52 protein-coding genes (1 of these 52 running past the window's edge) are annotated in these 57671 nt (G+C 54.9%); 6 read left to right on the top strand and 46 right to left on the bottom strand.

Annotated features, from left to right (window positions below):
* Positions 1-580 carry the beginning of a hypothetical protein gene (locus tag DW089_RS07445; protein ID WP_118287017.1) on the bottom strand. It extends 1139 nt beyond the left edge of the window, so the window shows 580 of its 1719 coding nt (coding positions 1-580); the start codon lies at positions 578-580; its stop codon lies beyond the left edge, outside the window.
* 16 nt (positions 581-596) lie between these two features.
* On the bottom strand, positions 597-5426 hold the full coding sequence (locus DW089_RS07440) for an AAA domain-containing protein (RefSeq protein ID WP_158572338.1): 4830 nt from the start codon (positions 5424-5426) through the stop codon (positions 597-599).
* A 243-nt stretch (positions 5427-5669) separates the two neighbouring features.
* On the opposite strand from DW089_RS07440, the gene DW089_RS07435 reads away from it, so the two are divergent.
* Entirely contained in the window at positions 5670-7214 is a 1545-nt protein-coding gene (locus DW089_RS07435; RefSeq protein WP_118287015.1) for a Na+/H+ antiporter NhaC family protein, read from the top strand.
* A gap of 86 nt (positions 7215-7300) precedes the next feature.
* Here the strand turns inward: DW089_RS07435 and DW089_RS07430 are convergent, their stop codons facing one another.
* From DW089_RS07430 to DW089_RS07415, 4 genes are all read right to left on the bottom strand, one after another.
* Positions 7301-8758, bottom strand: a complete 1458-nt coding sequence (locus tag DW089_RS07430; protein ID WP_118287014.1) for an anion permease — start codon at positions 8756-8758, stop codon at positions 7301-7303.
* Between the two features lie 12 nt (positions 8759-8770).
* On the bottom strand, positions 8771-9334 hold the full coding sequence (locus DW089_RS07425; protein ID WP_118287013.1) for a chorismate mutase: 564 nt from the start codon (positions 9332-9334) through the stop codon (positions 8771-8773).
* Positions 9335-9446: 112 nt separating this feature from the next.
* The gene (locus DW089_RS07420; protein WP_118287012.1) at positions 9447-10517 is read right to left on the bottom strand and encodes a tartrate dehydrogenase; all 1071 of its coding nucleotides are present in this window, start codon (positions 10515-10517) and stop codon (positions 9447-9449) included.
* Between the two features lie 31 nt (positions 10518-10548).
* Positions 10549-11541, bottom strand: a complete 993-nt coding sequence (locus DW089_RS07415) for a 4Fe-4S cluster-binding domain-containing protein (protein ID WP_118287011.1) — start codon at positions 11539-11541, stop codon at positions 10549-10551.
* A 229-nt stretch (positions 11542-11770) separates the two neighbouring features.
* On the opposite strand from DW089_RS07415, the gene fliB reads away from it, so the two are divergent.
* Complete coding sequence (gene fliB / locus DW089_RS07410; protein WP_118287010.1) at positions 11771-12652, top strand: flagellin lysine-N-methylase; 882 nt, start codon at positions 11771-11773, stop codon at positions 12650-12652.
* 67 nt (positions 12653-12719) lie between these two features.
* Here the strand turns inward: fliB and DW089_RS07405 are convergent, their stop codons facing one another.
* The 8 genes from DW089_RS07405 to DW089_RS07370 form a co-directional block, all read right to left on the bottom strand.
* Positions 12720-13154, bottom strand: a complete 435-nt coding sequence (locus tag DW089_RS07405) for a universal stress protein (RefSeq protein ID WP_118287009.1) — start codon at positions 13152-13154, stop codon at positions 12720-12722.
* 73 nt (positions 13155-13227) lie between these two features.
* Positions 13228-13659: a universal stress protein gene (locus tag DW089_RS07400; protein WP_118287008.1), complete on the bottom strand. Its 432-nt coding sequence runs from the start codon at positions 13657-13659 to the stop codon at positions 13228-13230.
* Between the two features lie 119 nt (positions 13660-13778).
* Complete coding sequence (locus DW089_RS07395; protein WP_118287007.1) at positions 13779-14213, bottom strand: universal stress protein; 435 nt, start codon at positions 14211-14213, stop codon at positions 13779-13781.
* 30 nt (positions 14214-14243) lie between these two features.
* Positions 14244-14681, bottom strand: a complete 438-nt coding sequence (locus DW089_RS07390; RefSeq protein WP_105326042.1) for a universal stress protein — start codon at positions 14679-14681, stop codon at positions 14244-14246.
* 177 nt (positions 14682-14858) lie between these two features.
* The gene (locus tag DW089_RS07385) at positions 14859-15296 is read right to left on the bottom strand and encodes a universal stress protein (protein WP_105326043.1); all 438 of its coding nucleotides are present in this window, start codon (positions 15294-15296) and stop codon (positions 14859-14861) included.
* 22 nt (positions 15297-15318) lie between these two features.
* Complete coding sequence (locus DW089_RS07380) at positions 15319-15756, bottom strand: universal stress protein (protein WP_118287006.1); 438 nt, start codon at positions 15754-15756, stop codon at positions 15319-15321.
* 97 nt (positions 15757-15853) lie between these two features.
* The gene (locus DW089_RS07375) at positions 15854-16681 is read right to left on the bottom strand and encodes a hypothetical protein (protein ID WP_199614671.1); all 828 of its coding nucleotides are present in this window, start codon (positions 16679-16681) and stop codon (positions 15854-15856) included.
* Position 16682: 1 nt separating this feature from the next.
* Positions 16683-17657 carry an NAD-dependent protein deacetylase gene (locus DW089_RS07370; RefSeq protein ID WP_118287005.1) on the bottom strand — a complete coding sequence of 325 codons (975 nt, stop codon included), beginning with the start codon at positions 17655-17657 and terminating at the stop codon, positions 16683-16685.
* Positions 17658-17773: 116 nt separating this feature from the next.
* On the opposite strand from DW089_RS07370, the gene DW089_RS07365 reads away from it, so the two are divergent.
* Positions 17774-18238, top strand: coding sequence for an Rrf2 family transcriptional regulator (locus DW089_RS07365; RefSeq protein WP_118287004.1), 465 nt, complete (start codon positions 17774-17776; stop codon positions 18236-18238).
* A 115-nt stretch (positions 18239-18353) separates the two neighbouring features.
* Here DW089_RS07365 and DW089_RS07360 read toward each other — a convergent pair whose 3' ends face one another.
* The 10 genes from DW089_RS07360 to DW089_RS07315 form a co-directional block, all read right to left on the bottom strand.
* Positions 18354-18743 (bottom strand): hypothetical protein, encoded by a 390-nt coding sequence (locus DW089_RS07360; RefSeq protein WP_105326047.1) that lies wholly within the window; start codon positions 18741-18743, stop codon positions 18354-18356.
* 141 nt (positions 18744-18884) lie between these two features.
* On the bottom strand, positions 18885-20909 hold the full coding sequence (gene ligA, locus DW089_RS07355; RefSeq protein WP_118287003.1) for an NAD-dependent DNA ligase LigA: 2025 nt from the start codon (positions 20907-20909) through the stop codon (positions 18885-18887).
* A 33-nt stretch (positions 20910-20942) separates the two neighbouring features.
* Positions 20943-23198: a DNA helicase PcrA gene (pcrA, locus tag DW089_RS07350; RefSeq protein WP_118287002.1), complete on the bottom strand. Its 2256-nt coding sequence runs from the start codon at positions 23196-23198 to the stop codon at positions 20943-20945.
* 146 nt (positions 23199-23344) lie between these two features.
* The gene (locus DW089_RS07345) at positions 23345-24190 is read right to left on the bottom strand and encodes a sugar phosphate isomerase/epimerase (protein ID WP_118287001.1); all 846 of its coding nucleotides are present in this window, start codon (positions 24188-24190) and stop codon (positions 23345-23347) included.
* Between the two features lie 190 nt (positions 24191-24380).
* Positions 24381-25175 (bottom strand): ABC transporter ATP-binding protein, encoded by a 795-nt coding sequence (locus DW089_RS07340; RefSeq protein WP_105326051.1) that lies wholly within the window; start codon positions 25173-25175, stop codon positions 24381-24383.
* Positions 25175-26059, bottom strand: coding sequence for an ABC transporter permease (locus DW089_RS07335; RefSeq protein WP_199614669.1), 885 nt, complete (start codon positions 26057-26059; stop codon positions 25175-25177). The genes DW089_RS07340 and DW089_RS07335 overlap by 1 nt, the downstream gene beginning before the upstream one ends.
* Positions 26060-26062: 3 nt before the next feature.
* Complete coding sequence (locus DW089_RS07330; RefSeq protein WP_118287000.1) at positions 26063-27061, bottom strand: ABC transporter substrate-binding protein; 999 nt, start codon at positions 27059-27061, stop codon at positions 26063-26065.
* Positions 27062-27096: 35 nt separating this feature from the next.
* Positions 27097-28086: an ABC transporter substrate-binding protein gene (locus tag DW089_RS07325; protein ID WP_199614673.1), complete on the bottom strand. Its 990-nt coding sequence runs from the start codon at positions 28084-28086 to the stop codon at positions 27097-27099.
* 103 nt (positions 28087-28189) lie between these two features.
* Complete coding sequence (locus DW089_RS07320) at positions 28190-29269, bottom strand: FkbM family methyltransferase (RefSeq protein WP_118286998.1); 1080 nt, start codon at positions 29267-29269, stop codon at positions 28190-28192.
* Positions 29262-30500: a M48 family metallopeptidase gene (locus tag DW089_RS07315; protein WP_231085931.1), complete on the bottom strand. Its 1239-nt coding sequence runs from the start codon at positions 30498-30500 to the stop codon at positions 29262-29264. Before DW089_RS07315 ends, DW089_RS07320 begins: the two co-directional genes overlap by 8 nt.
* A gap of 127 nt (positions 30501-30627) precedes the next feature.
* Between DW089_RS07315 and thiW the strand changes: the two genes are divergently transcribed.
* The 3 genes from thiW (at position 30628) to DW089_RS07300 (ending at position 34630) form a co-directional block, all read left to right on the top strand.
* Entirely contained in the window at positions 30628-31125 is a 498-nt protein-coding gene (gene thiW, locus DW089_RS07310; protein WP_105326056.1) for an energy coupling factor transporter S component ThiW, read from the top strand.
* An 89-nt stretch (positions 31126-31214) separates the two neighbouring features.
* Complete coding sequence (locus DW089_RS07305) at positions 31215-32354, top strand: exonuclease SbcCD subunit D (RefSeq protein WP_105326057.1); 1140 nt, start codon at positions 31215-31217, stop codon at positions 32352-32354.
* Positions 32354-34630 carry an AAA family ATPase gene (locus DW089_RS07300; RefSeq protein ID WP_118286997.1) on the top strand — a complete coding sequence of 759 codons (2277 nt, stop codon included), beginning with the start codon at positions 32354-32356 and terminating at the stop codon, positions 34628-34630. The genes DW089_RS07305 and DW089_RS07300 overlap by 1 nt, the downstream gene beginning before the upstream one ends.
* 117 nt (positions 34631-34747) lie before the next feature.
* On the opposite strand, the gene tsaD is transcribed toward DW089_RS07300, so the two are convergent.
* From tsaD to DW089_RS07190, 22 genes are all read right to left on the bottom strand, one after another.
* Entirely contained in the window at positions 34748-35770 is a 1023-nt protein-coding gene (gene tsaD, locus DW089_RS07295; RefSeq protein WP_105326059.1) for a tRNA (adenosine(37)-N6)-threonylcarbamoyltransferase complex transferase subunit TsaD, read from the bottom strand.
* An 8-nt stretch (positions 35771-35778) separates the two neighbouring features.
* Entirely contained in the window at positions 35779-36237 is a 459-nt protein-coding gene (gene rimI / locus DW089_RS07290) for a ribosomal protein S18-alanine N-acetyltransferase (RefSeq protein ID WP_105326060.1), read from the bottom strand.
* Positions 36210-36905 carry a tRNA (adenosine(37)-N6)-threonylcarbamoyltransferase complex dimerization subunit type 1 TsaB gene (tsaB, locus tag DW089_RS07285; RefSeq protein WP_105326061.1) on the bottom strand — a complete coding sequence of 232 codons (696 nt, stop codon included), beginning with the start codon at positions 36903-36905 and terminating at the stop codon, positions 36210-36212. The genes rimI and tsaB overlap by 28 nt, the downstream gene beginning before the upstream one ends.
* Positions 36899-37363 carry a tRNA (adenosine(37)-N6)-threonylcarbamoyltransferase complex ATPase subunit type 1 TsaE gene (gene tsaE / locus DW089_RS07280; RefSeq protein WP_105326062.1) on the bottom strand — a complete coding sequence of 155 codons (465 nt, stop codon included), beginning with the start codon at positions 37361-37363 and terminating at the stop codon, positions 36899-36901. The genes tsaB and tsaE overlap by 7 nt, the downstream gene beginning before the upstream one ends.
* Before the next feature lie 91 nt (positions 37364-37454).
* A complete protein-coding gene (pckA, locus tag DW089_RS07275; RefSeq protein WP_118286996.1) occupies positions 37455-39017 on the bottom strand; it encodes a phosphoenolpyruvate carboxykinase (ATP) in 1563 nt (520 codons plus the stop codon).
* Positions 39018-39374: 357 nt separating this feature from the next.
* Positions 39375-40508, bottom strand: coding sequence for an acyl-CoA dehydrogenase family protein (locus tag DW089_RS07270; protein ID WP_105326064.1), 1134 nt, complete (start codon positions 40506-40508; stop codon positions 39375-39377).
* 58 nt (positions 40509-40566) lie between these two features.
* Positions 40567-40944 carry a PaaI family thioesterase gene (locus DW089_RS07265; RefSeq protein ID WP_233547573.1) on the bottom strand — a complete coding sequence of 126 codons (378 nt, stop codon included), beginning with the start codon at positions 40942-40944 and terminating at the stop codon, positions 40567-40569.
* A 112-nt stretch (positions 40945-41056) separates the two neighbouring features.
* Positions 41057-41641, bottom strand: coding sequence for a 3D domain-containing protein (locus tag DW089_RS11775; protein WP_105326066.1), 585 nt, complete (start codon positions 41639-41641; stop codon positions 41057-41059).
* A gap of 31 nt (positions 41642-41672) precedes the next feature.
* Positions 41673-43577: a glutamine synthetase gene (locus tag DW089_RS07255; protein ID WP_118287024.1), complete on the bottom strand. Its 1905-nt coding sequence runs from the start codon at positions 43575-43577 to the stop codon at positions 41673-41675.
* A 344-nt stretch (positions 43578-43921) separates the two neighbouring features.
* Entirely contained in the window at positions 43922-44257 is a 336-nt protein-coding gene (locus tag DW089_RS07250; RefSeq protein ID WP_105326067.1) for a DUF3870 domain-containing protein, read from the bottom strand.
* A 3-nt stretch (positions 44258-44260) separates the two neighbouring features.
* The gene (locus DW089_RS07245; RefSeq protein ID WP_199614665.1) at positions 44261-44929 is read right to left on the bottom strand and encodes a serine hydrolase; all 669 of its coding nucleotides are present in this window, start codon (positions 44927-44929) and stop codon (positions 44261-44263) included.
* Between the two features lie 141 nt (positions 44930-45070).
* Entirely contained in the window at positions 45071-46252 is a 1182-nt protein-coding gene (locus DW089_RS07240; protein WP_105326069.1) for a DUF819 family protein, read from the bottom strand.
* A gap of 27 nt (positions 46253-46279) precedes the next feature.
* Positions 46280-47374, bottom strand: a complete 1095-nt coding sequence (locus DW089_RS07235) for a dipeptide epimerase (RefSeq protein ID WP_118286994.1) — start codon at positions 47372-47374, stop codon at positions 46280-46282.
* Between the two features lie 39 nt (positions 47375-47413).
* On the bottom strand, positions 47414-48793 hold the full coding sequence (gene pepV / locus DW089_RS07230; RefSeq protein ID WP_118286993.1) for a dipeptidase PepV: 1380 nt from the start codon (positions 48791-48793) through the stop codon (positions 47414-47416).
* Positions 48794-49142: 349 nt separating this feature from the next.
* Positions 49143-49526: a C-GCAxxG-C-C family protein gene (locus DW089_RS07225; protein ID WP_105326072.1), complete on the bottom strand. Its 384-nt coding sequence runs from the start codon at positions 49524-49526 to the stop codon at positions 49143-49145.
* 123 nt (positions 49527-49649) lie between these two features.
* Positions 49650-51188 (bottom strand): AbgT family transporter, encoded by a 1539-nt coding sequence (locus DW089_RS07220; RefSeq protein ID WP_118286992.1) that lies wholly within the window; start codon positions 51186-51188, stop codon positions 49650-49652.
* 81 nt (positions 51189-51269) lie between these two features.
* Positions 51270-51740 (bottom strand): hypothetical protein, encoded by a 471-nt coding sequence (locus DW089_RS07215; protein ID WP_105326074.1) that lies wholly within the window; start codon positions 51738-51740, stop codon positions 51270-51272.
* Positions 51741-51749: 9 nt separating this feature from the next.
* The gene (gene floA, locus DW089_RS07210) at positions 51750-52748 is read right to left on the bottom strand and encodes a flotillin-like protein FloA (RefSeq protein ID WP_105326075.1); all 999 of its coding nucleotides are present in this window, start codon (positions 52746-52748) and stop codon (positions 51750-51752) included.
* Between the two features lies 1 nt (position 52749).
* On the bottom strand, positions 52750-53214 hold the full coding sequence (locus DW089_RS07205) for an NfeD family protein (protein WP_118286991.1): 465 nt from the start codon (positions 53212-53214) through the stop codon (positions 52750-52752).
* Between the two features lie 258 nt (positions 53215-53472).
* Positions 53473-54645: an ABC transporter substrate-binding protein gene (locus DW089_RS07200; RefSeq protein WP_105326077.1), complete on the bottom strand. Its 1173-nt coding sequence runs from the start codon at positions 54643-54645 to the stop codon at positions 53473-53475.
* Positions 54646-55085: 440 nt separating this feature from the next.
* Positions 55086-56453: an MATE family efflux transporter gene (locus tag DW089_RS07195; protein WP_118286990.1), complete on the bottom strand. Its 1368-nt coding sequence runs from the start codon at positions 56451-56453 to the stop codon at positions 55086-55088.
* A 143-nt stretch (positions 56454-56596) separates the two neighbouring features.
* On the bottom strand, positions 56597-57100 hold the full coding sequence (locus DW089_RS07190) for a flavin reductase (protein ID WP_118286989.1): 504 nt from the start codon (positions 57098-57100) through the stop codon (positions 56597-56599).
* Positions 57101-57671: the final 571 nt, after the last annotated feature.

Raw genomic sequence — 57671 nt, 5'->3', positions numbered from 1 at the left:
GCGCAGCAGGCTTTATCGACACTTTCCTGGATTTCGCGGATTTCGCTTTGGGCTTTGGTGCAGTAGATTTCTCTCCTTTTTGCTTTGGTACACTGGGCATTTCCACAGCAGCCTTTACCTCAGGCTTTTGCTCCAAAGACGGAAAGTCGTAATAGTTTTTTCCACTTACCAAAAATTCTTCCCAACTGTCTCGGTCCACAAACAGAAAAGTTTTTGTGCTTTCCACAATGATTCCGTTTCTTTTAAGGACTTCTTGTTTCATTCCTTCCCAGGTTATAGGCATCGGCTGGTACTTTGCCTGGAGGCCCACCCTATACCACTGTTTTCCAGTTTCCTGGTCTACTGCAAAATCTGCATAAAAGCGCTTGTTTGATACCTGGTACTTTCCTGGTCCCGTTACGGGTTTTAGCAGGGTGGGAACAGCTTCTGCTTTTTGGGTTTCTGGTTCAGAAATGACGTCGTTCGCCCAATCATCCTGCTTGTGCACAGGGGTATTCTCTAAAGCTGACTGCAGCGTTTTCGCCTTATTTGGCTCCCGGACAATAGTTTTCTGCATCGTGGTCGCAGCTTGGTTATCCATTTCTTCAGGCGGGAACTCAAATAAAGGTGGCTCCTGGTTCTCTTCCTCCAGGGAGATCTGCAGCCACTGCTGCCCCAGAAGCCGCTTCTGCTTTATAGGGGGAAGTTGTTTCCGGCTTCTCCGGTGGCTCCTGGGCTTCCGTAAAATCCGGCGTATCCGCCTCCAGTTCCTCGCCTTCTAACACTAGGGCTGCCCGCCGTTTCACTTCTTCTAACAAAGCGGTGGTTTCTGCGGCTTGGGTGGGCTCATCGCTATAGGGTTGAATGCCGTACTGGTTCAGCTGTGCCACTACTCGTTCAATGGCCGCAGCCTTGTCCCGGTAATATTCACTGCCCCGCAGACGGATGAAGGTCCACCCCAGACGTTCTAGAATGGTCTGCCGTTCCATATCAGCAATAATCTTATCCGGTCCGGAATGGAACTGCTCCCCATCACATTCCAGGGCAATTTTTCGATTGCCATCCACTACTACCATGTCAATGCGGTAGTAACCTGCCTGCCACTGCTGCACCAACTTATAGCCCCTAGCGGTAAGCCGGGTGGCAACTTCTTCTTCAAAAGGCGATTCTGCCTTTTCCTGAATCTGCTGGGCTTTTTCTCGCAAAGCTTGGGGATTACTGGCAAAATCCAACAGGGTTTTCCGAATATCCCCATCCTTCAAATCTATAGCCGGATTCAGGGAGTTCACCACCCATAGCTGGTCTCTGGCACGACTTGCCGCAACGTTGTACCGTCTATGGTAATCATCGCTGGGATCGGTTCCAGTCAGTTTCAAAGGTCCTTTATGTTCTGTATTGCTGTCCACCATACTCAGTAGAATAACATCTCGTTCATCCCCTTGGAATTGGGCGGAATCCCCGCAGACAATCTGCCGTTTTTCCATTTCCTGTACCGTCAGTTTTTCCAGCAGTTTTTGGAAAATCAATTCACCCTGTTCCGTCCCCAATAAGGAAATAACGCCAAAAGTCTTGCCTCGATATTCCGGCATGGTAGTCATGGCCTTTACCAAGGCCGCAATGGTTTCTGCTTCCACTTCATTGACTTTTTTGGTATCATGCCGCTTCCCAGGAACGCAGTAGTTGACTACGGCAGGCAGCAGCTGGGAGCTTCCAGCATCCCGCAGAGGAAGAATTTTATTGTGGTAGCAAAGATGGTTGCTGTAGGCAATAATATCGGGCACACAACGGAAATGTTCCAGCAGCATGGACGATTGGCACATGACCTTCACCAAGTCGTAAAGAGAGGTTTTGGCATCATACACTTCCCACTGGGGAATCAAATTTTTTAATTCTCCCCGAATGGCGTCTACTTTATCCGATTTTACCCCTACCGCCATGGGGCTCACCTGACGGTCATCCCCCACCACCAATACTTGTTTGCCCAGGAGTAAAATAGGTAATGCCGTAATGTCAGCCTGGCTGGCCTCATCCACAATAACAAGATCAAAGCGATTCACGCCTACGGCCATGTTCTTGTATACCATATCAAGGGGCATAATCCAGGCTGGTACTGCACTTTGGCATTCCTTCATTTTATTGCGGGCTTGCTGTATTAGGTTACCTGCACGTTTTCCCTTACCTTTGCCGATTTTTTTATAGAGCGTATCCCAGGCAATGAGTGATTGGGTCATCCTAGGCTGATCAAACAAGCGTTTACTCAAAGCCGCCCAAGCCTTGGCTGCCACCAATTCTTCTGTGGCCTTGCGCAGTTCCTTGCTGAGCTGGGCATGCTGCTGTTCCAAATTTTCCAGAGAGTCTTGGCTCAGCGCATCAAGGAGCTGCTTGAATTGCTGCCACTGCCAAGCCTCTGTCAGGTGCTCTGGCGGCTGTGCTTTTCCATGTCTGCCTTCTCTCCGAGCTATGGCGTCCGCCCAGTCAGGGCAGACAGGCTTCAGTGCCTCTAGGTATTTCCAACGCAGCTGGAGTGCCTTATTTTTACTCCGCAGTTTCTTGATTTTGTAAAAAATACTCTCATAGGTGTCCAAATCCTTGGCGATATAAGCTTTGACCAATTGCTGAACCGGTTCGTTATTCAAGCTGCGATACCGTAGCAAGTTCCTGCCTTGGGAATCCAGGTCCCCTTCACTTGTTTCCTTGCTGGCACGGAATAGGCTGTGAATTCTTAACAAATGAGGCAGGGTATGCTGTACCAATTCCACCCAGCGATGCAAAATAGTTTCTGTATCCTCAAAAGAATCGGAGGTAAATAGCTCAGCGCTGGCAATGCCTGCTTCAGTTAGTGCCTTTTGCAGCGGGACCAGCTGCTGGCCGTACCAAGCCAGATAGAAAGGAATTTCTTTTCCCATCCGGTAGGCAATTGTTTCTGGTTCTCCCTTACTCTTTTCCGTCAGTTCCTGGAAGGAAGGTGTACCGGGACATACTCCCAGTAAAGCATCCCAAACTACGCCGCAGGTTGTCCGGAGCTTTTTAAGGTGAGCAGCTTGTTCTGCAGCCAAAAGGTCTTCATCCGTCTCCGGCACCTGCCCGTTGACCAGCACGGTATCCTTGACCAGCTTGTAATAGGGATTTTCTTTGCCGGCCAAAGATTTCAGTTTTGCCATAAAGCCGGTCTTAGGCTTGGCCAGCCCATTCTCCCTTACTACCTTTAACGCTTCCTCTGCTTGCGCCAAATCTGTATTTTCAATAAAGCCAATGTTTTTCCCCAACTGACTGGCTGCAATTTCGGACGCATAGTTATAAACTGTCTCAATTTGCTGGCACAAATTCTCCCACTGCTGTTTTTTCCCAGGAATCAGACTGTCCAAAATCATGGTAAAATGCCGGGGTTCCAATCTTTCCATTTGACTTCTGTAGTTTTCAAGCATTGCGCCAGGGACAGTTTGCTGCACTGTCATATGCAGCAAATGGGGCCCCTTGCGCAGTACCAGGGTGCCATCCAGCACTTCACAGGAAGCTCCCAACTGGTGAACTTCCTGCTCCAGTTCCTGCCAAATTTTCTCTTTCTTTCTCAACAGCTCTGGTTGAGGAAGAAGTTCCAGCTCGGGCAGCTGAAGCATATTTTTCTCATCTTCAGGAGATAGGCTTTGGTTCGTAGCATATAGCTCCTGCAGTTCCTCTGGACTCAATGGCAGCGCCGCAAAAGCTGCTCCCTCAGGGGCAATAATTTTCCCTGGGAGAATATCCTGGAGGGTTGCTGCCCTCTCCTGTACCCATTGGGCTATTTGTGCTAAAGAATAACTTTGCCCATCATAGATATAGCTGGCAATTTCCTGGTTCCGCAGTCTATAGACACGTCCCCGCACGTTTTCCAGATGGACTATCAAATCATTTCTGGCTTTTTCCTTTTTCTTGATTTGCGACTTCAGCACAGCAGGAGAAGCTTGGTTTACGTGGCTCATGATTCCCTGTACCGCCCGGGTGCGTTCATCGGCAGCATCGGGAAGTGCTGCCACACAAAGATCCTGCACCGATTCCGGCAGCTTGGCTTTTAAGACCCGCAGGGCTTTAGAGGTATAACTGGTGACCAGCACGGTTTTTCCCTGGGCCAGATAATGCCCCATCAAATTGGCAATGGTATGAGTTTTCCCGGTACCTGGAGGGCCTTGAACTACCACCGCGTCCATTTTTTCCAATTTCTGGGCTATTTGAATTTGTTCCTTGTTGGCTGGTTTAGCCAAAAGAATTTCGGGGTCTTCACCGCTAGCCAAAGCCAGGCGCTTCTCCAGGGGCAGCTGTTCTAAATCTTCTTCCGCAGAAACAGGCAGTGACAACTTATCCCCGGTAAAAAACAGCAGAGGTGTTTCTTCCTGGGGATACTCTGCAATATGTGCTTTGGCGCCTTCAATGAAATTGCCCAAGCCGCTGACCTTGTTCCGCACGAAAAGCGTTGGGGCCATTTTTAAAAAGGCCAGATTTCCCCCAGGAGTGTAGGCAGGAAATGCCTCCTGCTCTTCCAAGAATTGGGATTTGGGACCCAAGGCCTGTACCAACGTCTTCAAAAAAGTGTAAGCTGCAGACCGGTCCAAAGGATGCCAGTTATGCTGGTGCAAGAGCTGCTGTTGTTTGACAAGTTCAACCCGGTCAATAGCCGGTACATCCAGCAGCATTCTACTGTACAATTCGGAAGGATCGTCTCCGCTGGTAATCAAGATGCGATAGTGTTCAGAGTCAAAATGAATTTTAAGCTTTTTTAACAAAATCGGATGATCTGTCAGCAGTTGACCACTCTCAGAATCATAAATTCGCAGTTGGCCATTGCCCAGCATCAGTTCCAAATTGTCCTGCTGCCGCAGATTGATATACAGGGTATAGAGTTTGCCAAAGAAATTATCCAGCCGGATAATTTCCAGCATTCGGCTCCGCCAGGCCAGCCGTTCTGTAAGCCATTTTTTGTAGTCCTTTATTCTTTGGCTATCTTGATCAAAGGCTTCTGGCATAGCCTGATTCTCTGCTGCCTTCAAGCCTTCTCCCTGCATGTGGGACTGAATACTTTCCTGGAGCTTGTCATAATCAGCTTGCGTAAACCATTTGCCTTGACTAAAGTACGCATAATGTTCTGGTTGTTCAAGGCGATAATTGTCCCACCCCGGCTGCAGCCAAGCTTCCAATTGCTTAGACGGTGCAGGACAGTTGGGCCGCTTGGGCCGCTGCAGGGACAGCAGGATCAAATCCCCCTCATCGCTTTCTGGCGCATCTTCCTCATCTGCGTAGTAAGGCCGCAGATATTCCTGATCCCAGGGAATATCTCGGTAAAATAGGGACCAGACCTGCTGGCCAATCTGGGTAATCACTTTTTCTTTGATTTCGCTAAAGCTCTTTAAAAAGGACAATAGGGTAAGTTCCTTCTCAACAGCTGAAGGGATTCCGTTTACCTCACTATTCTCCATGACATTTGTTTCCCCCATATATTTCACCATAATTCCACCCTTATTCAGGCAGGCATTGCTGCCATAATTTCCATATTGCTGCATATATGCTCTATTATATCCAAAAACTTCCTTCCCGTACACAGAAAAAGGGCTTATTATAAGTTTTTTCACAAATTCGTTTCTTTTTCTTGAGTCTGTGTCAAAATATGGTAAAATAAAACGTAATCTTGTAACCCTACACTACACATAAAGGAGCCAATTATGCAACCTATCGACGTTGGGTTTTACTCCCTATTCCCTCCCATCATTGCCATTGCCCTGGCACTGATCACCAAAGAAGTTATTTCCTCCCTGATGCTGGGCATTTTGTCCGGCGGCCTGATCTATGCGGTATTTTCCGGCGGCGGGCTGGTAGCCATGAGTTCCATTGCTTTCGAAATCATGGCCAAAACCGTGGGAACCATGGACAAGTTCTACATTATCCTGTTCCTGGCCCTTTTGGGCTCCCTGGTGTGCGTGGTCACCAAGGCCGGCGGTTCCTATGCCTACGGCAAATGGGCTACCCAGAAGATCAAAAGCAAGCGGGCGGCAGAACTGGCCACCAGTCTTTTGGGGGTACTGATTTTCATCGACGACTATTTCAACTGCCTGACGGTGGGCACCGTAATGAAGCCGGTCACCGACAAGTACAAGGTTTCCCGGGCCAAGCTGGCCTACATCATCGACACCACGGCGGCACCGGTGTGCATCATTGCTCCTGTATCCAGCTGGGCTGCGGCGGTAGGTTCCACCCTGTACGAAACGGGCGCCTTCTCCAACGAGCTTTCTGCCTTCTTTGCCACCATTCCCTATAATATGTATGCCATTTTGTCCATTATCATGGTGGTGACCCTGTCTGCTACAAACCTGGAATTTGGTCCCATGGCCAATGCAGAGTGGGAAGCGGAAGAAAACGATAACCTGGGGGCTATCGATACCATGATTACCCAAGGGGAAGCGGAACCCAACACCAAGGGTACGGTGCTGGACCTGGTGATTCCTATTCTGGCCCTGATTGTCTTCACCATCCTGGCCATGCTGTACACCGGCGGCTACTGGGATAAGCCCATTTCCTTCCAGGAAGCCATTGGCGCCTGCAATTCCTCTGCCTCCCTGGTGCTGGGCGGCTTCTGGGCTCTGGTGGTGGCATTCTTCCAGTTCGTTCCCCGGAAACTGATTTCCTTTAAGGATTTTATGAGCAACATCACCACGGGCATCAACACCATGGTGCCGGCCTACATCATCCTGACCCTGGCCTGGACCATCGGTTCCCTGTGCCAGAACTACCTGGGCACCGGGCAATACATCGGTATGCTGGTGGAAACCAGCCAGCTGCCCACGGAGCTGATTCCGGCCATTGTGTTCCTGGTAGCTGCGGGGCTGTCCTTCTCCATTGGTACGGCCTGGGGCACCTTCGGGATTTTCATTCCTATTGTGGTTTTCATCTGCCAGGCTACCCCGCCTGAAATCATGACGGTGACCCTGGCTGCTACCCTGGCAGGTTCCGTATTCGGGGACCACTGCTCCCCCATTTCCGATACCACGATTTTGTCCAGCTCCGGCGCTGGCTGCAATCATATGCAGCACGTGAGCACCCAGATCCCCTACGCCTGCCTGGTGGCCTTCTGCTGCTTTGTCAGCTACCTGGTGGCTGGGTTCTCCGGCGGCAATGTGTATCTGACCCTGGTTACGGGCATCGGTTTATTGGCCCTGACCCTGGTTGTGCTCCACAGAAGAGCCAAGGGCAGATTGGCGAAAAAAGCGTAAGCACCTATGAAAAAAGAGGTTCCGAAATAGTCGGAACCTCTTTTCTTATGCGATTTTTCGTACGTTAGCCGCTAGTTTGTGGGGGCTTAGTGCAGAAGCAGCGCTCCAATGGGGTAGCCCACAAAGGTCATGGTCAGTACGGCCAGAATGGCGAAAACGCCGCCCCAGATGAACATATCCTTGGCGGTGGTCCATCCGGAGCCGATGGCCACGGTGTTGATGGTGGACTGGCCGGCAGGGGTCATGTTGCAGATGCCGGCGCCAAACCCAATCAGGCACACCACAGCGCCTACGCTGAGGATGCCGGCCGGCAGGGCCTGGCAGACGGACAGGGCTACAGCGCTGACCACGGTGGTGGTCACGATGTTGGAGGAGAAGTTGGTTTCCAGGATGCACCAGGCGAAGAAGAACAGAATCAGGCCGAAGGCGGGCAGCCCGCCGGCAATGGGAGCCAGCATACCGCTGAGCCATTCCTTGACGCCCATACCATTATGGGTAAGGGCGGAGCCCAGCATGGTGGCGGCGCCGGTCATGATGATGGAGGCCCACAGGACGCCTTTGGTCATGACTTCCCGGAAGTTCATAATGGGCTGGCCTTTGTCCCGGGCAATGAACAGAATGATGCAGCCCAAAAGGGGCGGCATGGCCGTGGTCCATTTGCTGACCATTTTGTAGAGGCCCGGGTCAAAGCCCTTCACCAGGCTGGGACCCACCCACAGCAGAACGGTGAGGGCCATGGTGCCCAGGATAATCCATTCTTTCCGGTCTGCCTTGGGAACCATGCCCCGCAGGGCCATGGCCTTACTGGGGCTGATTTCCCCAATATCCGCCGGGCGGAACACAAACTTGAACACCAAAAGCAGGAGCAGCACCAGTACAATGCCGGTGGGAATGCCCATGGCCATGTACTGGAACTGGTTCACGTCCCGGCCGGTGGCGGCGGTGTAGTAGCCGATGGCCATGGTGGGCCATACGTGGCCAATGGCCGTCATGCCGGAAGACAGGCTGATGCAGAAGGCCGTTCCCAGCATGATCATATTGCCGGTGGGAGACCCTTTCTTCACTTCCAGCACCTGGAAAATATCCTCCAGGAAGGGCATAAAGGCAACGAACAAAACGGAAGGAGAAATAAAGAGTCCCATAAAGGTTACGGCAAACAGCAGAAAGGTCACAAAGGACCAGGGCCCTCTCCGGGCTACCCGGTTGGTGATGAAGCTGACGGTGCAGCGCCGGACAAAGTGGGTCTGGGACAGGGGGTACACCAGCATGAAGGTGAACAGCAGGAATGCCACGGTGGTATTCCCCAGGGTTCCCTTCAGGGTTTCCCCAAAGCCGAAGCTGGGCAGAAAGCCCAAGAGCAGCACGGTAATCAGGCTGGGCCAGTCGATGGAGATGGTAATCCACATCATCAGGGAGGTCAGGAAGATGCCCAGTACGGCCAGGCCTTCCTGGGTAAGGGGTGCCGGGGCGGGCAGGCTGCGGACCAGGAAGCCTGCAGCCAGGGAAACCACCAGCCAGAACGTATCTTTTTGGGATTTGGTCATGGCACTCGCCCCCTATTCGTTCTTGAGAATCTGGAAATCCTGACTCTCCTTGGACAGCTGGAACAGCAGGGTCTGCATGGGCGTCTGGCTCAGGTCCCCTAAAATAGTGAGCTCAAAGGTCACGGTCTTGTCGGGGTTGAAGCTGATTAACTCCATGTACTGCATGTTGTAGCCGTAATCCCCCACCATGTTCAGGATGCTGCTCATGGCGTTGGGGCGGTCCGGACGGGTGAGCCGGACCTTGACCCGGGTACCGCCGGGTTTGATTTCGATGCCCTGGGCCAGTTTCTGGAACAGCTCGGGGTTCCATTCGAACAGCAGGCCGTACTGGTACATCCGGCTGGTTTCCATAATCTTCCGGACCACGGCCAGGTATTCCCGAAGCCGGTCTGCGGGCACGCCTTCAGACAGCTTGTCCAGGATGAATTGTTCCCGGTCCGCCCGGTAGATGTTGGTCTCTCCGGCAGCCTGCTTGCTTTTGGCCACTTCCAGGGAACAGTCCAGCCGCTCCATGAGAAGTTTGCGGATTTGGGGGTCAATAGCGTCGATTTTTTGTCTTGCTTCTTGCAGGTTCATACATTTTCCTCGCTTTCCTACTCTACTACTATACTGCAGACGATGGTATAAAAAAACGGAGCCCCGGCCTTCCGGTTGGGTTCTCCGTTTTTTCAATTTCAGGCTGCCCGGGTTATTCGGACAGTTTGCGCAGGGCTTCGTCCCCTACTTGGGTGGTGGTAGCTGTGCCGCCCAGATCTGGGGTCAGCACTTTTTTCTCCACCAGCATTTCTTCGATGATGTTCAGCAGCTTGTCGCTCCAGGCCTTTTCTCCGAAGAATTCCAGCATTTGGGCTGCGGACCAGATGGAAGCCAAGGGGTTGGCTTTGCCCTGGCCGGCAATGTCCGGGGCGGAACCGTGGATGGGTTCGAACATGGACGGGAACTTCCGTTCCGGGTTCAGGTTGGCGCCTGCGGCCAGGCCCATACCGCCGGAAATGGCAGCCCCCAGGTCGGTGAGAATATCCCCGAACAGGTTGGAGCAGACCACAATCTGGTACCGTTTGGGATCCTTCACCATGAACATGCTGGCGGCATCCACCAGGTAGGAATGGGTTTCCACTTCAGGGTATTCCTTGCCCACTTCTTCAAAAATCTGGTCCCAGAACACCATGGAATAGTTCAGGGCGTTGCCCTTGCTGATGCTGGTCAGGGTCTTGTGTTCCTTCCGGGCCAGTTCGTAAGCGTAACGGATAATCCGCTCACAGCCAAACCGGGAGAACACGCTGTCCTGGATCACCACTTCTCTGGGGGTGTCCTTGTACAGCCAGCTGCCGGCGCCGGCATATTCCCCTTCGCTGTTTTCCCGGACAAACACCATGTCGATGTCTTCCCGCTTCACACCGTTTAAGGGGCAGGGAGCGCCTTTCAGCAGCTTCACCGGACGCAGGTTCACGTATTCATCAAAGCTCTTGCGGATCTTGATTAACAGGCCCCGCAGGGAAATATGGTCGGGTACGCCGGGGTAGCCCACAGCGCCCAAATAAATGGCGTCAAATTTGCTCAGGGTTTCAATGCCATCTTCCGGCAGCATTTCCCCGTGCTTCAGATAGTATTCGCAGCCCCAGGGAAAATAGGTAAAGTCAAAACTAAAATTGCCGTCCAGCTGGGCAGCTCCTTTTAACACTTTGATACCTTCGGCAAGGACCTCAGGCCCAATGCCGTCGCCGCCAATAACGGCTACTTTGTACACTCTTTTTTCCACGTTTCTGGCTCCCTTCGAATGGGTGATTGCTTTACATGGCCGAGCAGGGTTCAGAATGGTAAACGCCTTCGGTTTCCTCGTCGGTCTCCGCCACAGTATGGACGGCCGGGCCCCGTTCCAGCCAGCGCAGGTCGTAGGGCTCAAATTTTACGTGGGCATAGCGGTCCACGTCCAGCACCGTATCGTCCCAATCGGAATCGATCCGGCCGGTTTGCTTAATCAGGATATCGTACAGGATGGCATAGGTGATGCCGGTTTCCTTGTCCGTTTCGATAATGGTGCTGTAGGGCAGGGTTTTATGGTACACCAGTTCCAAATCCTTGTACTTGAAATGGAAGCCGCAGCGCATCCGGCAGCCGTCCAGGCCCGTATACTGGGCCACCTGCTTCAGGTCGTGGAGAATCTTGTCCCCTGCCTGGTCGTACAGGTTGTCCGGGGTGGTTTCCGTATAGTCGAAGCGGAACTGGATGGAGGGTGCGTGCACCTTCCGGAACCGTTCCATATAGGGAACCAATTGGTCCACCGGATAATGCTTGTAGAGCACGCAGTTAATCCGGAACTTCACCGGCAGCTTGGCCAGGAGCGCATCATTGGATTCCTGGACATAGTGCTGCATATGGCGGGAAATATTCAGGCAGGTAATCTTCTGGCGGTTGTGCTCCAGAAAGGCCAATACTTCCTCCTCGGTCTGCTCCTTGGATACGGGCAGCGTGCTGTTGATATACACCTTATGGGTGTCTGACACCTGGTCTAACATGATCTGCAAACTTTTTAAGTTGGCCAGCGGTTCGCCGCCGGTAAACACAAAATCACAATAGGGTGTCAGGGCATCCATCTTTTTAATACTCTGGCAAATCGCCTCCAGCGAAAAGCCAGTGGTATCCGCGTATTCTTCCTTATTCACACAGAACGGGCAATTGTTCTTGCAGTCGTAGGGCACAAACACGGTAACCGTGGCGCCGCCGTTTCTGGTTTTGTAAGGATGAATGGCTGCTTCCTCAGCAGTCTTTTCTCTTTTGATCATGACAATCCCCTCTGACTCTATAGTCCGGTCCAACGGGGCCGGAATTAGTACTACTGCACTCCTTACTATTTTACCATACTTGAAATTTACATTCCAATAATTTTATGGTGTTTTTGTGTTCTGTCAAACTTTCGCAAAATTTTCGTCAAAGGGGCTTCTTTCCTAGCTAAAAAGGAGTATAATAGCTCCTAGCTTCTCTATTTTATAAGGATTGTTATAAGGAGAAATTATGATTTCCATTATTCCAGAAGGTTTCAATGATTTTCACTGCAAGGCGGGCAGCTGCCGCCACACCTGCTGTCAAACCTGGGAAATTGATATCGATGAAGATACGGCTGACCTGTACCGCAGCCAGCCCGGCCCCCTGGGGGACGACCTGCGGGCCAGCCTGGAAACCGGTGAGGACGGGGTCACGCATATCCGCTTGAACGAAAAGGGCTTCTGCCCGCTGCTGGATCAGGATGGCCTGTGCCGGGTCATCAAGGAGCTGGGAGACGAATGCCTCAGCGACATTTGTGCCGTCCATCCCCGCTTCTTTACGGAACTGGACGACTATGTGCTGTGCGGCACCGGTCTGTGCTGCGAAAAAAGCTGTGAACTGCTGGCGGAGCAGCCCAATCCTCTGCGCTTTGCGGTGGAGGATTCTGACGAAGTGCTGACCTTCCCGGAGCTGGTGGCAAAAGCCGGCTGGGAAGAAGTGCCTCCGGAGCTGCTGCGCTTTGTGCCCCGGACCAGCCGGGAAGAGTGCGCCAAAATCATCGACAACCTGCTGCCTACGGAACCCATTGACGAGGCCTGGACCCAGGAAATGCTCTGGCTCCGGGAACATCTGGACGAGGTCAGCGCCGCAGCGGCAGCCTACGCCAAGGATTACCCGGACGACCTGTTCCAAAAGCTGTACCAGTTCATTCTGTACCGGCAGTTGGACCGGGCGGCGGACTATGGCTTTGATGCCGGTGCCGAATACGCAGAACAAAGTACGGGCTATATCTTCCTGGAAGCGGCCCTCCACGGGGACCCGCTGGAACAGGCCCGGATCTGGTCCGAACAGATAGAATACGATACGGACAACGTTCCGCTGCTATTCCGGGAGATTCTGGAGGCGGAATAAATTTTAGCTTAAATTGAAAAGGCTTGTGAACCCACCAGGGGCTCACAAGCCTTTTTCTTATGCAATTTTATTTCACGATCAGTACGGGCACTTTGGCATACTGGGAAACTTTGGAGCTTACGCTGCCCATAAAGAATTCCTTGATGCCGCTGAGGCCCCGGCTGCCGATGACAATGGCGGTACAGTTCTTGTCCTCCACTGCGTTCAGGATCTCTTCGTAGGGATACCCGGCTTCCTTGAGAAATTCCTTCTCACCGGTAAAGTCTTCCAACTTCTCTCTGGCCAATTGAAGCACGCTGGTCCCTACTTTGCCCAGCTCCTCATTGCTCTCTTTCATCACCAGCTGGTCCAGCCCAACTCCCATGATGGAATTGTTGAACGGCTGTACCACGTGGATGACCACCAAGCTGCCATGGCATTTGTCAGCAATTGCTCGGGCTGTATCCAAAGCACGCCAGGCGGTTTCAGAACCGTCCACGGGAACCAAAATTTTCTCGAACATTGGACTCACCTCCAAAACTGGGAGCTCCCTTACGGAAACTCACTGCCTGCACCCTGGGTGCGGGCTTGCCGTTTTATTTGATAATGAAAACAGGGATTTTGGCGTATTCGGCCACCTTGGAGCTGACACTGCCCAGGAAGAATTCCTTAATGCCGCTGAGCCCCCGGCTGCCGATGACAATGGTATCGCACTTTTCTGCCTCGGCCTGGTCCAGAATGGTCTGGGCCGGATTGCCTGCCTTCAGCTTGTAGCTCACATTGCCGGCGAAATCCTTCAGCCGTTTTTGGGCTTCTTCCAAAATGGCGTTGCCGATCAGGGCCAGTTCTTTCCGGTCATTTTTGATGACCTCCTGGTCCATGGACAGCAGCATCATGCCGGATTTCCCATAAGGAACCGTCAATACCACCAAATCGCCCTGGTATTTTTCTGCCAGCCCCCGGGCCGCCTCCAAGGCTTTCCAAGCATTCTCGGAGCCGTCAATGGGCACCAAAATATTTTGCAGCATAGTCTTTTCCTCCCCTCAATGCGGTTCCAGGCCCCTCCTGAAACCTTCCAGCTCCGGGCCTGCGCCCTAACTGGAATGGGCCCAGGTGTACCTAGCGTCCACCCAGGCCCTTTTTCGCACTATTTCACGATGGTAACAGGGCACTGGGCGCTCTGGGACACCTTGGTGCTGACGCTGCCCAGGAAGAACCCGGCCAGCACACCCATGCCACGGTTGCCCATGACAATCAGGTCCACATCTTCCCGTTCTGCTTCTGCACAGATCCGTTCTGCCGGGTCAATGTCCACCAATCTTCTAAAGGAAATCTTTTCGTATTTTTCTTTGGCAGCCTCTGTCTGGGCACTTTCCAAAGGAGTAGGTTCCTTGAATTCGTCCACAATCACATGGCCGTCTTTATCTTTACGAGGGGGTTTAATTCTGCTCAGGTCATAGGGAATATCGATATTCAAAACGATAATCTCAGAGTTGAATTTCTTGGCAATATCAATGGCAAAGGTCAGAGCCCGCAGGGCAATCTGGGAACCATCAACGGGAACCATAATTTTGTTAATCATACACTCACCCTCCTTCAGGGTTCTGCTGTTTTATTTTACAATCAGAACCGGTACATCTGCATACTGGGATACCTTGCTGCTGACGCTGCCCAGGAAGAACTCGGCAATGCCGCTCAGGCCCCGGCTGCCGATAACGATAGCCGTGCATTTCTTATCCTTGCAGACCGCCAGAATCCGTTCGGACGGATGGCCCACTTCCAGGGTCAATTCCTTTTTGCCCTTGAAGTCTGCCAGTTTTTGTTCTGCCGTTTGCAGAACGCTGTTCCCCAGTTTGGTCAGCTCAGCGTTGCCTTGGCTGATGGTAGCCTGATCCAGGGGAACAATCAGCATTGCCGAATTGTTGTAGGGCTGAATCACGTTGACAACTACCAATTCACCATTAAAGGCCGTAGCCAAAGTTTTGGCTTCTTCCAGAGCCCGCCAAGAGGTTTCAGAACCATCTACAGGGACCAAAATTTTCTCGAACATAAAACCCACCTCCAAAATTCCTATGGCATTTTCTTTTCCTATTACACTTATTCACCGTAAACAGGAAAATTCCTGCTGAAAAGTTTCATATTTACCCGAAAAAGCAATTTAATTCGTAACAACTATGAAAAAGTTCCCCGGGGGAAATTTCTCCAGGGAACTGCCGGCCAGGCCGGTCTATTTGATGATGAATACGGGGACTTTGGCGTACTGGGCCACTTTTTCACTGACGCTGCCCAACAGGAATTCTTCTACGCCGCTGAGACCCCGGCTGCCCATGACAATGGCATCGCAGCCAGCTTCTTCCGCCCGTTTCATAATGGTCTGGGCAGGGTTCCCCATGGTCTCCACATATTCCACGTTGCCGGAATAGCCGGCAAGCCGCTCTTCCGCTTGGCCCAGAATGGTATCCCGGGCTTTCTTCAGTTCTTCCTTCGTCCGGGTAATGGTCTGTTCATTGACGGCAACCTGCATCATAATCAGGGAGCTGTAGGGACCGGAAATGGTCAGCACCAGCAGTTCACTGCCGTATTTTTCCCCCAGGGTTTTGGCGGCGGCCAAAGCCTTCCAGGCACCTTCAGAGCCATCTACCGGCACACAAATTTTCGTAAACATAGGACTGCCTCCTTCTCCCTCATCATTTCACAACCAGCACAGGAACCTTGGAATATTCCAGTACCTTGCTGCTGACACTGCCCAGGAAAAATTCTTCAATGCCGCTGAGGCCCCGGCAGCCGATGACAATCGCATCACACTGTTGGTCTTCGCAGACGGCCAAAATCCGGCGGGACGGATGGCCCACGTCTTGTACATACTCCACCGGCCCAATAAAGCCGGTCAGCTTTTCTTTGGCATCTGCCAGTATTTTTTCCCCAATTTCCCGCAGGGCCTTGTTGCCGTCCCGGAAGGTTTCCTGATCCAGCGGCACTACCGGAATGGACATGCTGCTGTACATCTGCACCACGTTCACCACCACCAGGGAAGCGCCGAACTTTACGGCCAAATCCTTGGCCTCCGCCAGAGCCCGCCAAGCGGTTTCAGAACCATCCACCGGCACCAAAATTTTGTTCAACATAAATCTCACCCCCAAATAGAGTTGTCCTACTTTGCTTTATAAGTATTATTCTCTATCAGGGGGTGAATTTCCTGCTAAACTTGTATTTATTTTTCTGTCAAGCTTGTAACAGTTCCTGCAAAACGGGCTCCAACAGGCCGTCAAAACCATAGGCCTGGCTGGCAATTTCCTGGGGGATGTACAGCTGACCCTTGTTGATGGTGATATACGTAATGGAGGGGTCCAAGGCCGCCAGCTGCATCAGGGGTGCCTTGATCAGCTGGTTCCGGGGTCCGATGCCCAGTTCCAAAATGACCTTCTTTTTGCCAATCCAGTTTTGGAGAAATTGCTTCAGGGCTTCTTCCCCCTGGGTGTTGGGCAGGAAACTGCTGTCCATAGCCAAGTGTACTTCCATGGGGCCGCCGCAGCGGGGACAATGGGGCACCAGTTCTGTGGGAATCCGTCCGCCTGTTTCGGCTGCAGCCATTTTTCCTGCCAGGTCTTCCCAAGGATACAGGGTATTGTGGCAGGCCCGGGCACACTGAAGGTCCAGCCAGGTTCCTTCTACTTCAAAAATCCGTTTGGGGTCAAAGCCGCTTTTTTCAAAATGGCATTCCCCGTTGGAGGTGACAATGAAATAATCCTTCTGCCCTACCAGGGCCTGGAGGGTTTCCATCACCGGCGTTTTTTTATACTCCCGGCAATAGTGCTGGACCAGCCGGCTCCAGTAGGCCCATTTCACTTCTTCTTCCGGCCACTGGGCACCCATGCCCTGGAGCAGGCAGCTAATGCCGTATTTGTCCTGAAAGTCCCCGCACAGGTCCCGAAAGGCCTGATTTGCTGCAAAAAGGTGCAGACCCTCGGTAATGGAAAGGCCGTTGCTGGCGCCGATGAGAACGGCGTCCGCTTCCCGGAGTTTGCTTGCTGCTGCTTGGAATTCTGTCATCTTATTTCCCTTCTTCCTGTTTGTCTTGGGCGGCCAGGGTAAGGATTTTCCCCAGGTCCCCTTGGATGACTACGCCCCGTTCTTCCAATTCCTTGGGCAGGAAGGCGTATTTGTCGTTGATGCCTACGTACCGGGCCTGGGGCATGGACAGGGTCAGGTTCCAGAAGGGCTCCTGGATGAACATGGGGGTCATGCGGCCTACTCCCAGTTCCAAAAGCAGCACCTTGTCGTTGTAATGGTCCTGGACGTATTGGGAAATCTTTGCGTATTCTTCCTGGTATTTTTTACCCTGGAGATAGTTGCCGTAGCCCCGGACCCAGGGGAAGGCTTCGCCGCCGCAGTGAGGACAGCGGGGAATCATTTCTTTGGGAATCTTGGTGTCGTCCCCCATGGCCTTCACCATTTCAGCCACGGGCTTTAAGGAATCCCAGGTATCGTCACAGCAGGGCTGGGCACACTGGAAGAACCGATGGTCCCCCTGGATTTCGGCTACCTTGCTTTCGGGATACAGTTTGATGAACTGGGTATCCTGGTTGGTGGTCACTACAAAAAATTCTTTATCCCGGATCAGCACGTCCAGGTCCTTGTAGGGCTGACGCACAGGGGCGTGCTGGGTGGTGTACAGGAAGGTGGCCAAATAGCCCCAGAATTCTTCCCGGGTGGGGTACCGAACCATCATGCCGTTAAAGGCACCGGTAAAACCGTACTTTTTGGCGAACTTGCCAAAGTGCTCCTGGAAGGACGGGGAATCGCCATAGTAGAAATCTCCGCCACCGGCAGCGGACAGGCCGGAAGCGCCGCCTACGATAACAATATCAGCCTTCTGGATTTCTTCCACCAGGCGCTGAGCCCCGGCTTCCGGAGTAAGGGGTTTATTTTCGCTCAAGGCGTAGGGGGTACCGCCGGAAGCGTATACACCATAATACCGGTTATAATTCATCTGGGTTCTCATGACCAAATCTTCATAAAAGCTCATTGTGTTCTCCTTCTTTTTGCTGTCTATTTATTTTTATCAGCAAAATTAGTGTAACACCGACTTGAAGGAATGTCAATATGCTGTTATAATATTTTCGTCAGCAAGGAGGAGCAAACATGAAATATTCTACCAAGGTCAGCGATGCTGTCCACATTCTTTGTTTTATATATTTGAATCCGGATATGATTCTCACCAGCGACCGGATTGCCCAAAGCGTAAAAACCAACTCCAGCTATGTGCGGCAGCTGATGTCCACCCTGCGCCAGGCGGGACTCCTGCGCAGCGTAACGGGGCATCCCCGGCCGGAACTGGCCAAGGCGCCGGAGGAGATTACCCTGCTCCACGTCTACCGGGCGGTGGAGGGCCACAAGCCCCTGCTCCACCTGGATACCCATACCAACCCGGACTGCGGCGTGGGGGTTCACGTGCAGAACGCCCTGCAGGATTATTTTGACCGGGTCCAGGAAAAGGCGGAAGGGGAAATGGCGGCCATTACCCTCAAGGATATTCTGAACCGGTACCAGGAAAAGCTGGAGCAGGCCCAGCATCCCCTGCCCCCTGAGGAGGCCAAAGAAGTTTAATCGGCAGGCGGCCAAGGGGCCAGTGCGGGCCACTGGAGTAAGCTAAACAACAAAAATGCAGTCCCTGGGGCAATTTGCCTGAGGACTGCATTTTTTGCTGTTTCCTGCTTATTTCTTATTTGTGTTCTTCCGTTTTGCCCCGGTGGGCAGCTTCCTGCCGCTGGGCTCTCTGCCGCCGTTTCTCTGCGGCCCGCATGGATTTCACGCTGGTCTTTCTGGGAGCCAGTTCCAGGGGTTCCGGTTCATCGCTGTTGTTCAGCTTGGAGTACACCACCAGGCAGATGACGGCAATCACCGGGAGCGCTCCCAAAATGGCCCGGGAAATATCGTTCCGGGTAATCACCAGGAAATCCCACAGCACCACTGCTACAGGCGTAATAATAATCTGGGCCACCTTGGCTCTGGTGCCCTGGGCACCGAAAAAGCGCAGGCAGAAGCCGTAGGCCAGAAAGGCTACGGAAAAGGAAATCAGGGAAAGAATCAGGATAAAGATAAAGAATTCCATTACGCACCTCGTTGTTTAGAATACAATGTCTATTATAGCATAGGTGACCGGGGCTGCCCGGTTTTTCGGCAAAAAGGAATGGCTTGGGAACGGAAAGGCGCTCCCAAGTCATTTTTGTTTTTCTTGGCCAGGGCGGCGCCCTTACTCACTGCGGAGCAGGGACAGGAACTCTGCTTCGTCCAAAATCCGTACGCCCAGGGTCTGGGCCTTGGTATATTTGCTGCCAGGGTCGGCGCCGGCTACCACAAAGTCCGTCTTTTTGCTGACGGAGCTGGTTACCTTGGCGCCTACGTCCTGGGCCATGGTCTGGGCGGTGGCCCGGTCCAGGGTGGGCAGGGTGCCGGTAAAGACCATGGTTTTCCCGTAGAAGGGATGGTTTTCGTTGGCAGCAGGGCCGGAGGTCATGGTCATATTGAGCCCCAGTTCCTTCAGCCGTTCCAACAGGTCCAAATTGGCCGGGTCCCCAAAATAGGTAACCACGCTTTCGGCAATCTTGGGGCCTACGTCGGGAATGGCGGACAGGTCTTCCTGCCGGGCTGCCTTCAGGGCGTCCAGGGTCTTATAGTGGAGGGCCAGGGTCCGAGCTACTTTGGCACCTACGTGGCGGATGCCCAGGGCAAACAGCAGCTTATCCAGGCTCTGCTCCTTGCTGGCAGCAATGGCCTGAACCAGGTTGTCGGCGGATTTCTGCCCCATCCGGTCCAGTTCCACCAGCTGCTCTGCAGTAAGCAGGTACAGGTCACTGGGGTCCTTCACCAGACCTGCTGCCTGGAGCTGATTCAGCACGGAGGGGCCGCAGCCGTCAATATCCATGGCATCCCTGCTGGTAAAGTGGATCAGCCCTTCCCGTCTCAGCGCCGGGCAATGGGGATTGGTGCAGCGCACGGCGGCCTCGTCGTTTTCCCGCTTGGTGGGCCAGCCGCATTCCGGGCAGGTGGCAGGCATGACAAATTCCTTTTCCTCCCCGGTGCGTTTTTCCGTTACCACTTTCAGCACTTCCGGAATAATTTCTGCGGCTTTGTTGATGATTACCCGGTCGCCGATGCGGATATCTTTTTCTTTGATGAAATCTTCGTTATGCAGGGTGGCCCGGCTGATGGTGCTGCCGGACAGCCGTACCGGGTCCAGTACCGCCGTAGGGGTCAGCACGCCGGTGCGGCCCACCTGGATGACGATATCCCGGAGGGTGGTTTCCGCCTGTTCCGGGGGAAACTTGTAGGCCATGGCCCAACGGGGGTCCTTGCCGGTGGCGCCCAGAATATTCTGCTGCCACACGGCGTTGACCTTTACCACCACCCCGTCGGTGTCGTAGCCCAAGCTGGCCCGTCTGGCGCCGTGGGCCTTGATCAGCTCGTTGGCCTGTTGGATGGTATCCACCTTGGTGCGGCCTTCCGTGGTGGTAAAGCCGTACTGCTGGAGCATATCCATGGATTCATTGTGGGTGGGCAGGGCGCCGGTGCCTACGCCGTAGGCAAAAAAGGCCAGGGACCGTTTGGCGGTTACCTTGGGGTCCAGCTGGCGCAGGGAACCGGCGGCGGCGTTCCGGGGATTGGCAAATTCCCGCTCCCCGTTTTCCAGCCGCTCCTCGTTGAGCACCAGGAAGGCATGGCGGGGCATATACACTTCGCCCCGGACGTCCAGGAGTTCCGGAATTTCCTTGCCGGGAATGGGTTTTAGCTGTTTGGGCACGTTCTCAATGGTCCGGACGTTTTCGGTCACGTTTTCGCCGGTGACCCCATCACCCCGGGTAGCAGCCCGGACAAACCGACCGTTTTCGTAGATGATGCTGCAGGCCAGTCCGTCAATCTTGGGCTCCACCACGTATTCCACCACTGCGTCCTTGGGCAGGCCTTCGTGGACCCTCCGGTCAAACTCCTCCATTTCTTCCGGGGAAAAGGCGTTGGCCAGGCTCAGCAGGGGCGTAATGTGCTTTACTTCCGTAAAACCGTTTTTCACCCGTCCCCCTACCTTCTGGGTGGGAGAATCCGGGGTCACCAGTTCCGGGTACTGGGCTTCCAGTTCCCGGAGCTGGCGCATCATACCGTCGTACTCTGCGTCCGTAATGGTGGGCATGTCCTGCACATAATATAGATAAGAATTTTTCTGCAGCTCCTGCCGCAGGGCCAGCACTTTGGCTGCAGCCTGTTCTTTTGTCAACTCGCTCATGGAGTTACCCTCTTTTCTTTGGTTGTAACCAGCCTAGATTTTTTCCAGGATTCGATATTTGGTAGCCAGGGTCTTTACCCCAGCCCCAGGAAACGCCACCTTGACCACCTGGCCGCCTGCATCGGGGACGGCGGAAATCACGGTGCCGGTGCCAAACTTCTTATGCCGGGCCTTGTCCCCGAGAGCAAAGGTGGGTACGGCCCCGCCTTCCGGTACAAAGCCGCCGTGACCTGCCGGAGTCTGGAGCACGCTGCCGGTCCGGTGCCGGGCAATGCCCCTGAGGCCCGAACTGGTGCCGGGGGCAGCAGGACTGCTGCTGTGGTAGGTATGGGGGAAGTAGGCCTGCGGCCGCGCCTTGACGTTCTCCATAAGGTTCCGGGGAATCTCCTGGAGGAACCGGGAGGGCGGGTACATGACAATCCGGCCGTACACCATCCGGCTCCGGCAGCTGGAAAGGAACAGCTGCTTTTTGGCCCGGGTGATGCCCACATAGCACAGCCGCCGTTCTTCTTCCAGCTTGTCCTCGTCTTCCAGGGACCGCTGGCTGGGAAACAGGCCGTCTTCCATGCCGCCAATGAACACCACGGGAAATTCCAGGCCCTTAGCCGCATGAAGGGTCATCAGGGTCACAGAATCCTGGGTCAGCTTGGCATCGTCAATATCCGACACCAGGGCCACATGGTTCAGGAAGTCTTCCAGGGTCTTATTTTCTTCTTCGTCCCCGTCCTTGGTAAATTCATCGGCAATCCGGACAAATTCGCTGAGGTTTTCCAGCCGGCTCTTGGCCTGGTCGGAATTTTCCTTCCGGAGGGCTTCCAGATAGCCGCTTTTTTCCAGCAGCTGGGTAATCAGTTCTTTCAGGGGCACCTGGTCCCGTATGGTGGCCAGGTCGTCCATCATGTCACTGAAGGCCTGGATTTTCCCGCAGGAGCGGCCCAGGGTGGTCTGGACCTCCGGAATCTTCAGCAGGTCCGGCAGGGGCATTCCAGAGGCGGTCAAAAGCCCCTGAAGCTTGGTCACGCTGGCGGCCCCAATGCCCCGTTTGGGTTCGTTGATGACCCGGGCCAGGGCCTGAAGGTCCCGACGGTTGCCCAAAAGGCGCAGGTAGGCCAGGGTATCCTTGACCTCTTTCCGGTCGTAGAACTTTAAGCTCCCTACCATCACGTAGGGAATCCCCACGTGGATCAGGTTTTCTTCGAACATCCGGGACTGTACGTTGGTCCGGTACAAAATGGCCATATTCCCCAGCTTGACCCCTTCTTTTTGGAGCCGCTGGATCTGGCCCACCACAAACTGGGCTTCTTCCCGGTCGTCCCGGGCTTCGTAGTAGGCAATGGGGCTGCCGTTGCCGTTGGCCGTCCACAGGTTCTTGGGCCGCCGGGCGGAGTTGTTTTTGATGACCCCGTTGGCTGCGTCCAAAATCACCTGGGTGGAACGGTAGTTCTGTTCCAATTTATACACCTGGGCCTTGGGATAATCCTTTTCAAAGTCCAGGATGTTGGCGATATCCGCACCCCGCCAGCCGTAGATGCTCTGGTCAATATCCCCCACGGCGCACAAGTTGTTTTCCGGGGCGCTGAGGAGCTTGGCCAGCAGGTACTGGACATGGTTGGTGTCCTGGTATTCGTCGATCAGTACGTAATGGAATTTCTGCTGGTATTTCTGGCGAACTTCCGGGTTGTTCTGGAGCAGGTCCACGGCCAGCAGCAGCAGGTCGTCAAAGTCCACAGCGTTGCTCTGCTTCATGCGCTGCATATACAGCCGGTAGATTTCTGCCAGCTTTTTCTGGTGGTAATCCTGGGCAGTGCGTTCCACCTGGTCCGGTCCCATATGGGCGTTTTTGGCGTTGGAAATGGCCGAAAGCACCGCCGGCAGGGGGTAGAACTTTTCGTCCAGGTTCATGGCCTTCAGGACTTCCTTCAGCACGTTCTTGCAGTCCGTGGTGTCGTAGATGGAAAAGTCCGAGGTATAGCTGCCTCCGGGCAGGTGCTGGATGTCCCGGCGCAGCAGCTGGTTGCAGAAGCCGTGGAAGGTGTACAGCCACACGTCCTTGGCGGCTGGTCCCACCAGGGCATCTACCCGCTGCCGCATTTCCTTGGCGGCCTTGTTGGTAAAGGTAATGGCCAGGATGCTGTAGGGTTTGACGCCTTTTTCCAGCAAATAGGCGATTTTCGTGGTAAGTACTTTGGTTTTGCCGCTGCCTGCACCGGCGAGTATCAAAATGGGGCCGTTGGTTTGCTCTACGGCCTTGGCTTGTTGTTCGTTAAGGGATGCTAAAAGCTCTGTCATAATTTCCTCGATTCTTCTAGATAGTCCATTTTATTCTATCAGATTTGCAGGCAATTTACCATAAAGCCGGCCCTTCCGGGGCGGCCCTGATTTTGGCCAAAAAGTGTATTTTCGTAGGTTTCTGATGCCTTTAGGCAGCTGCGGACCTATTTCTCCAGCAGCTGGGGCCAGGCTTGTTCCAGTACCTTCCGGGTGCAGGCATAGGTGTACTGGGCAGCGGCAGGAACTCCTTCCTGCAAAAGGGCATCGCTGATGACCTCCACCCCCAGCACCGCAGGCTGAACGCCTTTCGCCCGGAACATTTGCACAAAGTCCGCGGTCCGGCCGCAGCCGGTGCCGGGGGCCAGCCGGTCGTGCATGGATTCGTCCCGGAGGACGCTGGAGGCATAGGGCCGGGGTAGCACGTCGTCAATTTGCAGGGAAACAATACGGTCTGCCGGAATCTCCTCCAGCAGCCTGCCGTCCAGAGGCTGCTGGGCCCTGACCCAATGCCACAGATCCAGCAGCAGACCGGCGTTGCTGCAGCCGCTGGCCTGGACAATTTCCCAGGCAGCCGCCAGCGTGGGCACCCCGCTGTAGGGCATGGGCTCCAGGGCAATACGGCGCTTGCCGGCCCGGCGGCAGAGTTCTTTCAGTTTCTGGGCAGTATGGTCCAGGGGATAGGTCTCCAGCAGGCCGCAATTGATGTACTGGACGCCAAACAGGTCGCACATATGGAAACATACCTGTTCCTTGTATTTCTGCTCGTAGGAGCGATTTTCATCGGCCCACTGGGTAATGTACTCCACCTCGGTGACCCGCATATCGTATTGGTCCAGGATGGTCAGCAGGTCCTGGTCCTGGAGCCCCTCGGCCAGGGCGTCGGCGTAGGTTTCGGCCCGCAGGCCAAGCCCTTCGTAGCCAGCGGCTTTGGCGGCGCTGACCCGTTCCTGAAAGCTGCATTTGTCTCCCAGAGTCCAGGAGCTGATGGTAATCGGACAGGTTTTCGACATGGCAAATTCCTCCTTTGCACCGTGCTGCAGGCAGCAGGTTTTGCTTTCTATTCCTAACTGTAACAGTATTTACAATTTTATAGGTCTCTTTTCTTCCCTATGCCATTTATTATACGCTGTTTTTCCGGACTGTTTGCAAAAAAATACTGCACAGCTTCTCCCTTGAGAAACGGTGCAGTATTTATTTTGGTTAACCCAGCATCATCCGGTCATTATCCAGTTCGGTGCCGGCGGCCTTTTCAAACAGGGCCAGCAGGTCTGGAATGGTCAGCTTGGATTTTTCTTCAGCGCCAATATCCACCACAATGTGGCCGGCGTTCATCATGATCAGGCGGTTGCCAAAGCGCAGGGCATCCTTCATGTTGTGGGTAATCATCAGGGAAGTCAGGTGGTCCCGGGCAATCACCTTGTCGGTGAGCTGGAGTACCTTTTCTGCGGTTTTGGGGTCCAGGGCGGCGGTGTGCTCGTCCAGGAGCAGAATCCGGGGCTTGTTCATGGCTGCCATAAGCAGGGTCAGGGCCTGGCGCTGGCCGCCGGAAAGCAGGCCCACCCGGCTGGTCAAACGGTTTTCCAGCCCCAGGTCCAGTTCCTTCAGCAGGGTTCTGAAGCGTTCCCGGTCGGAGTCCTTCAGGGCCCAGGCAAGGCCAGGGGTCTTGCCCCGTCTGGAGGCAATGGCCAGGTTTTCTTCAATCATCATGCCGGCGGCAGTACCCATCATGGGGTCCTGGAACACCCGGCCGATATAGCGGGCCCGTTTGTGTTCCGGGGTCTTGGTAACGTCCACGCCGTCAATGAGGATTTCCCCGGTATCCACCGGGAAGACGCCGGCAATGGAGTTCAGCAGCGTGGATTTGCCGGCCCCGTTGCCCCCGATGATGGTGATGAAGTCACCGGGTTCCATATGGAGGTTCACATCGTACAGGGCCCGTTTTTCGTTGACCGTGCCCGGGAAAAATGTCTTGGATAAGTGTTTGATATCAAGCATTATTGGCCCACCTTTCTTCCCAGCAGTTTACCCTTGAACATGGGCAGGGAGAGTGCCAGGGCTACCAGCACTGCCGTAAACAGCTTCAGGTCGTTGGGGGGCATGCCCAGCTGGAGCACAAGGGCGATAACCAGCCGGTACACAATGGAGCCCAGGATAACGGAAATCAGGGAGTTCTTAAAGCTCCGGGTCCCAAAGAGGACTTCGCCGATAATCACGGAGGCCAGGCCGATAACGATGGTGCCTACCCCCATGCCCACGTCGGCAAAACCGTTGCTTTGGGCTACCAGGGAGCCGGCTACAGCTACCAGGGCGTTGCTCAGGAGCAGGCCCAGGTTCAGCATCAGGTCGGTGTCCACGCCCTGGGCCCGGATCATCTGGGGATTGAAGCCGGTAGCCCGGATGGCGGCACCGATTTCCGTACCAAAGAACCAGTAGATCAGCACGGAGAAGAACAGGCAGATGATAACGCCCATAATGAGAATGGCGTTGGAATACGAGCTGCCCAAAAGGTCCTGGACCACGGAAAAGGCGGTGTCCTGTCCCAAAAGGGAAACGTTGGCCTTGCCCATAACCCTCAGGTTCACGGAGTACAGGGCAATCATGGTGAGAATCCCGGCCAAGAGCGCCGGAATCTTCAGTTTGGTGTGCAGAAAGCCGGTGATCAGGCCGGCCAGGCCGCCGGCTAAGGCAGCGGCAAAGATGGCCAAAATGGGGTTCGTACCCTTCACCATCAGGGTAACGGCAACTGCCGCCCCCAGGGGAAAGGACCCTTCCACGGTCATGTCGGCCACGTCCAGTACCCGGAAGGTAATATAGACACCCAGGGCCAAAAGGGACCACAACAGGCCCTGGGCAATCGTTGGCAATAAGATATCAATCATGGATTATTTAGCTCCTTCGGCTTCCTTTTTGATGGCATCAGGAATGGTCAGTCCTAATTTTTTCACTTGGGCATCATTGATCAGCACCGTAAAGGTCTGCTGGCTCTGGATGGCCATATTTTCCGGTTTGGATTCCCCTTTGAGAATGGCCGCGGCCATTTCCCCGGTCTGGTAACCCAGTTTGTAGTAGTCAATGCCCAGGGTGGCTACGCCGCCGGCCTTGGTCATGCCGCCTTCCCCGCAGAATACGGGAATCTTGGCTTCGTCGGTGATTTTCACCAGGTTGGCCATGGCGGAGGCCAGCACGTTGTCCGTAGGCACGTAGATGGCGTCTACTTTTCCCACCAGGCTTTGGGCGGCCTGCTGGATGTCATTGACGTTGGAAACCGTAGCTTCCACGGTCTTCAGCCCTCTGGCTGCGGCAGCCTTTTTGGCCAGGTCCACCTGAATCTGGGAATTGACTTCGCTGGAGCTGTAGATAAAGCCCAGGGTCTTGGCTTTGGGCATAATCTGTACCAACAGGTCAATCTGGGCTTCCACCGGGTTCATATCGGTGGTGCCGGTTACGTTGGTGCCGGGTTTGCTGGGGTCCTGCACCAGCTTGGCGGCCTTATAGTCGGTAATGGCGGTGCCTACAATGGGAATGGTCTTGGTGGCATTGGCCATGGTCTGGGCAGCCGGGGTGGCAATGGCACAGACCAGATCATCTTTGTTGGCCACAAAGCGCTGGGCAATGGTCTGAAGGTTGGATTGGTCCCCTTGGGCGTTCTGGCGGTCGAACTTTACGTTCTTGCCTTCCACAAAGCCCTTGGCGGCCAGGCCGTCCACAAACCCTTTATTGGCGGCGTCCAGGGCGGGGTGTTCCACCAGCTGGAGGATGCCTACGTTATAGACCTTGTCCTTCTGATTTTGGGAGGCAGTATCGCTGCCGCCGCAGCCGGCCGCACCAATGGCCAGGGCTGCCAAAAGGGCTGCAATCCAGAGTTTTCCGCGTGTGTTCATAATAACCCTCCTTTGTCAAACAACTGCTGTGAAGCTTATTTTACGATTTCTGCATTTTTCAGCAAGTCTTCCGGGAAGGTGATTCCCAGAATTTTGGCTTCGGTTTCGTTGACAGTGACCTTCATGTCCTGCTGCTTTTCAATGGGCATGGTCTGGGGCTTAGCTTCGCCTTTCAGGATTTTGGCGGCCATCAGCCCGGTCTGGTAGCCCAGCTTGTAGTAATCAATGCCGATGGTAGCCAGGGCTCCGTGCTTCACCACTTCCCCTTCCCCGCAGATGACGGGAATCTTGGCCGGGTTGGTGATTTTGGCCAGGACGGGCATGGCAGAGGCAATGACGTTATCCGTGGGCACGTAGATGGCATCCACATTGCCCACCAGGCTTTGGGCGGCCTGCTGGATATCGTTGACGGTGGTAATGGTGGCTTCCCGCACATTAAGGTTCTTGGCGGCGGCCAGGCGTTTCAGTTCTTCTGCCTGGAGCTGGGAGTTGATTTCACTGGAGTTATAGATAACGCCAATAGTTTTGGTCTGGGGCACCAGGCGCAGCAGCAGGTCCAGCTGCTTGTCGATGGGGTTCATATCGGTGGTGCCGGTCACATTGGTACCGGGCTTTTCCGGGTCCTTCACCAGTTTGGCCGACTTGTAGTCGGTAATGGCGGTGCCCACAATGGGAATGTCCCGGGTGGCGTTGGCCACGGTTTGGGCGGCGGGTGTGGCGATGGCGCAAATCAGGTCCATATGGCCGTTCACAAACCGCTGGGCAATGGTCTGGAGGTTGGATTGGTCCGCCTGGGCGTTCTGCTTATCCAGCTTCAGATTTTCTCCTTCTTTGTACCCGCCGGCTGCCAGTCCGTCCACAAAGCCCTTATTGGCTGCGTCCAGGGCGGAATGCTCCACCAGCTGTACAATTCCTACTTTGGCTTCTTTCTTTTCCTTACTGCCGGAACTCTGCTCCCCGCACCCGGCGGTGACCCCCAGGGCCAACACCAGAAGGGCCAGGAGTCCCTTTTTCCAGTACTGCATCTCTACCATCCTTCTTTCCTGCGTCCGTTTGTCTGGAGTGTACGCAATCTGATTATCTTATCATTCTAGCATATTTACCTTACAAGGGCAAAAAAATGTCAAATTATTTTGTCACAAAAAAATTGATTTCCCAGCAGGGCACATAGGGGTGGCGGCGCAGGTAGATTTTGTACTCCGGCACCAGTTCCCACAGCTTCAGCGGCAGGGCAAACAGGTCCATTTCGTAGTGGTAGCCTGCTAAAAGCAGCTGGGGCTGGCAGCGGGCGATGGTCGCAGCGCCGCCCTCCAGGGCTTCCTTTTCGGCCCCTTCCACGTCCATTTTGATGTAGGTAATGGGCTTGCCGTCACTGATGGCGTCAATGGTGGTCAGGGGCACTTCGTCCGTACCGTAGGACACCAGGGCGGACATACGGCCCCCCTTGGCCTGGAAGGAATGTTCCCCTTCCCTGCGCCAGATGCCCTTTTGGAACAGGGAGCAGTTCCGCAGCTGCTCTTCTTCTACATAGTGCCGGAGCTTGCGGAAATTCTTGGGATCCGGTTCCACGGCGTAGATATGCTGGTAGTGGTGGTTGGTCAGTTCCAGGAATTCGGTGAGAGTATCCCCGTTGTAGGCGCCCAGGTCCAGGTAGCTTTCCTCAGGCCCCAGGGGCAGCAGGGTGGTCAGGTCCTCCCGGCGCTGGGTAACATTTTGCAAATATTTCAGGCTGCCGGTCAGCTTGTAGCGGAGAATGTCCTGAAACACCTGCCGGCTCAGGTCGTCGGCCAGGTTTTCGTAGACGGCGGCAAGCTCCCGATGGTACAGGCGGATCCACTGCTCGTCCACTAGCTGAACCTCGTCCAAGAGAGGCAGATGGGGCGCATAGGTTTCGTGGAGCTGGGCCAGGTGGAAAAACCGCTCCAGAATCTCCGGGCGCTCGCTGGCAAAAGCGATGAGAATAATAAAATCTCCCAATTCTTTTTGGATTTCCGCATATTTTTTTACGGTAAAGCCCCGGAACTCCTGGCCCCGGACAAATTCGTCGCTGGCAAAAATGCCGGCCACGGGAATGGAAAGTTCCTGGCACAGGTCCAGGATCTGGTCTGCGCCGTTGCCCATGCCATAGAGGACGATGGGTTTGGTGGTTTGGGTTAAATGGGCCCACAACAGGGGCTCCTGGGCAATCGATTCGAGTACGTCAAGCATGCTGGAGTTCCTTTCCGGCTGCCAGGGCCGGGGCAAAGGCCCGGGGCATCAGGCTGGCAGCAGATTTTTTCGTAGTGGTTTGGCTGGGTGCAGGGGCAGCCGTCCGGGTCACGCTTTGGCCTGCGGCCGGGGTCTGGTCAGCTGCGGCAGAAGCAGCAGCCCCAGCAGGGGCAGTACCCTTTACCGCCCGGGCCCAGTCCTGGAGCTTTCCGGCAATCTGCCGGGCCAGTTCCCCAGGCCGGCCATCCTGCTGGTTATCCTGGGGATACACCCGGAGGATGCGGATATCTTCATAATACACATCGGACCAGTTGTCCCCGTCCATGGTGAGAAAATGGGACTCATCAAGGCCCCGCTTCTGGGACAGGTACAGGGCTCCGGCCATCAGATAGACCCGGTAGGCCGGCTTGTCGTAGCCGGCAGTTTCTGTAATGGTATAGGACCAGCCGTTTTGGCTGACGGTGGCAGAGCCCTCGGCATTAACCGTTACCGCAGCCCCAATGTGCAGAGGTTTTACCCACTGGAGGGCTTTGGCCATCCGGACTTCCGGTTCCGGGTGGGAGGAGAACAGGCCGTAGCCCGGATTCCCCATTTCCTTGGACATATCGTCCAGCTTGGCCATGGTTACGTAAATGCCGTAGGGATTATAGCCGGCCTCGTTGCACATCCGAAAACCTTCCTGGTCCGCTTCCCGCTCGTCCGCCCGGCTGTAGCCGGCCATCAGGGCCTGGGAAGCCGTGGTGGCCAGGGCAATGCCCGCCCCCGGATCCCCGGCGGCAGCCCCGGCCAAAATGGACAGGAAGGACAGGGCCATCTGCTTTTCCAGCTGGTGGACCGTATGGCGCTTTTCCACGTGGCCAATTTCGTGGCCAATCACCGCAGCCAGCTCATCATCGCTGGTCATAAAATCCAAAAGGCCCTTGTACACGTAGATAAAGCCCCCAGGGCAGGACAGGGCGTTGACGTCCTGGGTATTTAATACCTTAAAGGTATAGGTCAGATTCTTCCGGTCGCTGTACTTTACCAGGCTCTGGCCAATGCGGTCCACCCGGGCCTGGACCTCGTCGTTCTGGTACAGCCCATACTGGGCCTCCTGCTGCTGGGCCACCTTCTGGCCCATTTCAATTTCCTGCTTTTCGCTGATCATGGCTGCCTGGGCCTTGGGCAGGGGCAGCAGACAGAACAGGCAGAAAAAACACAGCATATAAAAAAGTTTCTTCAATAAAATCACCTCGCAGGTCTAAAAACAGACTATGGAGTCATTATACACTATTTCCCGGGATAATTCATTTTCTAACGGCCCGTATCGTGCTATAGTATAAGGTATCAACTGTATTGCAAGGAGGAATTCTGAAATCATGCAGACTTACCGTTTAACCCTTTCGGCGCTTCTGGTGGCCATTGGTACCCTGACCGCCAACCTGCTGTATATCCCGGTGGGGATTTCCAAATGCTTCCCCATGCAGCACTGCATCAACGTGCTGTGCGCCGTGCTTTTGGGCCCGTCCTATGCGGCCGCCATCAGCTTTCTCATTGCCCTGCTGCGGAACCTGGCAGGTCTGGGTTCTCCCCTGGCCTTCCCCGGCAGCATGATTGGCGCCATCTGCGCAGCGCTGGTGTACAAGCGCTTCCACACCATTCCCGCCGCCATGGCTGGAGAAATCTTCGGTACCGGCATTCTGGGCGGCTACGTGGCCTACCTGGTAGCCACCTACCTATTGGGCAAAGCCACCCTGGCGTTCTTCTTTATTCCGCCCTTCCTGATCAGCACCACCGGCGGCAGCATCATTGCCGGCCTGCTGCTCAAGAGCGGCGTGCTGAACCCGGTAAAGAACCGACTGGCCCAAAGCCACTAAGCCCCTGCACCCCAGCCTGCTTTCCAGCAATTTCTCCTCTCCTATAGCACACCCATACCTTTACCAGAAAGTAGAAAGGATTCCCTGCCATGCGTATTTTACACACTTCGGACTGGCATTTGGGACGGATTTTTCACGGACTGCATCTTCTGGACGACCAGGCCCTGGCCCTAGAGCAGGTCATGGCCGCCGCCCGGGAGTACCGTGTGGACCTGATTCTCATTGCCGGCGACATTTACGACCGGTCCGTGCCTCCCACGGAGGCCGTCAATTTGCTGGACGAAACCCTGCAGCAAATGGTCCTGCAATTAAAAATTCCTGTGGTGCTGATTTCCGGCAACCACGATAACCCTGACCGGCTGAACTTCGGTCAGGCTCTTTTTGCGTCTTCCGGGCTGTACGTGTACGGCCAGGTTACCCGGGACGCCAAACCCCTGGTGCTCCAGGACGCCTTTGGGGACGTGTATATCTGTCCCCTGCCCTACTGCGAACCTCTGACGGCCACGGAGCTCAGCGGGGAAAAGCAGCATACCCATGAGGAGGCGCTGAAATGGCAGGTGGCCCAGATGCTGGCGCAGATTCCTGCGGGTGCCCGGAAAGTGGCCCTCGCCCACGTGTTTCTCACGGGAGCCCAGACCACCCCGGACAGCGAGCGGCCCCTGGCAGCCGGCGGCGCCACCACGGTGTCCATTGACTGCTTCAAGGACTTTGCCTACACGGCCCTGGGCCATCTCCACGCAGCCCAGGCTAACAGCTACAACGTCCGGTACTCCGGCTCCCTGCTGAAATATTCCTTTGCGGAAGCTTCCCAGAAAAAAGGCCTGCAAATTGTGGATCTGAAGGAAGACGGCGCGGTGGAGGTGGAAACCGTATATCTCACGGCTCCCCACGAGCTGGCGGTGCTAAAGGGGGAATTCCAGGACCTATTGGAAAATCCCCGGTTGGAAGCGGCCCAGGACTACCTGCAGGTGGTGCTGACGGATCAGGCACCCATTTTGGACGCCAAGCACCGGCTGGAAACGGTGTACCCCAACATTCTCCAGCTGGGCTACGAACGGCTCCAGCCCCGGGAAGAAGCCCAGGAAACCCGGCAGCGGAAAGGGCTTACCACCGAGGACCTGTTTGGGGCCTTTTTCCGGGAAACGGAGGGCACCGACCTGACGGACCAGGAAAAAGAGCTGCTGCACCAGGTGCTCAATGAACTGGCAGCAGAAGGGAGGAACGCCTGATGCGCCCATTGCAATTGGAAATGACCGCTTTTGGTCCCTACGCCCAAAAGGAAGTCATCGATTTTACGAAATTGGGGGACAAACGCTTTTTCCTGATTACCGGTCCCACCGGCAGCGGAAAGACTACGATTTTGGACGCCATTACCTTTGCCCTGTACGGCACCCCCAGCGGGGACCTGCGGGACAACCGCTCCCTGCGCAGCGACTACGCCACCCCGGACCACAAGACGGAGGTGCTGTTCACCTTCAGCAACCAGGACAAGGTGTACGAGGTCACCCGTACCCCGGAGCAGGAACTGACCAAGCAGCGGGGAGAAGGCACCCGGACGGTGCCAGCAGGAGCGTCGCTGGTGGAAATCCGGCCGGACGGGGAACGGAACATCCTGGGCAAGACCAACAATGCGGTAACCCAGGCCATTGAGGGCATTTTGGGCTTTCAGGCCCGGCAGTTCCGCCAGCTGATGGTGCTGCCCCAGGGGGAATTCCGCCGCTTTCTGGTAGCAGATTCCAAGGAACGGAAAAAGATTCTGGAAACCCTGTTCAAGACCGAACAGTACAGCCAGATTGAAGACCGGCTGGATGCCAAGGCCAAGGCCCTGGAGCAGAAGTACCAGCAGGCCGTCCAGCATTACAAGGCGCTTTTGGAGGCAGCCGGGGCGGAAAGTCCCGAGGCTCTGAAGGAGCAGCTGGTCCAGGAGGAAGCCCAGGAAAAGGCTCTGGAAGCCCAGCGCAAAAGTTCCCAGGAAGCCTACCAAAAGGCCCAGGAGGCTTTCCAGAATGCCCAGCAGACCAGCCATTTGTTCAAACGCCTGGACCAATGCAAACAGCAGCAAAAACAGCTGACGGCCCAGGAACCGGCCCTTGCGGAGCTCCGGCAGAAACTGGTGCTGTTAGATGAGGCCCAAAAGCTCCACCCCTTCTACGAAAATGCCCTGAAGGCCACCCAGGAAAAGAAAAAGGCAGACTACAATGCGGACCAAGCCCAGGCCAACTGGACGGCGGCCCAAAAAGAGCTGACCGCCTGCCTTGCCAAGGCCAACCAGACCAACAAGGACGCTCTCCAGGAACAGGCCAACCAGTGCCGGGAGGAAATGACCCGGATGGCAGTGGTCTCCGGGGAAACGGTGCGGCTGGCCCAGCAGCTGGTGGACGGAAAGCCCTGCCCGGTGTGCGGGGCGCTGGAACACCCCAGTCCGGCCAACGAAACCCAAAAGGACCGGCAGGCCCTGCAAGCCAAAATCCAGGCCATGGAGAACCGGCTGAAGGAGCTGGACCGGCTCCAGCGGGAACTGGACCGGGCCCAGGCCCAGGTAAACCAGGCGGAAGGCTCCTGCAAGGCTTCCCAGCAGCACGCCCAGGAGGCGGAAAAACTGTTCGAGGCAGAACGGGAAGCGTTCCGCGCCGCCCTGGAGGCCTCCTCCTTTGCCGACCAGCACGCCTTTTTGGCCGCCCACAGCCAGCTGGAACACAAGGCGGACTGGCAGGCCCAGCTGGACCGGTACCGGGAGCAGAAGGCCCGGCTGGAAGGAGAACGGGAAAGTCTGGAAAAACAGCTTGAGGGCAAGACCCTGCCGGAGCTGCCGCCCCTGGAGGAAGCCGTGCACCAGGCCCGGCAGGCCTGGAACAGCGCAGCCACCCAGGCAGGCGCCCTTCAGGCCAGTCTCAAGCGGGAGCGGCAAACCCTGGCTGCCCTGGAAAAGACCCGGGAGGAAGGGAAAAAGATTCACGAGGCCTACCGGCCCATCGGCCATCTGGCCCAGGCTGCCCGGGGCAACAACGCCCGGAAGCTGACCTTCTCCTCCTTTGTGCTTCAGGCAGTGCTGGACGATGTGCTGGAAACGGCCAACCTGCGGCTGTCCAAAATCAGCCAGGGCCGGTACACCCTGTACCGGAGCCAGGAGATTGTGGACGCCCGGAAGGAACAGGGGCTGGGGCTGGAAATTATGGACGCCTTCACCGGCCAGGCCCGGGCGGTAACCACCCTGTCCGGGGGCGAGATTTTCTTCACCTCTCTTTCCCTGGCCCTGGGGCTGTCCGATGTGCTGGAAGCCTACGCCGGGGGCCTGCACCTGGACACCATTTTGGTGGACGAGGGCTTTGGTTCCCTGGACCCGGAAACCCTGGACGGGGCCATCACCTCCCTGTTGGAACTCCAGAAGGGAGGCCGGCTGGTGGGCATTATCTCCCACGTGGCAGAGCTGAAGGAACGGATCAGCGCCCAGCTGGAAATCATTCCCACGGGCCAGGGCAGCCGGACAGAATTCCACGTGAGCTAGGCGCAGAAAAGCGCCCTGGCTGGATAACTCCAGGACGCTTTTGCTTAATTCTTATAAAAAACGGAGCAGTACAAAAATGCCATGCACTTTTGTACTGCTCCATTTGCTTTTTTAGGTTTATTTCTCCCCCAGCTTCAGGGAAGGGTCGGCATTCAGGTTCAAAGCCGCAAAGTCGTGATGCTTGTACTGATAGTACCCGCGCACGGCTACCATGACGGCGTTGTCCGTGCAGAGAATGGGCGTGGGATGCACCAGTTCGGCGCCCACGGCCTTGGCACCCGCTGCCAGGGCTTCCTGGAGGTGCTTATTGGCGGATACGCCGCCGGCCAGGACAATCTTTTTGAGGCCGGTGCTCTTGAGGGCCTGCTGGCTCTTTTGGACCAATACGTCCACAATGGCCTGCTGGAAGGAAGCGGCCACGTCGGCCTTGCTCCAGTCGCTGCCCCGCTGCTCCTCGCTATGGATGTGGTTGATGACAGCGGATTTCAGGCCGCTGAAGCTAAAGTCAAAGGTATTGGGCAGCAGAGGCCGGGGGAAATCAATGGCCTTAGGGTCCCCGCCCTGGGCCAGTTTCTCGATTTCCGGGCCGCCGGGATAGGGCAGCCCCATGAACCGGGCAATTTTGTCGAAGGCTTCCCCTGCCGCATCGTCCCGGGTTTGGCCCAGCAGCCGGAAAGTCATTTCGTCTTCCACTACCAAAAGGGAGGTGTGGCCACCGCTGACCACCAGGGCCAAAAAGGGCGGCTTCAGGTCCGGGTCCGCCAAAAAGTTGGCGAAAACGTGGCCTTCCAGATGGTTCACCCCGATGAGGGGCTTGCCGGTGCCCAGGGCCAGTCCCTTGGCGGCAGAAAGCCCTACCAGAAGGGCTCCCACCAGCCCCGGCCCGTAGGTGACGGCAATGGCGTCCACGTCCTTTAGGGTCAGGTGGGCGTCGCTTAGGGCCTTATCAATCACGGGCATTACGTGTTCAATATGTTTTCGGGATGCGATTTCCGGCACCACCCCGCCAAATTTCCGATGGACGGGGATTTGGGTGGAAACCACATTGGATAATACCGTGCGTCCGTTTTGGACCACGGAGGCAGCCGTTTCGTCGCAGCTGCTTTCTATGCCTAAAATGGTAATCGCTTTTTCTTCCATAATCTCCTCTATGCCAGGGTGCACGTCATCAAGATGGCGTCTTCCCCACTATCCGTATAATAACCGGCTCTCCGGCCGTTTTCGCTAAAGCCCCAGTGCGCATAGGTCTTGCGGGCAGGCAGGTTGTGCTCCCGGACTTCCAGGGTTACTTCCGTGGCCAAGAGCTCCCGGGCCCGGTCCAGCATTGCGCCTACCAAGGCATTGCCCCAGCCCTCTCCCCGGCGTCCCGTGTCCACCGCCAGGCGCATAATCTGGGCCTCTCCGGCCACCAGCCAAAAGCCTCCGTAGGCCACCGGGCTGCCTGTTTCATCAAGGAGCAGCAGGTAGTGGCTCAGGCGGCCGTTCAGCTCGTCCAGCCAGGTCTCCCGGCTCCAGGCTTCCGGAAAGGAGCCTGCGTCCACGGGCAGCAGCCAGTCCAGGTCCTGTTCCGTCAGGGCTCTTACGCCTTGGGATGTCGTTTTTCCCATAATTCTTCCGCCTCCGAGCGCCGGATATAAAAGGGATCCATGCCAAAATAGCTGTGGAGTTCTCCGGGCACGTACTGGGCTGCACCCAGAATGGCCACCGAGGACCCTCTGGGCAGCCGGGCACTGCTGGGGGCCAGGGAAACAAAGGGGCAATTGTCCAAAAGGGGAACCCGCTGGGTTTCTCCCATAAGAATGGCCGGCAGTTCCTGGGCATTGAGAAGCGCACCCACTTCCTTGCCCGGCACAATCTGCACCGGTTCCACTTCCACCATTTTACCCTCCTGCCACTGGTACCGCCCCAGGTACACATTCCCCTTTTGGGCGTCCAGTACCGGCGCCAGAAGGACCCCTTCCACCGGCAGATTATAGGCAATCACCTGCAGGGTATCAACGGCCACCAGGGGCAGGTTCAAACTGTAGGCCAGGGCTTCCGCCGTAGCCATGCCAATGCGCAGGCCCGTAAAGGAACCGGGACCCCGGCTTACGGCAATGAGCTCCAGTTCCTCTTTGGTCACCTGGGCCAGGGTGAGCAGCTGCTCCAGCTGGGGTACCAGACCCTCCGAATGGGTGAGCCCCACGTTGATGTCCACTGCTCCCAGAATTTTATCGTCTTTTGCCACCGCCACGGAGCAGACCCGGGTGGAGGTATCAATTCCTAATGTCAGCACAATTCTTCAACCTTTCTTGCCAAAGCTTCGTAATGTTCCCCATGGGGAATCAGCCGGGCTTCCCGTCCGTTGTCCTTCCGGAGCAGCTGGATTTCCAGATTTTCCGGGGGCATCTCTTCCGGGAACAGCTCGGCCCATTCGATGAAGGTCACCCCATCGTAACCGGCGTATTCGGAAAAGCCGATGTCTTCCAATTCTTCCTCCCGGTTGATCCGGTACAAATCGAAATGTTTTACGGACAGGTTCTTTCCCTTATAGATGTTCATCAGGGAAAAAGTGGGAGAGGTCACTTCGGCCGGATCCACCCCCAGGGCTTTGGCGGCTGCAATCACCAGACAGGTCTTGCCGGCTCCCAGGTCTCCATTGAGGAGTACCACGTCACCGTCCGTCAGCAGGCTGCCCAAATGGGTGCCCAGGGCTGCGGTTGCCGCCTCATCCGGGCAATACAGGGTTACCATGATTTTTCCCTCCTTCAGCACGGGCTGCGCCTAGCGCAGGTTCCCGTAAATACAAGAAAAGGGGCTGCAGTGCACAGCCCCTTGCGTCGTCTTATTTATCCAGAGTAGGACCAGCGGAAGCAATGTCTTCCGTTACCTCACCAGCAAATTTCTTGAAGTTTTCCTGGAACAGGCCGGCCAGTTTGGCACAGGTCTGATCGTAGGCTTCCTTGTCTTCCCAGGTGGACCGGGGATCCAGCACTTCGTCCGGCACGTTGGGGCAGGACTTGGGCACAGCCACGTTGAATAACGGCATGGTGGTCCAGCCTTCCTTGCCCAGTTCACCGTCCAGGGCTGCGTGGATCATGGCCCGGGTGTAGGCCAGTTTCATCCGGCTGCCAACCCCGTAGGGGCCGCCGGTCCAGCCGGTGTTCACCAGGTATACGTTGGTCTCATGCTTGGCAATCCGTTCCCCCAGGAGCTTGGCATAGGTCAGCGGAGGCAGGGGCAGGAACGGTGCGCCAAAGGCCGTGGAGAACGTGGCCTGGGGTTCCGTAATGCCCCGTTCGGTACCGGCAACCTTGCTGGTATAGCCCGTCAGGTAGTGGTACATGGCCTGCTCCTTGGTGAGCTTGGAGATGGGAGGCAGTACCCCGAAGGCATCAGCCGTCAGCAGGATGATGTTCTTGGGATGGGTGGCCATGCTGGGCAGCTTGGCGTTGGGAATATAGTTCAGGGGATAGGCTACCCGGGTGTTTTCCGTAATGGTCCGGTCGGAGAAGTCAGGAGCCCCGGTCTTGGGATCCACCACCACGTTTTCCATCACGGCGCCGAAACGCACGGCATGGAAAATCTCCGGCTGGCTGTCTTCGGTCAGGTCGATGCACTTGGCATAGCAGCCGCCTTCGATGTTGAATACCCCGTTATCTCCCCAGCCGTGTTCATCGTCACCAATCAGGGAACGTTTGGGGTCTGCGGACAGGGTGGTTTTCCCGGTGCCGGACAGGCCAAAGAACAGGGCTACGTCGCCCTTGGGGCCCTCATTGCAGGAGCAGTGCATGGTAAGAATGTTCTGCAGGGGCAGCAGGTAATTCATTACAGAGAAAATGGATTTCTTCAGTTCGCCGGCATAACGGCCGCCGCCGATGAGCACCACTTTCTTGTCGAAGTTCAGAATAATGAAGGTTTCAGAGTTGGTGTGGTCCAGTGCCGGTTCTGCTTCCACATCCGGCAGGGAGATGACGGTAAAGTCTTCCTGAACAGTGCTGGGTTCATTGGATTTAATGAACAGCTGGTTCACGAATACACTCTGCCAAGCCATCTGGTTGATGAACTTTACCCGAATCTGATACTTGGGATCGGCACCGGCCTTCACGTTGTTCACGTATACCCGGTGGGTCTTGATATAGGCTTCGCACTTGGCGTAAATCCGGTCAAAGGTTTCCTGGCTGCAGGGCTGGTTGTTGGTCCAGCTGACCACATCATGGGTCAGAGGTGTGTCCACAATGAACTTGTCCTTGGGAGAACGGCCGGTATGGGTACCGGTAGTTACCCGCAGCGCGCCCGTATCAGAAAAAGTACCTTCTCCGTTGCGAATGGCTTCTTCAATGAGCTCACGCACGCTTAAATCTCTGACTACTTCTTTTGCTTCCGCTAACAATCCCGTACTGATCATTTTTCGTTAACCTCTCCTATTTCCCCATGGGACCGCCAAAGTCCGCATATTTTGTATACCGTAAATTATATGACATTTTCCGTTATCTGACAATAAGCCAACTGAAGACAATTTATCTACTATTTCATAGGTAATAATTATATTTCCAATTCCTACCTATTCAATAAAATAAGGCTGTGAAGTTCGTTTCACAGCCTTATTCAGCCATAAATACCAGGTCAGGACCTGCACGCAGACAGGCCTTGCCCATTTTTTAACGGAAAAGCAGCCATCAATTATAATTTTTACTTTTCCATTTCTGACGCCATTCCAACCCACTCCAGCGGGCGGCAGCCGTCAAAACGGGATACATTATATTTAGTACAAAATCTTGTTGGCAATAACCATCCGTTGGATTTGGTTGGTGCCTTCGTAGATTTGCAGAATCTTGGCATCACGCATTTTCTTTTCCATGGGATAGTCTTTCATGTAGCCGTAACCACCCATAACCTGCAGGGCATCGGTAGCCACTTCCATGGCCACATCGGAGGCAAAGCATTTGCTCATGGCAGCTTCCTTGCCAAATTCCACGCCCTGGTCACGCATCCAGCAGGCTTTCTGCACCATCAGACGGGCAGTTTCTACCTTCATGGCCATATCGGCAATCATTGCCTGTACCATTTGGAAGGAAGCGATGGGCTGGCCAAACTGTCTTCTTTCCCGTGCGTAGTGGGCAGCCAGATCCAGGCAGGACTGGGCCAGACCTACAGCAACGGAGGCTACGAAAGGACGGGCGGAATCCAGGGTTTCCATGGCAATGCAAAAGCCTTGGCCTTCCCGGCCTACCCGCATGGATTCAGGAACGATAACGTCTTCCAGAATCAATTCGCAGGTGTTGGAGGGACGAATGCCCATTTTATCTTCTTTGCGGCCTACGCTGAAGCCCGGAGTGCCTTTGGGAACGATAAAGCAGGTCAGTCCGCGGATACCGCCGGATTTCCGGGTATTGGCGAACACCAGGTAGCTGTCGGCAATGCCGCCGTTGGTGATGAACACCTTTTGGCCGTTCAGGACATAGTGGTCCCCGTCTTTAACGGCTTTGGTGGCTACTGCGCCTGCATCGGAACCGGCACCCGGTTCGGTCAGGGCAAAAGCAGCCAGCTTGCCTGCGTTCAGCAGGTCGCATTGGTATTTTTTCTGTTCTTCATTGCCAGCAATCAAAATGGGATAAGAGGCCAGAGCATTGGCAGCAATGGAAGTAGCCACACCGGCGCAGCCCTTGCCCAGTTCTTCATAAATCATGGCAATGGTAATGCTGTCCAGTCCCGGGCCGCCGTATTCTTCCGGGACTACCAAGTTCAGCAGTCCCATATCACCGGCGATTTTGAAAATTTCCGGTCTAGCGTGGTTTTCCCGATCCATTTCTTCCGTATAAGGAACAATTTCCTTATCAACGAAGTCTTTGACTATGGACTTTAATTCTAATTGCTCTTCGTTTAACGCGAAATCCATAAGAGAGCCTCCTGTTTTATGGCGTAGCCTAGTATTTTAGTTGTTAATCTTCATTATTTTACCACTGATTGGGTATTTCGTCAAAATGCCCCACCACAAACATGGTGCCCGTTACATCCACCATTTTTTTGCCCTCGGGGTCGAAGATTTCAACCCGGCAAACCAGGGTGGAACGGCCTTTATGTTCCAGATGTGCCTTGGCAATAATTTTTTCCTTGGCAGAGGTGTTGCTGATAAAGTTGATGGAGGAAGAAAGGGTAACTACCTTGTCCCCAATGCTGTAGCCCACTGCCCCCATGGCCGTATCCGCCAGGGTAAAGAGGGCTCCACCATGGACCACGCCATACCGGTTCCCGTGCTTGGCCGGGTCCACCGCCATGCTCAGCTCGCAGCGGCCGCATTCCACTTTTTCCAGTTTCACATCTGCCAATTTCATAAATGCATTTTCGTTAAATTTCTTTTCCATCCAACCTGGGATTTCTGCAGCAGTTAACAATTTCTTCACTCCTATCTCTGAATTTTCAATAATTTTGTTTCAAAAAATCAATTTACAGTATATACACGTGTACCCGCCGACGGCCCCATTGAAGCGCCTGTCCGCGGTTGGAAAATGCCAAATCTATTTTGTTGCCCTTGATGGCGCTGCCGATATCGGCGGCAATCCCTTCCCCGTACCCCATCACATACATCCGGGTACCTAGAGGAATAATCAAGGGATCTACAGCAATAACGCCTTTTTGCATGGGAATGCCGGTATAGGTCACACCCGTTACGCCCGGGTCAGTGGGACTATAGCCCGTAGTTTCCATGGTCCAAAGTTTTCGGTAGTGGCCAAAACTCAGGCCGCTTTCCTTACTCATCAAATTGTAGACGGACCAAGTAACAGCTCCTGTCTGCTGTTTTTTGTGTTTGCGTTGGAAGGTCTTAACGGCATTCATTGTATCGGTCCCAAACTCTCCATCTATCTCGCCCTGGTATATATCCAGCTTGGACAACATAGCTTGTACTTCTTCCACTTTGCGGCCCTTAGCACCCAAGACCGCCACCGGTGGAACGGCAGCGGCCTGAGCAGTCAGGGACAGACTGAGGAGAAGCAGGAGCGTCAGCAGGAGACCTGTGGTCTTATGGTGCACGCTTGGCAGCCTCCTTTTCTAGCAGTCTAACTTACAGAATGTTTTCTGCGTAATCCTTATACAGTTTTTCCAATTCTTCCATTTTCTTGTCCATAGCCAGCTGCAAATCGGAAGCCTTGTCATAGTCGCCTTCGGTCAGGGCTTTGGACAATTGGGTGAACATGGATACGTTGGTATCGGTGTTCTTGGCAATGATAACCCGCAGTTCCTGGACTCTCTGCCACATACCGTCATCCCAGGCAGTGCTGCCTTCGGTGGTTTCGTGCAGGGGTTTCATGCTGGCAATTCTGTTTCTGTAATCCGGAATGATGTGGGTCAGCAGTTCGGTCTTCCATCTGATCAAAGCGCCTTCCTCGAAGGATTTCAGATACAGCGGTTTCAGAATATCGCCTTGGGTCAGCACGGCTACCTTTTCCGGATAAGCATCAAAGGCTTTCATGTTTTCCCAAACGGTTGCAGGCGGTTTGCCAAAGTATTGATCCCGTTCTTCCGGGGTAAAGTCTTCGAACACATCGTCTTCAGAACGATAGGCTCTGTCTTTTTCCAGGTAGAAGCCTTCTTCCCCAGCAGTCTTGGACAGTTCCTTTTCCAGTTCCTTGGTGGACTTGCCGGAAGCCAGGGCAGCCTTGATGCCGTCCAGGGCAGCCAGGTAGAAGCCAGCCAGGGCCAGGTAGGTGTTGGTGAAGGGGTTGGGAGCACGCATTTCCACACGGGTAGCCTTGGGATTGTCGATATCCCGGATCAGGCCGGCCAGGATGGTTCTGTTACGGGAAGGAACATCCGGAGCCTTGCCGATGGAGGTTACGATGCAGATAGGAGCTTCAAAGCCAGGTCTCAGTCGTTTGAAAGCATCGGTGGTGCAGGAAACGATGGGGTTCAGCACTTCGTAGTTCTTCAAAAGACCCATCAGGGCGCCAAAGCCGATGGCGGACAGGAAGTCAGCCTTCATATCGGAGGGGCTCATGATATTCACGAATTTGCCGTCCTTCAGGATGGCGCCGAAACCAACGTGGGTGTGTTCGCCGCTGCCGGCAACGCCCACAATGGGTTTGGCCAGGAAGGATACTTCCAGGCCGTTAGCACGGAAGATTTCCTTAACCAGGGTACGTACCAGAATTTCGTTATCGGCGCATTGCAGGCCGGTGGAGAATTTCCAGTCGATTTCCAGCTGTTCGTTAACGTGGGTCATGTTGCCGTTGGCATCCAGTTGACCTCTTACGCCGCCCACTTCTTTGTGGCCCATTTCCGGTTCCAGGCCATAGTAGCCCAGCACTTCAACGGCTTGTTCCAAAGCGGTACGCACGTTGCCGCGGGTACGGGCCCAGTATTGTTCCTGCATGATCTGGGAGGAAGACAGGGCAGTTTTGTCCACGTCTTCGGTAGGAGTCTTGACCCAGAATTCCAATTCGGTAGCGCTGGTAAAGGTTACCTTTTCTACGTCCTTGGGATCAAAGGCCAGACCAGGAACCGTGCCGGCAGCCAGCATGGCTTTGTGGATTTCGCTGGAAACGTATTCCAGGGATTTTTTCAGCAGGTAACGGGAATCCACGAATTCACCGTTGTGCAGCAGGAAGCAAGGTACACGCAGGGTGCCCACCAGTTTGCCGGTTTCAGCATCCACGTGTTCAATATTGTAGTCAACGAACCAGTTTACGGACAGGTCAGCAACCATATCTACACGGGCATCGTTCAGGGAAGCAACGCCGGGCAGTACTACGGAAGAACCGTCGGTTTGGGCCGTATGGCTGTACAGCATGGTTTCCATATCATCCAGCAGCAGGGAAATAGGCACCTTTTCATCCGTATCGTTGCCGGCAAAGTCAATGCCCATGAAAGATACGAATTTGATTTCAGGATGATTATTCAGCAGAATACGCAAAGTTTCCGGTGTCAATTCACTGGGTTTAATCACATAAAGCAGGTCGTCTTGATACATGTTGGTTTTATACATGTTTGATTTCCCCTTTCCCTCTTTGGCCCATTGGCTAGCATGCTCAGATTCATTTGAGCGGGTTGAACGGGTGGTCCCGTCCTTTGTTATTTTCTTTTAAGTACTTCTGAATTACATGGCTTATTATAGCACACCGCTTTTCATTAAGCTAGTAGGAAAAGCAATTTTTTCGAACTTTTTTCTTTCTTATTTTCTCTATGTTCGTAAATTCTTGTCTATTTCCTGAATTTGTCGGTGTTTCAGAGTCATTTGTCCTTCTAAAAAATGAATTTTCCGAACAATACATGGTTTCCCATGGCTAACTATTCCCGTCTTCCGCCGTCAGCTCTTCACTTTCCCTGGGCCTGGCGGTAATGGGCCAGGGCATCCCGGTAGGCGGCCAGGATGGCCCTGCTGGAAGAACCGTAGTACCGGTCCTGTATTTCTGCCTCCAGGAAGGCTGCATCTTTTTCCAGAAAATGGTGCATAAATATGTTTTTCACGAATTTCCGGGTCAGCTCCAGGGTGGCGTTGCAGTCCACATCCAGGATTTCCCCGGTACCGGCCGCTACCTCAAAGGCCAGGTAGAAGGTCCCGTAGATCCGGGTAATGGCGTTGTCCGAGGTGGTCCGGGCTTCCCCGGTAAAGTACAGGGTGCGCTGCTTTGGCGCCGGTTTTTCTGCCATGGTCTAGGCCTCCCCTTCCGTAATGTGGTCATAGACCAGTTTGCCAAGGGTGCCCAGGGTCCGCTTGCCCGTCAGGCTGTCCGGTTGCTGCTGGGTCAGGACGGCCAGAATATAGGGATGGTCCGGCAGGAGAAAAATGCCGCAGTCATTTTCCACGCCCTTGAGGTCCCCGCATTTGTGGGCCAGGGGCACGTCTTCCGGCAGGTACCGCTGGAGCCGGTCCCCCTGCTGCTGCCGCTTGAGCATTTCCAGCATGGTTTTGCTTGCGTGGGGACTTACCAGAGTGCCTTCGTAGATGCCCCGGAGAAGAAGCACCAGGTCGTCGGCGCAGGTCCAGTTATCCCGGCCGGCGTCCCGGGCTGCGCTGTCCATCATTTTCCGGCCCAGGTGGGTGGCGGTGAGCCCCAGGTCCTCTCCCAGCTGGTTCACCTTGTCCATGCCCACCCGGTCAAGGAGCAGGTTTGCCGCCTCGTTGTCGCTAACGATGATCATCAGGGTACAGAGCTCTTTCAGGGTAAAGGTATGGCCGGACAGGAGTTCCTTCAGGATACCGTCCCCGCCGGTGCGTTTTTCGGCAGTCAGGGTCACCCCTTCCGCCAGAGACAGGCTGCCTTCTTCCGCCTGACGAAAAACTTCTGCCAATACCAGCAGCTTAATGGTACTGGCAGACAAAACGGCACAGCTTCCCCAACAGAGAAGCCGTGCCGCAATTTTTCGTCGTAGAAGCTAAGGGTAACCTGACCGCTGCTGTTTTGGCACAGGGCTTCCAAAGAAGCCTGCCACTTGGTTTGCTGGTTCAAGTTTCCTTCCTCCTTAGGACATCATTTTTAAAACATAACCGCAGAACAGACCGGCAAAGTTCCCGATGGCGGCCCCCAAAATGCCCATAAGCACGCCGATGCCTGCATAGGAAGCATCATAGGCAGAAGCCACAATGGGAGCAGACGCTGCCCCGCCGATATTGGCCAGGGAAGCGGTGGAAACCATGCACAGATCCCAATGGAAGAGCTTGGACAGGCCAAACATCAGCACCACGTGAACCACCAGGATAAAGAAGCCGTACACCACCCACATGGGAGCGGCCAGCAGGTCCAGCACCGAAGCGGTGGAAGCCAAAAGGGAAACCACGGCGTACAGGTACACGCTGGACAGTTCTTCCACGGCGGGCACCTTGCCCAGCGGGGTCATGGCGCAGATCAGGCCCAACACCGTCACAAACAGGGTGGTCATGGTGCCTTTATCAAACATGGCAAGGCCCACACTCTTTAAAAGGGTGTTCAGGTTGGCGCCCACGGTTTGGGAAAGAGCAGAAACCAGCAGGGACACGCCAATCAGGAAAATCCAGTCGGCAGAGGTGGCCTTCTTCTTTTCCTTGGCGACTTCGGCAGCGGCAGCATCGGCCACAGCCTGGAGCTTGGAGGTGTCCGCCTGGGTGGCGGCGTTCCAGCGATTGGCATAGCGCACCCCCAGGAGCAGCAGGGCAATCCACACGGAATAGCACACGGTATCCAGGGCCAGGGCGCAGCTGTAGGCGCCGGCGTCCACCGGCAGGGCTGCCTGCATGGCCGCCATATTGGCGGAACCGCCCACCCAGGAAGCGTACAGGGCCGCTACCGCACCCCAGGTATCATTGCCCAGGAAGCCTTTAAAAATCGGATAGCCTACAATAAAACCCACAAACAGGGTCACCGAGCAGCCCAGGAAGATGGCTACCATCCGGCCGCCCAGTTTGGCCAGCTTCCGGAAGTCGCAGCGCAGCAGCATAACAAAGATCATGGCGTACAGCAGGTTGTTCTTCAGCGCTTTGTAGGCTTCAGAAACGCCCTTGGAATTGTACAGGCCCATGGTGCAGAAGATCATGTTCAGCACGTAGATCCAGACCAGGGGAGGAACAATGGAGAAAATCTTCCACTTGGAATATTTTTCCAGGGCCAGCAAGGCGCCGGCCAGAAACATCAGAAAGGCAATATACGTAAAACCACTGGTGATTACCATACAAATTCCCCCTTTTTCACACCCCTATTAGTCGTCCAGATACTGGATACCTTCAATGCCCCGGATGCCCAGACCCGGTTCATCAGCCACGGTAATTTCTTTTTCGTTAAATACGGCGCCGCCCAGCACCGGGTCCTCAGAGCACAGCACCGGCCCGTCCAGGTCCACCTTGGTGATAATCTGCCGGGCGCAGGCCAGATGCACGGCTGCGTTGACGCTGACCTTGGCTTCCAGCATACAGCCGATCATGCACTCCACCCCGCTGACCTCTGCCAGGGTGGCAATCTTTAGGGCATTGGTGAGCCCGCCGCATTTCATCAGTTTGATGTTAATCAGGTCCGCCGCCTGGAGCTGGACGATTTTCAGGGCATCTTCCACGGAGAAGACGCTTTCGTCAGCCAGGACAGGCACGTAGGAACGGTCGGTGACGTACTTCAAGCCTTCCAGGTCGTGGGCCTTTACCGGCTGTTCCACCAGCTCAATGTCCAGGCCCCGTTCCTGCATCTGGTTCAGCAGTTTCACTGCCTGCTTGGGGGACCAGGCCTGGTTGGCGTCAATGCGGATCCGGGGTTTGTCCCCCACCGCTGCCCGGATGGCGGAAAGCCGCTCCACGTCCAGGGACGGGTCGATGCCCACTTTTACCTTCAGGGTATCGTAGCCCCGCTCCACAGCGTTGACTGCGTCCCGGGCCATTTCTTCCGGGGAATTCACGCTGATGGTCAGGTCGGTGATAATCTGGTTGCGGCTGGCCCCCAGCATCCGGTACACGGGGATTCCGTATCTCTTGCCGTACAGGTCCCACAGAGCAATGTCCGCAGCCGCTTTGGCGCTGCTGTTTTTCACAATGCACTTCTGCACATCCCGGGTGAGATTCTCGAAATCCTCCACGTCCCGGCCCACCAGGGTCTTAATGATGTGGTCCTGGAAAGCGCCGATAATGGCCCCGGTGGTATCCCCGGTAATGGCTCCTGTGGGAGGCGCTTCCCCGTAGCCTACCTCGCCGGTATCGGTGTGGATTTCCACGATGATATCTTCCACGCTGTTTACTTGCCGCAGGGCAGTTTTAAAGGGCACCCGCAGCGGTACAGAAATACGGCCCAGCCGTACTTTGGTGATTTTCATGTTTCTCAGCCCCCTTTTGCAGAACTTGCTTGCTGTTTTTTATTTGGCCAGCCGATACAGGGTTTCCGCGTAAAACTTGGCGTTCAGCACCAATTTGTCGATTTCCCAGCATTCGTTGGGCAGATGTTCCCGCACGGTGTCCCCTGGGAAAATAGGACCAAAGGCTACAATGTGGGGGATGGATTTGGCGTAGGTGCCCCCGCCAATGCAGATGGTCTTGGGTTCAAAATCGGTCATTTCCCCGTACACGCCCAGCATGGTCTGGATGTAGTCGGTTTTGGGATCCACGTACAGGGCCTGCTTGTGGAATTCCGAAACTTTGGTGAAGCCGTTCTTCCGGAATTTATTGTCCAGCTGGGGAGCGCATTCGGCGTAGGTATGGGTTACCGGGTAGCGGTAGTTGATTTTCACCGTCAGGCCCTTGTCGTCCCCATCAATGACACCCAGGTTAAAGGACAGCCGGCCGGAGGCATTGTCCCGCAGGTCGATGCCCAGGGAAACCCCGTGAACCTCCAGGCCAATCTTTTCGCCCAGGAAGTTCATCACCTGGTGCAGTTCCCCAATCAGGGGCAGCCGGGACAGGGACAGCAGCAGCCGGCCAATGGCGTTTTCGCCCTTTTCCGGAGAGGCGCCGTGGGCCTGTACGCCCTGGGCGGTGATAACCAGGCCCGGTTCTTTTAATTCATAGGTCACCTTGGGATCCAGGTGGCCAAAGCTTTCAATGACTTGTTTGCCCAGTTCCGGGGTGCAGGACAGCTCGGCCACAGCCAGGGCCGGCACTACGTTATAGGCAGAACCCCCGTGAATTTTCACCAGTTTCAGGGGACCGTACTGCTGATAGCCTACCTGGTATTCCACGTTGATGATGCCTTTTTCCCCGTTGATGACCGGGTATTCCCCATCAGGCGTAAAGCCGCAGACAGGCACTTCCCCGCCTTTTTCCAGGTAATGGACCATATCCTGGCTGCCAGTTTCTTCGTTGGTGCCAAAGAGGATACGGATCCGGCGCTTCAGGGGCAGACCGCTTTCCTTCAGGGCCTTCAGGGCATACAGGGCGGAAGTGGTGGGGCCTTTGTCGTCCAGGGCGCCCCGGCCGTACACATTGCCGTCAGCCACCCGGCCGCTGAAGGGATCTTCGTCCCAGCCGTCACCGGCGGGTACCACGTCCAAATGGCCCAGCACCGCTACCATTTCCTTGCCGGTGCCGTATTCGCACCAGCCCATATAGTTGTCCACGTTTTGGGTCTTGAAGCCCATTTTTTCCGCTTCGCCCAGCATAAATTCCAGGGCCTTGGCGGGGCCTTCCCCAAAAGGTTTGCCGGGAGCGGCCTCACCTTGCACGCTGTTGATCTGTACTGCCTTGGACAGCGTTTCCACCATTTCCTCTTTGTTTTTGTCTACCAGTTCTGCCAATTCCATTGTGCGGTCTCCCCTTCACTGTGAAACTCGCTGCTGCATGAAAAAAGCCCAGCAAAAAATACGGGTTTCCCCTCCATTTCCTGCTGGGTCTCCAGATGCTTCCTGCGCTATTGGCCATAGCCCACACACCAAGAAACAGCAACGGTTCTATACTATAGTATTAGTTTACTCTCCTGTTTCTTGCTCTGTCAACGCACTTTTCCATTTTCGTTACATTTTTCCCTACAGCGCTCTCAAACAAGGATTATTGTGTATCGATTGAACACTTGCAGCCAAAAAGCCCCGCCTACCTTCTCCCAACGGAGTGCAGAACGGGGCTTCTTTTCTTGCGATACAGTTGTGCAGGCGCTTACAGGCGTTCTTCGATAGCCACTACGGCAGCCCGGATGCAGTCATCGCAGGGACACAGGACTTTGCCCGTGCCTACGCCTTTCAGGTCACAGCAGGCAGTGGCACCGGTTTCAGCCTTAAATTCATCTACTACGTCCTTCATGATGAATTTGGTGGGCTTGTCCGTATGGTTCAGCAGGCCCATAACAATACCTGCGCCTACCAAAGCGCCGCAGGTAGCTTCCAAGCCGCCCATGCCGGAACCGAACCCGGAACCCAGGGCTTTCAGTTCTTCAGCGGACTTGCCGATTTCATCCTGGAAGGCCAGGAGAACGGCTTGGGCACAGTTGTTGGCAGTATGTTTGTAATTGACAGCCATTTCGGCTTTTTTACTGGTTTTCATTGTGGTAAGACTCCCCTCTATATGGTGCCTATCATTATAGACGCTTTGCCCCTAAAGCACAAGCAGGACGGAGAAAAGTTCCCCGTCCTGCCGCAAATACGCTTTTGTTGGTTAACACAAGTCTTACAGAATGCCAGGGGGCAGCGCCGTGCCTACGCCCGGCCCAATGGGAACGCCCAGGGCCATCCAGGCAATCATAAAGAGGATCCAGATGAACTGCAGAATCACGGCCAAGGGAATCAGGTTGGAAATAAAGGTCCCCACGGTTACGTTGGGATCGTATTTTTCCTGGGCCACGCTGAGCATCATCCACAGATAGGGCATCATGGGGGTGAAGCTGTTGCCCGGGGAGTCCCCCAGCCGGTACAGCAGCTGGGCAAAGGCCGGATGGTAGCCCAGCAGCATGAACATGGGCACAAAAATGGGAGCAAAAATGGCCCATTTGGCAGAGCCCGAGGACATGAAAATATTAACGAAGGCGCACACCAGCACAAAGGTCACGCACAGGGGAATGCCCGTAAAGCCAGCGCTTTTCAGAAAATCCGCCCCGGAAATGGCCAGCAGGGTACCCAGATGGGTCCAGTTGAACAACCCCTGGAACTGGCCGCAGAAGAAGCAGAACACCACGTAGGAACCCATAGCTGCCATCTGTTTGACCATGGCGTTATTGATGCTGCGGACATCCTTGAATTTCCCTACCGTAATGCCGTAGGCAATCCCCGCCAGGCTCATGAGCCCAAAGAGAATGGGAATCATGCCCTTCAGCAGCAGGGAACCCACCAGGGAACCGTTCTTGGACAGTACGCCGCTGAAAAAGCCGGCCGCAATAAGGGCACAATAGGCCAGGGTCACCAGGCCGGCGTTGCGCATCCCCCGTTTTTCTTCCTGGGTAACTTCCTGAACCCCTTCCAGGTCCTTGGCTTCGTACTTGCCAAAGCGGGGTTCCACCAGCACCTTGGAGAAATAGCCCAACACCCAGGAAACCAGGAAGGTGGATACAAACATAAAGTACCAGTTGCAGGTCACGTCCACCACAAAGGAGCTGTTGCCCAAAAAGGCTTCAATGGCCTGGTTGGTCATGCCCTGAAGCAGGGAATCCGTCCCGGCAATCAGCAGGTTGGCGGTAAAGCCGGCGTTGGAACCGGCGTAGCCCACAATCATGCCCACCAGGGGATTCTTCCCCACCCCGATGTACACCAGGGCTGCCAGAGGCGGAATCACCACTGCGGCCGTATCGGAGGCGATGTTGCCCATCACCCCTACAAAAGCCACCAGGTAGGGCACAATGCCGGGCGGCACGTTGTGCATACTCCGGCGCAGCAGGCTGATGAGCAGCCCGGATTCCTCACAAAAGCCAATGGCCAGGGTCATGGTGATCACAAGGCCCAGGGGCGCAAAGCCCGAGAAGTTGCTGACCAAATGGGTCAAAAGCCAAGTTACCCCGTCCTTGGAAAACAGGTTCTGGGACATGACCAGCTTCCCGGTTGCAGGGTTTTCCAGGGCCACTCCGGAAGCCGTAAGACCTGCGCCAATGAACGCTGTAATCAAAAACAAAATGCAAAACAGGATGGCCGGCGGGGGCAGCTTGGCACAAACCCGCTCCACTCCATTCAAAAACCGGTCCACCCAAGGGGTCTTGGGTGACGCTTTTCCTTCTGCCATACCCCATTCCTCTTTTCCCTGTAGATTTGCACTGCCGTGCTGCGTTACAAATTATGGTGTAACCGTTTTTTACTACTGCTCCTAAAAATGCTTTCCTTGCTCCTCATCCCAGCTTTCCAAGGACCGGGGTTTGCCAAGGACCATCGCCCAGGCCATACCCTGGCGCAGGCCGCCGGCAAGCAGAGGATTCTGCGGTTTGGGTGCCTGGGGAGCTGCGTCCGCCAGGGGCACCTCCGGGGTTAAGTCCCGGATCTCGTCCTTCAGGTCTTCCTTTAGGGGCTGGATTGTGGGCTTTAGGTCCTCCACCTGCTCCTGCACCGTAGGTGTTACCCGGTGGCCTAAAGGCTCCGTGGCCGCAGCTTCTTCACAGGTAAAGGTACCGGGCTGGGCCGGCTGCCGCTTCACCGGCTGGGGCCCCTTGGGGAAACTGAGCTTGGGCAGCTTAGGCAGCTGCACGCCGCTTCCCGGCTTCTTGGGAGGCCGTTTCCTGGTCCACTGCCCCAAAATCAGAAACCCAATCCAGAGCAGCACAATAATCAGGCCGCTGTCCATAGGCGCCTCCTACTTCACCGGCTGGGAAGGTTTGGGAGCTGCTTCCTGGGAGCCAGCCGTCAGGCCTTCCCGCATTTTGGTATCGGCCAGCAGGTTGTTCAGCCGGTAATAATCCATCACTCCCAGATTCCCCTGCCGCAGGGCCTGGGCCAAAGCCTCGGGTACCTGAGCCTGGGCTTCCACCACCTTGGCCTGCATTTCCTGGGTATAGGCCCGCATTTCCTGCTCTTTGGCCACAGCCATGGCCCGGCGTTCTTCTGCCTTGGCCTGGGCAATATTCTTGTCGGCTTCGGCCTGGTCGGTCATCAGCTGGGCCCCAATGTTCCGGCCCACATCCACGTCGGCGATATCGATAGAGAGAATTTCAAAGGCAGACCCTGCATCCAGGCCCTTGCTGAGCACGGTCCGGGAAATATGGTCCGGATTTTCCAAAACGTCCGTATGCTCCTCGGAGGAACCTACAGTGGTAACAATCCCTTCGCCTACCCGGGCGATAATGGTGGATTCCCCGGCACCGCCTACCAGCCGGTCAATATTGGCCCGCACGGTAACCCGGGCCCGTACCTTCAGCTCAATGCCGTTTTTGGCTACGGCAGAAATCAAGGGCGTTTCAATCACCTTGGGGTTAACGCTCATCTGTACGGCTTCCAGCACGTCCCGGCCAGCCAGGTCGATGGCTGCGGCCCGTTCAAAGGTCAGGGGAATGGCAGCCCGTTCTGCGGCAATCAGGGCATCCACCACCCGGTCCACGTCGCCGCCGGCCAGGTAATGGGCTTCCAGCTGGTCCACATTCACGTCAAGACCGGCCTTGTTGGCCTTCACCAGAGGCAGGATAATCTTGGAGGGAATAACCCGCCGCAGCCGCATCCCCACCAGGGTAAAGATGTGTACGTTGACCCCAGCCGCCATAGCAGAGATCCACAGTCCCAAAGGCACAAAGTGCAGGAACAGGACAATTACCACCAATAAAACAATCACAAAAAAGGAACTACCTAGTAATGCCAGCATCTCAGTTCTCCTTTCGTACTACCGTGCGGCCGCCGGTAACGGCCACCACTTTCACACGGGTCCCCGGTTCGTAAAATTCTCCGTCGGTAACGCAGTCCACCGGTTCCCCGTCAATCATTACCTTGCCTGCGGGCCGCAGCACCGTTTGGGTGATGCCCACCTTGCCCAGCAGGTCTTTCCGTTCCTCACTGCCCTGGTAACCCCGTTCTGCGGTGGAACGCCAGCGCAGGGTCAGCCGCCGGCCCAGCCAGCTTTCCGGCATCAGCCGGATCAGCACGTAGGCGGCAAAAAGCAGCAGCACCAAAGCGATCAGCACCGCTACGGCAGCGGTAGTACCAGCGCCCAGGGAAAAATACAGGGCCCCCAAAAGGCACACCAGCCCTGCGGCTCCAAAGACCCCGAAGCCGGGAATCAGTGCTTCGATGCCCAGGAGGATGGCGCCAAAAACCAATAAATTGATTGCCATAACACCCTCCGTTTCTGCCAGTTTTCTACCTGGCAACAGATTAGATACATTGTACCATATCCCTGTTGCAATGTAGAAGGAAAAACAAATAAAGGAAAGCGAAATTGTTCAGAATTTCCGGGCATTGGAGAAAGCAAAACGAAAAGAAGGACGGCAGGGCCAAGACTCGCCCCACATGAAAACGCCAGGTCAGGTTTCCCCAATCTGGCGTTTTCCCCTAGTTAGCAAACAATAGAAAGAAGTATGCAGTTTTTTAATTCAGGGATTAATCTTTTCCCTGAAGGTTTGGACACCATTCTTCAGTTCGATGATGGTGCCGCCGGTGATGGGATTGTGTTCCTTATCTACGGTGAATTTGCCTGTAGCAATGGGGAAATCCTTCATCTTGGCGATTTCTTCGGCAATCTTGGTGCCGTCAGTGGTGCCGGCTCTCTTAATGGCTTCTGCCGCTACCAGTACGCAGTCATAGGCATGGATGGCGAAGCTGTCCGGTTCGGCATTGTATTTGGCCTTGTAGTCTTTGATGAATTTTTGGATGGTAGGATCCTGGTCCTGGGCAGAATAGGCACTGCTGAAGTAGGTATTGTTCAGGGCATCGGCACCGGCAATTTCTACCAGTTTCGGAGAATCCCAACCATCGGAGCCCAGAATCGGGCAGGTCAGGCCCACTTCACGGGCTTGTTTCACAATCTTGGAAACTTCTTCATAATAGGCCGGCACGTACAGGACGTCCGGATTGGAAGCCTTCAGTTTGGTCAGGGCTGCTTTGAAGTCCTGGTCCTTGGCCAGGAAGGCTTCTTTGGCAACCACTTTACCGCCGCCTGCCTCGAAAGTCTTGGTGAACACGTCCACCAGGCCCTTGGAATAGTCGCTGGAAGAATCAAAATAGATGGCTGCATTCTTCACGTTCAGGCTCTTCAGGGCGAAGGTTGCCATAACCTTGCCTTGGAAAGGATCGGTGAAGCAAGTCCGGAAGATATAGGGACGAACCTTGCCTTGTTCATCCACCGTAATGCCGGGAGCCGTTGCCGTAGGCGCAATCAGGGGGACCTTGGCGTTGGTCACCACCGGGGTAGCTGCCGCCACACAGCCGCTGGTAGCCGGGCCTACAATGACGGCCACCTTATCCTTGGAAATCAGCTTGGTGGCCTGGTTGCCGGATTCGGAAGGCTCGGACTTGTTATCGGCCTGAACAATGGTAATCTTTTTGCCGTTGATGCCGCCTTTGGCATTGATTTCGTCCACGGCCATGGTCATGCCGTTGTAGGCTGATTTGCCGTAGTTGGCCACATTGCCCGTCATTTCGAACAGGGCGCCCATTTTCACTTCGTTGCTGTTGGCGGCCTGCTTTTTATCGCCGCAGCCTGCAAACAGTGTGGCCAGCGCCGTGGTCATGGCCAGTGCACCCACTGCTTTTTTCCATCCTTTCATGCCCAACACCTTCACTTCATTTTGATTTCTTGCCAGGGACCAGTGCTAACGAAAGCCTGTCTAACAAGTTAATGCCTATTATAGCAGGTGTTTCCGATTTTGCAACACTTTATTTTACAAGTTTCTTAAATATTACCCGTATTGTATACCGTATTTATGTATACTTTGTTCTTTATTTGCTTTTTTATGTACTTTTGTCCTTTATATAAATACTTTACCATTATTTTGTCCTGCTTGAATCTACTTCTTTAGTAGAACGATACCCTGTAAGTTCAATAAATTGTTTCCCATGAGTCTAAACAAATAAAATGAGGCAGAAAAAGAAAAATTCCGGCCAGAAAAACTGACCGGAGTTTTTTATTTCAAACGATACAAAATTGTGAAGCACCAAAAACCGCGGACGGGAACAGCCTTCCCCAGCAGGCCCTGGATTCCCCGCCCTAAATCACCCGGCAGGTTTCCCAGCTGCCCTTTTTGTACCGCCAGATAAAAATCAGCCCCCGAATGGTCCAGTCCAGGCACATGGCATAGGCAATGCCCAGAACACCCTGGTGAAGCACCAGGGCAAAAAGGATGGAAAAACACAGCCGGACCCCCAGGGTGGTAAACAGGGACGTGGCCATGGTAAAGTTCACGTCTCCGCAGGCCCGCAGGCCTTTGCCCAAGGGGTCGGCAAAGGGGAATACCAGGGCGCTGAAAATATTGTGGATCAGCACCAGAAGAAGGGTCAGGCTCTTGGTCTGGGGCTCCAGGGCATAAAAGCTCAGCAGCACCGGGGTGGCGGCAAAGACCAGGGCATTCCAGCCAATGGCAAAAAACAGGGTGATTTTCGTCAGCTTATGGAAGTAATAGTCGGCTTGGGCAATGTCCCCTGCACCCATGCACTGGCCAATCACGGTAATGTACACCGGGCCCATGGCAACACAGACCAGGGAAGCCACGGACCAGATGCTTTGGGCCACGCCGTTGGCTGCAATCTGGTAGGTGCCAAACAGTGCCACCACGCTGGACAGGGCCACTTTCACCAGCTGGAAGATGCCACTTTCCACCCCGTTGGGAATGGCAATCCGCAAGATGGTATGCTGCAGGGCACCGTCCAACCGGAAGATCCAGTCTTTCACGTACCACACCGGGTTCACCCGGGAGAAGCACAGGGCTGTCATCACCACTGCGGAAAAGCTCCGGGCCACCAGGGACGGCCAGGCCACCCCGGCAACCCCAGCGTGGAATACGAAGACGCCCAGACAGTTGCCCACCACGTTAATCAGGTTGGCCAAAATGGAAATATACATGGAAGGACGGGTTTTCCCCAAGCTCCGGTACAGGGCCGAGCCTGCATTATAAATGGCCAGGGCCGGGTAGGAATAGGCAGAAATCCGCAAGTAGGTCACGCAGGCCTCCATCACCGCAGGCTCCACCCGGCCAAAAAGCAGAAGCATCAGCCGCTGATTGAACACCAGCACCAGGGCGGAGCTGACCACCGAAAACAGGAGAGAGGCGGTCAGCAGCTGGGACGCAGAGGCCCGTGCCTTGGGCAGGTCCTTCCGCCCAATGTACTGGCTGATGACCACGGCGCCGCCGGCAGCCAGGGCCACAAACAAATTGATAAAAATAACATTAAACGCATTCACCAGGGAAACCCCGGAAACGGCGGCTTCCCCTACGAACCCCACCACAAATACGTCGGCCAGGCCCACCAGAGCCAGCAGCAGCTGTTCCAGGAATAAGGGGATAATCAGATCTCGTAAGGCTTTGTTGGAAAATAACGTGGGTAAGACTCCCTTTCTCCTGCATTTTGGGGCTTGCAGGCCGGCCCGGGGCGGACTGCGCCCTTATCCTATTGTAGCGGCTGGGAGAAAGTATGTTAAATGCCTATCCGATATCTTCTTGCATGCATTTTGCGCATAGAAAAAGCAGGACTGCCAAAACAGCCCTGCCTGAAAAAAGCAGTTTATTTCTTTTCGTCCACGTACCGGATTTCCCCTACAAACACCACGTGGGGTTCCCATTCGCCCTGGGCATTTACCGGGTACGCCGCCGGGTTGGCCTTGTAATATTCCTGGATTTCCGGATCCAGGTCTTCCTTGGCAAACTGGTGCTGGTAAAGCTTATGGCACACAAAGGAAATCTTAGCTTCCTTGTAGCTGAGCCCCCCTTCCGGAAGTTCCACCGGCGTCAGGCCCGCTGCCGCGGCCTTGTCTTCCTTGCGGCCAGAGTGAGAGCCCATATAGCCCAGGGCCTTCTTGTATTCCGGCGGAAAGAAGCTGATGGTAAAGGTATCGGCCTTTTTTAACAGCTCGCAGGTATACCGGGCCGGATGCAGGTAGACCGTGGCCGTGGCGCCGCTTTTCCCTGGACGGGTCCACAGGGTGCCAAAGCTGCCCCAGCCAATGGTGCAGCCATTATTCTTTTCCAGATTGCCTACAGACACCAGCGCCCAGTTTTCCGGGAACATATCCAAAATGGGGTTAAACAGCAGTTTCTAAAAATCATACAAAACCATATAAACATGATTATTGAATATTCCGGGTCAAAATACATCACCAATCCGGTGGTTGGAAATCATGAATCCGGAAATTTGGAAAGCAGATTCCGGTAAAATGGAAATCACTTAATCAAGTCTATGACTTTGCTGCGCTGCTATGCATAATTCAACTTGGAAGCGCACCCCGCTTGACGGATTCTACCAGCCTGTCCATTTCCCGCCAAGGACAAGCGTTGTGCTGGGCATCCTTGACGTGAAATGGACAAGCTGGATCAATTCTGGTTAAGCGGTTGTGTGTTTCTAAGAATTTTCAAAAGAAATTTGAACCCTATCAAGTTTTCAACCTGCAATCAGAATCGCTTTTTTTAATAAGTGATTTCGAAAATTCCGGAAAGTGATTTCCAAAACGCCGGAAAGTGATTCTCGATATTCCGGACTGGTGATTTCCAGTTGTCCGGACGCATGCTTCCCGAGAGCCGGAATATACAATTATTTTGTACAAAATTCAAACAATATAATTGCATTTTGTAATATAATAGTA

Source organism: Acidaminococcus sp. AM05-11, from assembly GCF_003472805.1.
GTDB classification, from domain to species: domain Bacteria; phylum Bacillota; class Negativicutes; order Acidaminococcales; family Acidaminococcaceae; genus Acidaminococcus; species Acidaminococcus hominis.
The sequence above is the reverse complement of the archived record's forward strand: the minus strand, read 5'-3'. Positions and strand labels throughout refer to the sequence as shown.

Excerpts from the sequence above, each read along its gene's own strand:
- DW089_RS07440 (WP_158572338.1), bottom strand. The coding sequence starts at position 5,426 with ATGGAGAATAGTGAGGTAAACGGAATCCCTTCAGCTGTTGAGAAGGAA.
- DW089_RS07435 (WP_118287015.1), top strand. The coding sequence starts at position 5,670 with ATGCAACCTATCGACGTTGGGTTTTACTCCCTATTCCCTCCCATCATT.
- DW089_RS07430 (WP_118287014.1), bottom strand. The coding sequence starts at position 8,758 with ATGACCAAATCCCAAAAAGATACGTTCTGGCTGGTGGTTTCCCTGGCT.
- DW089_RS07425 (WP_118287013.1), bottom strand. The coding sequence starts at position 9,334 with ATGAACCTGCAAGAAGCAAGACAAAAAATCGACGCTATTGACCCCCAA.
- DW089_RS07415 (WP_118287011.1), bottom strand. The coding sequence starts at position 11,541 with ATGATCAAAAGAGAAAAGACTGCTGAGGAAGCAGCCATTCATCCTTAC.
- fliB (WP_118287010.1), top strand. The coding sequence starts at position 11,771 with ATGATTTCCATTATTCCAGAAGGTTTCAATGATTTTCACTGCAAGGCG.
- DW089_RS07405 (WP_118287009.1), bottom strand. The coding sequence starts at position 13,154 with ATGTTCGAGAAAATTTTGGTTCCCGTGGACGGTTCTGAAACCGCCTGG.
- DW089_RS07400 (WP_118287008.1), bottom strand. The coding sequence starts at position 13,659 with ATGCTGCAAAATATTTTGGTGCCCATTGACGGCTCCGAGAATGCTTGG.
- DW089_RS07395 (WP_118287007.1), bottom strand. The coding sequence starts at position 14,213 with ATGATTAACAAAATTATGGTTCCCGTTGATGGTTCCCAGATTGCCCTG.
- DW089_RS07390 (WP_105326042.1), bottom strand. The coding sequence starts at position 14,681 with ATGTTCGAGAAAATTTTGGTCCCTGTAGATGGTTCTGAAACCTCTTGG.
- DW089_RS07385 (WP_105326043.1), bottom strand. The coding sequence starts at position 15,296 with ATGTTTACGAAAATTTGTGTGCCGGTAGATGGCTCTGAAGGTGCCTGG.
- DW089_RS07380 (WP_118287006.1), bottom strand. The coding sequence starts at position 15,756 with ATGTTGAACAAAATTTTGGTGCCGGTGGATGGTTCTGAAACCGCTTGG.
- DW089_RS07375 (WP_199614671.1), bottom strand. The coding sequence starts at position 16,681 with ATGACAGAATTCCAAGCAGCAGCAAGCAAACTCCGGGAAGCGGACGCC.
- DW089_RS07370 (WP_118287005.1), bottom strand. The coding sequence starts at position 17,657 with ATGAGCTTTTATGAAGATTTGGTCATGAGAACCCAGATGAATTATAAC.
- DW089_RS07365 (WP_118287004.1), top strand. The coding sequence starts at position 17,774 with ATGAAATATTCTACCAAGGTCAGCGATGCTGTCCACATTCTTTGTTTT.
- DW089_RS07360 (WP_105326047.1), bottom strand. The coding sequence starts at position 18,743 with ATGGAATTCTTTATCTTTATCCTGATTCTTTCCCTGATTTCCTTTTCC.
- ligA (WP_118287003.1), bottom strand. The coding sequence starts at position 20,909 with ATGAGCGAGTTGACAAAAGAACAGGCTGCAGCCAAAGTGCTGGCCCTG.
- pcrA (WP_118287002.1), bottom strand. The coding sequence starts at position 23,198 with ATGACAGAGCTTTTAGCATCCCTTAACGAACAACAAGCCAAGGCCGTA.
- DW089_RS07345 (WP_118287001.1), bottom strand. The coding sequence starts at position 24,190 with ATGTCGAAAACCTGTCCGATTACCATCAGCTCCTGGACTCTGGGAGAC.
- DW089_RS07340 (WP_105326051.1), bottom strand. The coding sequence starts at position 25,175 with ATGCTTGATATCAAACACTTATCCAAGACATTTTTCCCGGGCACGGTC.
- DW089_RS07335 (WP_199614669.1), bottom strand. The coding sequence starts at position 26,059 with ATGATTGATATCTTATTGCCAACGATTGCCCAGGGCCTGTTGTGGTCC.
- DW089_RS07330 (WP_118287000.1), bottom strand. The coding sequence starts at position 27,061 with ATGAACACACGCGGAAAACTCTGGATTGCAGCCCTTTTGGCAGCCCTG.
- DW089_RS07325 (WP_199614673.1), bottom strand. The coding sequence starts at position 28,086 with ATGCAGTACTGGAAAAAGGGACTCCTGGCCCTTCTGGTGTTGGCCCTG.
- DW089_RS07320 (WP_118286998.1), bottom strand. The coding sequence starts at position 29,269 with ATGCTTGACGTACTCGAATCGATTGCCCAGGAGCCCCTGTTGTGGGCC.
- thiW (WP_105326056.1), top strand. The coding sequence starts at position 30,628 with ATGCAGACTTACCGTTTAACCCTTTCGGCGCTTCTGGTGGCCATTGGT.
- DW089_RS07305 (WP_105326057.1), top strand. The coding sequence starts at position 31,215 with ATGCGTATTTTACACACTTCGGACTGGCATTTGGGACGGATTTTTCAC.
- DW089_RS07300 (WP_118286997.1), top strand. The coding sequence starts at position 32,354 with ATGCGCCCATTGCAATTGGAAATGACCGCTTTTGGTCCCTACGCCCAA.
- tsaD (WP_105326059.1), bottom strand. The coding sequence starts at position 35,770 with ATGGAAGAAAAAGCGATTACCATTTTAGGCATAGAAAGCAGCTGCGAC.
- rimI (WP_105326060.1), bottom strand. The coding sequence starts at position 36,237 with ATGGGAAAAACGACATCCCAAGGCGTAAGAGCCCTGACGGAACAGGAC.
- tsaE (WP_105326062.1), bottom strand. The coding sequence starts at position 37,363 with ATGGTAACCCTGTATTGCCCGGATGAGGCGGCAACCGCAGCCCTGGGC.
- pckA (WP_118286996.1), bottom strand. The coding sequence starts at position 39,017 with ATGATCAGTACGGGATTGTTAGCGGAAGCAAAAGAAGTAGTCAGAGAT.
- DW089_RS07270 (WP_105326064.1), bottom strand. The coding sequence starts at position 40,508 with ATGGATTTCGCGTTAAACGAAGAGCAATTAGAATTAAAGTCCATAGTC.
- DW089_RS07265 (WP_233547573.1), bottom strand. The coding sequence starts at position 40,944 with ATGAAATTGGCAGATGTGAAACTGGAAAAAGTGGAATGCGGCCGCTGC.
- DW089_RS07255 (WP_118287024.1), bottom strand. The coding sequence starts at position 43,577 with ATGTATCAAGACGACCTGCTTTATGTGATTAAACCCAGTGAATTGACA.
- DW089_RS07250 (WP_105326067.1), bottom strand. The coding sequence starts at position 44,257 with ATGGCAGAAAAACCGGCGCCAAAGCAGCGCACCCTGTACTTTACCGGG.
- DW089_RS07240 (WP_105326069.1), bottom strand. The coding sequence starts at position 46,252 with ATGGTAATCACCAGTGGTTTTACGTATATTGCCTTTCTGATGTTTCTG.
- DW089_RS07235 (WP_118286994.1), bottom strand. The coding sequence starts at position 47,374 with ATGAAAATCACCAAAGTACGGCTGGGCCGTATTTCTGTACCGCTGCGG.
- pepV (WP_118286993.1), bottom strand. The coding sequence starts at position 48,793 with ATGGAATTGGCAGAACTGGTAGACAAAAACAAAGAGGAAATGGTGGAA.
- DW089_RS07225 (WP_105326072.1), bottom strand. The coding sequence starts at position 49,526 with ATGAAAACCAGTAAAAAAGCCGAAATGGCTGTCAATTACAAACATACT.
- DW089_RS07220 (WP_118286992.1), bottom strand. The coding sequence starts at position 51,188 with ATGGCAGAAGGAAAAGCGTCACCCAAGACCCCTTGGGTGGACCGGTTT.
- DW089_RS07215 (WP_105326074.1), bottom strand. The coding sequence starts at position 51,740 with ATGGACAGCGGCCTGATTATTGTGCTGCTCTGGATTGGGTTTCTGATT.
- floA (WP_105326075.1), bottom strand. The coding sequence starts at position 52,748 with ATGCTGGCATTACTAGGTAGTTCCTTTTTTGTGATTGTTTTATTGGTG.
- DW089_RS07205 (WP_118286991.1), bottom strand. The coding sequence starts at position 53,214 with ATGGCAATCAATTTATTGGTTTTTGGCGCCATCCTCCTGGGCATCGAA.
- DW089_RS07200 (WP_105326077.1), bottom strand. The coding sequence starts at position 54,645 with ATGAAAGGATGGAAAAAAGCAGTGGGTGCACTGGCCATGACCACGGCG.
- DW089_RS07190 (WP_118286989.1), bottom strand. The coding sequence starts at position 57,100 with ATGTTCCCGGAAAACTGGGCGCTGGTGTCTGTAGGCAATCTGGAAAAG.